The sequence below is a fragment of the Arenibacterium sp. CAU 1754 genome (assembly GCF_054482635.1).
The window spans coordinates 1-57,671 of record NZ_JBTLRG010000004.1 but is presented as its reverse complement, the minus strand read 5'-3'; the positions used below and the strand labels follow the sequence as shown (position 1 = coordinate 57,671).

50 protein-coding genes, 3 tRNA genes and 2 riboswitches (1 of these 55 running past the window's edge) are annotated in these 57,671 nt (G+C 58.6%); of the genes, 38 read left to right on the top strand and 15 right to left on the bottom strand.

Annotation, left to right across the window (positions count from 1 at the left end; translation table 11 throughout):
* From ACXYMO_RS14950 to ACXYMO_RS14935, 4 genes are all read right to left on the bottom strand, one after another.
* Positions 1 to 178: the 5' end (the start) of a VOC family protein gene (locus ACXYMO_RS14950; RefSeq protein WP_458879532.1), read on the bottom strand. It extends 179 nt beyond the left edge of the window; 178 of the gene's 357 nt are visible here — the first part of the coding sequence; its start codon is at positions 176 to 178; its stop codon lies beyond the left edge, outside the window.
* A 7-nt stretch (positions 179 to 185) separates the two neighbouring features.
* A complete protein-coding gene (gcvH, locus tag ACXYMO_RS14945) occupies positions 186 to 545 on the bottom strand; it encodes a glycine cleavage system protein GcvH (protein ID WP_458879531.1) in 360 nt (119 codons plus the stop codon).
* Positions 546 to 565: 20 nt separating this feature from the next.
* Positions 566 to 1,690: a glycine cleavage system aminomethyltransferase GcvT gene (gene gcvT, locus ACXYMO_RS14940; RefSeq protein ID WP_458879530.1), complete on the bottom strand. Its 1,125-nt coding sequence runs from the start codon at positions 1,688 to 1,690 to the stop codon at positions 566 to 568.
* A 158-nt stretch (positions 1,691 to 1,848) separates the two neighbouring features.
* Positions 1,849 to 1,937, bottom strand: a riboswitch (glycine riboswitch).
* Positions 1,938 to 2,078: 141 nt separating this feature from the next.
* Positions 2,079 to 2,945 carry a hypothetical protein gene (locus ACXYMO_RS14935; RefSeq protein WP_458879529.1) on the bottom strand — a complete coding sequence of 289 codons (867 nt, stop codon included), beginning with the start codon at positions 2,943 to 2,945 and terminating at the stop codon, positions 2,079 to 2,081.
* Positions 2,946 to 3,069: 124 nt separating this feature from the next.
* Between ACXYMO_RS14935 and miaB the strand changes: the two genes are divergently transcribed.
* The 22 genes from miaB to ACXYMO_RS14825 all read left to right on the top strand — a co-directional run bounded on the left by miaB (position 3,070) and on the right by ACXYMO_RS14825 (position 23,037).
* Positions 3,070 to 4,398 carry a tRNA (N6-isopentenyl adenosine(37)-C2)-methylthiotransferase MiaB gene (miaB, locus tag ACXYMO_RS14930; RefSeq protein WP_458879528.1) on the top strand — a complete coding sequence of 443 codons (1,329 nt, stop codon included), beginning with the start codon at positions 3,070 to 3,072 and terminating at the stop codon, positions 4,396 to 4,398.
* Positions 4,399 to 4,663: 265 nt separating this feature from the next.
* A complete protein-coding gene (locus ACXYMO_RS14925; protein ID WP_458879527.1) occupies positions 4,664 to 5,671 on the top strand; it encodes a PhoH family protein in 1,008 nt (335 codons plus the stop codon).
* 29 nt (positions 5,672 to 5,700) lie between these two features.
* On the top strand, positions 5,701 to 6,207 hold the full coding sequence (gene ybeY / locus ACXYMO_RS14920) for an rRNA maturation RNase YbeY (protein WP_458879526.1): 507 nt from the start codon (positions 5,701 to 5,703) through the stop codon (positions 6,205 to 6,207).
* Positions 6,208 to 6,230: 23 nt separating this feature from the next.
* Positions 6,231 to 7,133 carry a hemolysin family protein gene (locus ACXYMO_RS14915; RefSeq protein WP_458879525.1) on the top strand — a complete coding sequence of 301 codons (903 nt, stop codon included), beginning with the start codon at positions 6,231 to 6,233 and terminating at the stop codon, positions 7,131 to 7,133.
* Positions 7,130 to 8,647, top strand: coding sequence for an apolipoprotein N-acyltransferase (lnt, locus tag ACXYMO_RS14910; RefSeq protein WP_458879524.1), 1,518 nt, complete (start codon positions 7,130 to 7,132; stop codon positions 8,645 to 8,647). Before ACXYMO_RS14915 ends, lnt begins: the two co-directional genes overlap by 4 nt.
* A gap of 31 nt (positions 8,648 to 8,678) precedes the next feature.
* A riboswitch (SAM-SAH riboswitch) is annotated at positions 8,679 to 8,728 on the top strand.
* A 5-nt stretch (positions 8,729 to 8,733) separates the two neighbouring features.
* On the top strand, positions 8,734 to 9,915 hold the full coding sequence (metK, locus tag ACXYMO_RS14905) for a methionine adenosyltransferase (protein ID WP_458879523.1): 1,182 nt from the start codon (positions 8,734 to 8,736) through the stop codon (positions 9,913 to 9,915).
* Positions 9,916 to 10,069: 154 nt separating this feature from the next.
* A complete protein-coding gene (trmB, locus tag ACXYMO_RS14900) occupies positions 10,070 to 10,774 on the top strand; it encodes a tRNA (guanosine(46)-N7)-methyltransferase TrmB (RefSeq protein WP_458879522.1) in 705 nt (234 codons plus the stop codon).
* Between the two features lie 67 nt (positions 10,775 to 10,841).
* Positions 10,842 to 12,188: a 3-phosphoshikimate 1-carboxyvinyltransferase gene (gene aroA / locus ACXYMO_RS14895; RefSeq protein ID WP_458879521.1), complete on the top strand. Its 1,347-nt coding sequence runs from the start codon at positions 10,842 to 10,844 to the stop codon at positions 12,186 to 12,188.
* Entirely contained in the window at positions 12,185 to 12,691 is a 507-nt protein-coding gene (locus ACXYMO_RS14890) for a hypothetical protein (protein WP_458879520.1), read from the top strand. Before aroA ends, ACXYMO_RS14890 begins: the two co-directional genes overlap by 4 nt.
* Before the next feature lie 93 nt (positions 12,692 to 12,784).
* A complete protein-coding gene (gene cmk / locus ACXYMO_RS14885) occupies positions 12,785 to 13,402 on the top strand; it encodes a (d)CMP kinase (RefSeq protein WP_458879519.1) in 618 nt (205 codons plus the stop codon).
* Positions 13,403 to 13,647: 245 nt separating this feature from the next.
* On the top strand, positions 13,648 to 15,327 hold the full coding sequence (gene rpsA / locus ACXYMO_RS14880; RefSeq protein WP_458879518.1) for a 30S ribosomal protein S1: 1,680 nt from the start codon (positions 13,648 to 13,650) through the stop codon (positions 15,325 to 15,327).
* Positions 15,328 to 15,735: 408 nt separating this feature from the next.
* Positions 15,736 to 16,017 (top strand): integration host factor subunit beta, encoded by a 282-nt coding sequence (gene ihfB, locus ACXYMO_RS14875; protein ID WP_458879517.1) that lies wholly within the window; start codon positions 15,736 to 15,738, stop codon positions 16,015 to 16,017.
* Positions 16,018 to 16,021: 4 nt separating this feature from the next.
* Positions 16,022 to 16,372 carry a lipopolysaccharide assembly protein LapA domain-containing protein gene (locus ACXYMO_RS14870; protein ID WP_458879516.1) on the top strand — a complete coding sequence of 117 codons (351 nt, stop codon included), beginning with the start codon at positions 16,022 to 16,024 and terminating at the stop codon, positions 16,370 to 16,372.
* Between the two features lie 7 nt (positions 16,373 to 16,379).
* Positions 16,380 to 17,024 carry a phosphoribosylanthranilate isomerase gene (locus tag ACXYMO_RS14865; protein ID WP_458879515.1) on the top strand — a complete coding sequence of 215 codons (645 nt, stop codon included), beginning with the start codon at positions 16,380 to 16,382 and terminating at the stop codon, positions 17,022 to 17,024.
* A gap of 153 nt (positions 17,025 to 17,177) precedes the next feature.
* Positions 17,178 to 17,669, top strand: a complete 492-nt coding sequence (locus ACXYMO_RS14860; RefSeq protein ID WP_458879514.1) for a fasciclin domain-containing protein — start codon at positions 17,178 to 17,180, stop codon at positions 17,667 to 17,669.
* A 248-nt stretch (positions 17,670 to 17,917) separates the two neighbouring features.
* A complete protein-coding gene (trpB, locus tag ACXYMO_RS14855) occupies positions 17,918 to 19,153 on the top strand; it encodes a tryptophan synthase subunit beta (protein WP_458879513.1) in 1,236 nt (411 codons plus the stop codon).
* A gap of 270 nt (positions 19,154 to 19,423) precedes the next feature.
* Positions 19,424 to 19,496 (top strand) — tRNA-Gln (locus tag ACXYMO_RS14850).
* A tRNA-Lys gene (locus ACXYMO_RS14845) sits at positions 19,497 to 19,569 on the top strand.
* A 412-nt stretch (positions 19,570 to 19,981) separates the two neighbouring features.
* On the top strand, positions 19,982 to 21,127 hold the full coding sequence (locus ACXYMO_RS14840) for a slipin family protein (RefSeq protein ID WP_458879512.1): 1,146 nt from the start codon (positions 19,982 to 19,984) through the stop codon (positions 21,125 to 21,127).
* Between the two features lie 215 nt (positions 21,128 to 21,342).
* On the top strand, positions 21,343 to 21,927 hold the full coding sequence (locus ACXYMO_RS14835) for a hypothetical protein (RefSeq protein WP_458879511.1): 585 nt from the start codon (positions 21,343 to 21,345) through the stop codon (positions 21,925 to 21,927).
* A 110-nt stretch (positions 21,928 to 22,037) separates the two neighbouring features.
* The gene (locus ACXYMO_RS14830; RefSeq protein WP_458879510.1) at positions 22,038 to 22,532 is read left to right on the top strand and encodes a hypothetical protein; all 495 of its coding nucleotides are present in this window, start codon (positions 22,038 to 22,040) and stop codon (positions 22,530 to 22,532) included.
* A 16-nt stretch (positions 22,533 to 22,548) separates the two neighbouring features.
* Positions 22,549 to 23,037: a helix-turn-helix transcriptional regulator gene (locus ACXYMO_RS14825; RefSeq protein ID WP_458879509.1), complete on the top strand. Its 489-nt coding sequence runs from the start codon at positions 22,549 to 22,551 to the stop codon at positions 23,035 to 23,037.
* Positions 23,038 to 23,051: 14 nt separating this feature from the next.
* On the opposite strand, the gene ACXYMO_RS14820 is transcribed toward ACXYMO_RS14825, so the two are convergent.
* The 5 genes from ACXYMO_RS14820 to ACXYMO_RS14800 form a co-directional block, all read right to left on the bottom strand.
* The gene (locus ACXYMO_RS14820) at positions 23,052 to 23,420 is read right to left on the bottom strand and encodes a DUF2237 family protein (RefSeq protein WP_458879508.1); all 369 of its coding nucleotides are present in this window, start codon (positions 23,418 to 23,420) and stop codon (positions 23,052 to 23,054) included.
* Between the two features lie 10 nt (positions 23,421 to 23,430).
* Positions 23,431 to 24,594: a serine hydrolase domain-containing protein gene (locus tag ACXYMO_RS14815; RefSeq protein WP_458879507.1), complete on the bottom strand. Its 1,164-nt coding sequence runs from the start codon at positions 24,592 to 24,594 to the stop codon at positions 23,431 to 23,433.
* Positions 24,595 to 24,647: 53 nt separating this feature from the next.
* Positions 24,648 to 25,691: a DUF2332 domain-containing protein gene (locus ACXYMO_RS14810; protein WP_458879506.1), complete on the bottom strand. Its 1,044-nt coding sequence runs from the start codon at positions 25,689 to 25,691 to the stop codon at positions 24,648 to 24,650.
* Positions 25,688 to 26,383, bottom strand: coding sequence for an aminoacyl-tRNA hydrolase (gene pth / locus ACXYMO_RS14805; RefSeq protein ID WP_458879505.1), 696 nt, complete (start codon positions 26,381 to 26,383; stop codon positions 25,688 to 25,690). The genes ACXYMO_RS14810 and pth overlap by 4 nt, the downstream gene beginning before the upstream one ends.
* A 136-nt stretch (positions 26,384 to 26,519) precedes the next feature.
* The gene (locus ACXYMO_RS14800) at positions 26,520 to 27,182 is read right to left on the bottom strand and encodes a 50S ribosomal protein L25/general stress protein Ctc (RefSeq protein ID WP_458879504.1); all 663 of its coding nucleotides are present in this window, start codon (positions 27,180 to 27,182) and stop codon (positions 26,520 to 26,522) included.
* Positions 27,183 to 27,316: 134 nt separating this feature from the next.
* Between ACXYMO_RS14800 and ACXYMO_RS14795 the strand changes: the two genes are divergently transcribed.
* Entirely contained in the window at positions 27,317 to 28,468 is a 1,152-nt protein-coding gene (locus tag ACXYMO_RS14795; protein WP_458879503.1) for an MFS transporter, read from the top strand.
* On the opposite strand, the gene ACXYMO_RS14790 is transcribed toward ACXYMO_RS14795, so the two are convergent.
* From ACXYMO_RS14790 to trpA, 3 genes are all read right to left on the bottom strand, one after another.
* Positions 28,452 to 29,072: a sulfotransferase family protein gene (locus ACXYMO_RS14790; protein ID WP_458879502.1), complete on the bottom strand. Its 621-nt coding sequence runs from the start codon at positions 29,070 to 29,072 to the stop codon at positions 28,452 to 28,454. The genes ACXYMO_RS14795 and ACXYMO_RS14790 overlap by 17 nt on opposite strands.
* A gap of 4 nt (positions 29,073 to 29,076) precedes the next feature.
* Positions 29,077 to 30,243 (bottom strand): alpha-hydroxy acid oxidase, encoded by a 1,167-nt coding sequence (locus ACXYMO_RS14785; RefSeq protein WP_458879501.1) that lies wholly within the window; start codon positions 30,241 to 30,243, stop codon positions 29,077 to 29,079.
* 145 nt (positions 30,244 to 30,388) lie between these two features.
* Positions 30,389 to 31,180: a tryptophan synthase subunit alpha gene (gene trpA, locus ACXYMO_RS14780; RefSeq protein WP_458879500.1), complete on the bottom strand. Its 792-nt coding sequence runs from the start codon at positions 31,178 to 31,180 to the stop codon at positions 30,389 to 30,391.
* 158 nt (positions 31,181 to 31,338) lie between these two features.
* Between trpA and ACXYMO_RS14775 the strand changes: the two genes are divergently transcribed.
* Both ACXYMO_RS14775 and ychF read left to right on the top strand, forming a co-directional pair.
* Entirely contained in the window at positions 31,339 to 32,133 is a 795-nt protein-coding gene (locus ACXYMO_RS14775; RefSeq protein ID WP_458879499.1) for an SDR family NAD(P)-dependent oxidoreductase, read from the top strand.
* A gap of 80 nt (positions 32,134 to 32,213) precedes the next feature.
* On the top strand, positions 32,214 to 33,311 hold the full coding sequence (gene ychF / locus ACXYMO_RS14770; protein ID WP_458879498.1) for a redox-regulated ATPase YchF: 1,098 nt from the start codon (positions 32,214 to 32,216) through the stop codon (positions 33,309 to 33,311).
* Between the two features lie 227 nt (positions 33,312 to 33,538).
* Here the strand turns inward: ychF and ACXYMO_RS14765 are convergent, their stop codons facing one another.
* Positions 33,539 to 34,798 (bottom strand): Hint domain-containing protein, encoded by a 1,260-nt coding sequence (locus ACXYMO_RS14765; protein ID WP_458879497.1) that lies wholly within the window; start codon positions 34,796 to 34,798, stop codon positions 33,539 to 33,541.
* Between the two features lie 401 nt (positions 34,799 to 35,199).
* Between ACXYMO_RS14765 and ACXYMO_RS14760 the strand changes: the two genes are divergently transcribed.
* Positions 35,200 to 35,289 (top strand) — tRNA-Ser (locus ACXYMO_RS14760).
* A 310-nt stretch (positions 35,290 to 35,599) separates the two neighbouring features.
* On the top strand, positions 35,600 to 35,908 hold the full coding sequence (locus tag ACXYMO_RS14755) for a helix-turn-helix transcriptional regulator (protein ID WP_458879496.1): 309 nt from the start codon (positions 35,600 to 35,602) through the stop codon (positions 35,906 to 35,908).
* Positions 35,909 to 36,367: 459 nt separating this feature from the next.
* Here ACXYMO_RS14755 and ACXYMO_RS14750 read toward each other — a convergent pair whose 3' ends face one another.
* Together ACXYMO_RS14750 and ACXYMO_RS14745 are read right to left on the bottom strand one after the other, a co-directional pair.
* Positions 36,368 to 37,381 carry a hypothetical protein gene (locus ACXYMO_RS14750; protein ID WP_458879495.1) on the bottom strand — a complete coding sequence of 338 codons (1,014 nt, stop codon included), beginning with the start codon at positions 37,379 to 37,381 and terminating at the stop codon, positions 36,368 to 36,370.
* Complete coding sequence (locus tag ACXYMO_RS14745; protein WP_458879494.1) at positions 37,378 to 38,082, bottom strand: hypothetical protein; 705 nt, start codon at positions 38,080 to 38,082, stop codon at positions 37,378 to 37,380. The genes ACXYMO_RS14750 and ACXYMO_RS14745 overlap by 4 nt, the downstream gene beginning before the upstream one ends.
* A gap of 174 nt (positions 38,083 to 38,256) precedes the next feature.
* On the opposite strand from ACXYMO_RS14745, the gene ACXYMO_RS14740 reads away from it, so the two are divergent.
* The 11 genes from ACXYMO_RS14740 (at position 38,257) to ACXYMO_RS14690 (ending at position 57,507) form a co-directional block, all read left to right on the top strand.
* The gene (locus tag ACXYMO_RS14740) at positions 38,257 to 38,658 is read left to right on the top strand and encodes an XRE family transcriptional regulator (RefSeq protein WP_458879493.1); all 402 of its coding nucleotides are present in this window, start codon (positions 38,257 to 38,259) and stop codon (positions 38,656 to 38,658) included.
* A gap of 356 nt (positions 38,659 to 39,014) precedes the next feature.
* The gene (locus ACXYMO_RS14735) at positions 39,015 to 39,689 is read left to right on the top strand and encodes a hypothetical protein (protein ID WP_458879492.1); all 675 of its coding nucleotides are present in this window, start codon (positions 39,015 to 39,017) and stop codon (positions 39,687 to 39,689) included.
* 575 nt (positions 39,690 to 40,264) lie between these two features.
* On the top strand, positions 40,265 to 40,525 hold the full coding sequence (locus ACXYMO_RS14730) for a hypothetical protein (RefSeq protein WP_458879491.1): 261 nt from the start codon (positions 40,265 to 40,267) through the stop codon (positions 40,523 to 40,525).
* A gap of 216 nt (positions 40,526 to 40,741) precedes the next feature.
* Positions 40,742 to 41,257, top strand: a complete 516-nt coding sequence (locus ACXYMO_RS14725) for a hypothetical protein (RefSeq protein ID WP_458879490.1) — start codon at positions 40,742 to 40,744, stop codon at positions 41,255 to 41,257.
* A 362-nt stretch (positions 41,258 to 41,619) separates the two neighbouring features.
* Positions 41,620 to 41,895 (top strand): Fic/DOC family N-terminal domain-containing protein, encoded by a 276-nt coding sequence (locus ACXYMO_RS14720; RefSeq protein WP_458879489.1) that lies wholly within the window; start codon positions 41,620 to 41,622, stop codon positions 41,893 to 41,895.
* A 383-nt stretch (positions 41,896 to 42,278) separates the two neighbouring features.
* The gene (locus ACXYMO_RS14715; protein ID WP_458879488.1) at positions 42,279 to 42,689 is read left to right on the top strand and encodes a hypothetical protein; all 411 of its coding nucleotides are present in this window, start codon (positions 42,279 to 42,281) and stop codon (positions 42,687 to 42,689) included.
* A gap of 205 nt (positions 42,690 to 42,894) precedes the next feature.
* Positions 42,895 to 43,161 (top strand): type I restriction-modification system subunit M N-terminal domain-containing protein, encoded by a 267-nt coding sequence (locus ACXYMO_RS14710; RefSeq protein ID WP_458879487.1) that lies wholly within the window; start codon positions 42,895 to 42,897, stop codon positions 43,159 to 43,161.
* Positions 43,162 to 43,322: 161 nt separating this feature from the next.
* Positions 43,323 to 46,241, top strand: a complete 2,919-nt coding sequence (locus ACXYMO_RS14705) for a hypothetical protein (protein WP_458879486.1) — start codon at positions 43,323 to 43,325, stop codon at positions 46,239 to 46,241.
* On the top strand, positions 46,241 to 51,190 hold the full coding sequence (locus ACXYMO_RS14700; RefSeq protein WP_458879485.1) for a DEAD/DEAH box helicase: 4,950 nt from the start codon (positions 46,241 to 46,243) through the stop codon (positions 51,188 to 51,190). The genes ACXYMO_RS14705 and ACXYMO_RS14700 overlap by 1 nt, the downstream gene beginning before the upstream one ends.
* A 10-nt stretch (positions 51,191 to 51,200) precedes the next feature.
* Positions 51,201 to 57,296, top strand: coding sequence for a hypothetical protein (locus tag ACXYMO_RS14695; protein WP_458879484.1), 6,096 nt, complete (start codon positions 51,201 to 51,203; stop codon positions 57,294 to 57,296).
* 13 nt (positions 57,297 to 57,309) lie between these two features.
* Positions 57,310 to 57,507, top strand: coding sequence for an SEC-C metal-binding domain-containing protein (locus tag ACXYMO_RS14690; RefSeq protein ID WP_458879483.1), 198 nt, complete (start codon positions 57,310 to 57,312; stop codon positions 57,505 to 57,507).
* Positions 57,508 to 57,671 lie beyond the last annotated feature (164 nt).

Genomic DNA, 57,671 nt, shown 5'->3' with positions numbered 1-57,671 from the left:
TGTCCGACCCGCCCTGCGCGGCCATGCTCAGTTGCACTGGTTGTTGCGATGCCTCCTGAAGCGTGACGATCCACCCCTGATCCATGGCCGGTTCAAGTCCGAACACATCGCGGTAGAACCCGGCAAGTGCGCCGGGGTCTTCGGTGTGCAGGTTGGCAACGATCCGGCGGATAACCATGGTGCGCTTACCCTATGAAGTCCTTGTAACCGGCTTCGTCCATGTAATCGTCCATGGGGGAAAGATCGCTGGGTTTGATCTTGAAGAACCAGGCCTCGCCCTGCGGGTCTTCGTTGACCTTGCCGGGGTTGTCGACGAGGGCGCTGTTCACTTCAACGATTTCACCATCCAGCGGGGCAAGGATGTCCGAGGCGGCCTTGACGCTTTCGATCACGACGATTTCTTCGTCCTTGGTGACTTCGGCACCTTCTTCGGGCAGTTCCACAAAGACAACATCGCCCAGTTGTTCAGCGGCGTGTTCGGTGATGCCAACGATGACCAGATCGCCCTCGGGCAGAAGCCATTCGTGTTCTTCAGTAAATTTCATGTCCGGTTATCCCTCTGGAATCATCGCTTGAAGTTTGCCGCCACGAAGGGCAGCGCCGTTACGGTAATCGGCAGTCGCTTGCCGCGCAATTCGCCATATAACCGGGTGCCGGGCGTGGCCAGTTCCTTTGGCACATAGCCCATGGCAACCGGGCCACCCACGGTTGGGCCGAACCCGCCCGAGGTGATCTGGCCGATCTGTTCGCCGCCGGTTTCATCGGCAAAAAGCGCCACGCCTTCGCGCATGGGCGCGCGACCTTCGGGGCGCAGCCCGACCCGTTTGCGCGGGGCGCCAGTGTCGAATTGCGCCAGAACCATATCCGCCCCCGGAAAGCCACCCGCGCGGTCGCCGCCGGTGCGGCGCGCCTTTTGAATGGCCCAGCCCAGACCGGCCTCGACCGGCAGGGTGGTGGTGTCGATGTCATGGCCATAAAGGCACAGCCCGGCCTCGAGCCGCAGGGAATCGCGGGCGCCAAGGCCGATGGGCAAGACCGCCTCGTGCGCGAGAAGCGCGCGGGCCAAACTTTCGGCGGCGGCTGCGGGAACCGAGATTTCATAGCCGTCTTCGCCCGTGTATCCCGAGCGCGAGACCCAGCAGTCTGATCCGTTGAGGGAGACCGTCGCCACATCCATGAACCGCATGTCGGCAACCGCGGGGGCGAGGCTGGACAGCACGGTTTCGGCCATGGGGCCCTGCAGCGCGATGAGGGCACGGTCGGTGACCGGGGTCACGGTGATGTCCGGTTCCAGCGCGGCCTTCATGCGGGCGATGTCATCGCCCTTGCAGGCGGCATTGACCACCACGAACAGGTGATCGCCCCGGTTGGCGAACATCAGGTCATCCAGAATGCCGCCCGTGCCATTGGTGAAAAACCCATAGCGCTGGCGATCGGTGCCAAGACCGGCAACATCCATCGGCACCAGGGTTTCAAAGGCTGCTGCAATCTGATCCATCGGAGCGCCGCCCAGAAGGACCTGACCCATGTGGGAGACATCGAACAGCCCGGCCTTTTCCCGTGTGTGGGTATGTTCGGCCATGATCCCGGTTGGGAATTGCACGGGCATGTCATAGCCCGCGAAAGGCACCATCTTTCCGCCCAGTTCCACGTGCAACCCGTGCAGCGGCGTGGTTTGCATATCCGTCATACCCGTTCCTTAACAGGCCGATGCGATTTCAGAGAAATACAGTCGGCACCCCAGTTCCGTGGACGGTTGTCCACGTGGCGATGCCCCCTCTGTCCTTTGGCCTGAGATCGTTATCCCTTCGGCGGGCCCGCAAGCGTGCCACTCTCCAGAGTCTTGGTCTGATGCCAACGGTCCCTTGGGCCTGAGAGTTTCCGGGGCGGTTGCTCCTTCGGCACCGGCAAAGCGCCGGTTCTCCCGTTGACATGGGGCACAGGTTAACTGTGCGGTGGGGGCGGGGCAAGGCCCTGTTTCGGGAAATGCGCACCGGGGTCGGCCCTGCGGGCCGATTGGGGCACTGCCCCAAACCCCGGAGTTTTTCCGGCAAGATGAAGGGGGGCGGTCGTGTCTGTCAGAACCATTGACCCGGTTCCATCAGCCCGAGGTCGAGCAACTGGCGCGAATGCCATTCGAACGGGGTGGAATTGTGCCAGCGAAAGGTCTGGATTTCGAAGGTCGAACCGGGATTGCGTTTCAGCGCCTTGGCGGTGCGGAACGAACAGATAGCCGCCGTCAGGTTGTGATGCCACGGGCAGGCGTAGGTATTGAACTCTTCATCGCTGAACGTGTGGTCGGGGCGCAATGTCAGGTCGGCGCGCGCGCGAAACAGGGCGATGCGGTCGATCTTGCGGCTGGGTTTGGGGATGTGTTCCTCGTACCGCCAGCGCAGACCGCCGAAAAAGTCGAGCTGGCGTTCGCGCGGGTGGCCCGAAGCCGGATCGTTCCGGGCGAGCGCATAATAGCCGGATTTGTCGAGAAAGGCGCTGTCCAGCGACACGGCGTTGGGGTTGGCCCCGAGGTCCTCGGCGTAAAGGTCGATCACGTAGGTCAGCATCGCGTCGCGCCGTTCCTCGGCGTGAAAGGCGAGCATTTCGCCAACCGTGCGCGTTTCGCAGAACGGGTAGAACAGGTATTCGCCGTTATAGCAGTAATAGAGCCAGATGCCCGGCGCGGCGGCGATGACCGCGTTGACCGCATCAAAGACGGATTGGGGCGGGCCGGCATCGAAACTAACCCGTTCCACGATCTGGGCGACGTCCTCGGGGAGGTCGAATTCATCGGGCATCAGGGCCACGGTGGTTTTGAAGCCGCACTGCACATGGTGGCGCAGTGTCGTGGCGATTTCGACATCGTCCTCGACAAAAATCAGTGCGACCGGCCCCTTGGCCAGCGCGGCCTTGCCGGATTTCAGGAAATCATCAAGCGATCTGTAGTGCATGCGGGTGCCCGGGTTTTGCCGTTCTGGCGTTTTGGCGCAGAGTCGGTTAATTGCGCGTGCATTGCAAGCCATCCCGGAACGGTCTAAGTCAGGCCGCTGATCCCCAACCCGAAGGCACGATGCGATGACGGCCCCCAAGAAGCTTTTTATCAAGACCTATGGCTGCCAGATGAATGTCTATGACAGCGAACGCATGGCCGAGGCGCTGGGCGGGCAGGGATATGTCGAAACCAAATCCGCCGAGGATGCGGACATGATCCTGCTCAATACCTGCCATATCCGCGAAAAGGCCGCCGAAAAGGTCTATTCCGAGCTGGGCCGCTTCAAGGGGCTGAAGGCGGAAAAGCCGGATCTGAAAATCGGTGTGGCCGGATGCGTGGCCCAGGCGGAAGGCGAAGAGATCATGCGCCGTCAGCCTTTGGTGGATCTGGTCGTGGGGCCGCAATCCTATCACCGTCTGCCCGAAATGGAGGCCAGGACCCGCGCCGGAGAAAAGGCGCTGGATACGGATTTTCCCGAAGAGGACAAATTCGAAAAACTGAAACGGCGCCCCAAGGCGTCGCGCGGGCCGACGGCCTTTCTGACCGTTCAGGAAGGGTGCGACAAGTTCTGTGCCTTTTGCGTGGTGCCCTATACCCGTGGCGCCGAGGTGTCGCGGCCTGCCGACCGTATCCTGGACGAGGCGCGTGACCTGGTGGAGCGCGGTGTGCGTGAAATCACGCTGCTGGGTCAGAACGTGAATGCCTATCACGGGGCCGGTGCGGGGGGCGACTGGACCCTGGCCCGGCTGATCTGGGCGCTGGACAAGATCGATGGGCTGGAACGTATACGGTTCACCACCAGCCATCCCAACGACATGGGCGATGACCTGATCGAGGCGCATGGCACCTGCGCCAAGCTGATGCCCTATCTTCACCTGCCGGTGCAGGCCGGATCGGACAAGATCCTGAAGCGCATGAACCGCAGCCATACGGCGGACAGCTATCTGCGCCTGATCGAGAAAATCCGCGCCGCGCGGCCCGACATCCTGATGTCGGGGGATTTCATCGTCGGTTTCCCGGAAGAGACCGAAGAGGATTTCCAGGCCACGCTGGATTTGATCGAAGAGGTCAAATATGGCTATGCCTATTCCTTCAAGTATTCCACGCGCCCCGGCACACCTGCGGCCGAACGCCCGCAGGTTCCCGACGATGTGGCCTCGGATCGGTTGCAGCGGCTTCAGGCGCTGATCACCCGCCAGCAGCGAGAGATTCAGGACGCAATGGTCGGGCGTACGGTCAGCGTTCTGTTTGAAAAGCCGGGCCGCCTGGACGGGCAGATGGTCGGGAAATCGGAATACCTGCATGCGGTTCATGTTCAAAACGCCAACGCCCGCATCGGTGATCTGGCGCAGGTGCGCATTGTCGATTCCGGGTCCAACTCACTGGCCGGAGAGGTTGTGAGCGACGTCTGAAGTCGCTGCTCATTCCCGTGCGCGGGTTCATTTTGGGTGCTATTGCGGGACTCCGCGCCGCCAGCGATGGCAACGGGACTCTTTTGCACCCGGCTCGGATGTCCCGGACATGATCGCATCAGGGCGAAAATCTGCACAATTCACGGCCGTCCGGATCATGGCCAGACGTTTTTTGTTTCAATTTTGCGAAATCATCATACATGCGCTTGCACGCTGGGCGTGAAATTGGCACGCTCACATCATATTGGAAAAACAGGAGAGTGGATTGGCCATTGGCGCCCTGACCCCACCGCAGACTGACACCGCACCTCACGAGGTGCTGATCGAATTTCCCGACAATCGTTTGTTGATTGACCTGTGCGGCGAATATGATCGCAATCTGGCCGACATCGAACAAAAGCTGAGCGTTCAGATCGTGCGCCGTGGCAACCAGTTGTCCATCATGGGCGAGGGCGATGCCAAGGCTCAGGCCGCCGACGTGCTTCGGTCGCTGTATCAACGGCTTGAGGCCGGGCGCGACGTCGAAGCCGGCGACATTGACCGCGAATTGCGCATGGGCAGCGTCGTGACCGCCGACTCCGGCGATCAGATGGAAATGTTCCGGGGCGGCAAGATCGAGATCAAGACACGGAAAAAGCTGGTCGAGCCGCGCACCGATGCACAAAAGGCCTATGTCCAGTCGCTGTTCGAAAATGAATTGGCCTTCGGAATCGGGCCTGCGGGAACGGGCAAGACCTATCTGGCCGTGGCCGTCGGGGTGAACATGTTCATCCAGGGGCACGTGGATCGGATCATCCTGAGCCGCCCGGCCGTCGAGGCGGGCGAAAAGCTGGGATATCTGCCGGGCGACATGAAGGACAAGGTCGATCCTTACATGCAGCCGCTTTATGATGCGCTGAACGACTTTCTGCCGGGCAAGCAGCTGGCAAAGCTGATCGAGGAAAAGCGCATAGAAATCGCGCCTCTGGCCTTTATGCGGGGGCGGACCCTGTCGAATGCCTTTGTGGTGCTGGACGAGGCGCAGAACGCCACGTCGATGCAGATGAAGATGTTCCTGACCCGTCTGGGCGAAGGGTCGCGCATGGTGATCACCGGCGACCGGACGCAGATCGATCTGCCGCGCGGGGTGCCGTCGGGCCTGTCTGATGCCGAGCGGCTGCTCAAGACCATCCAAAAGATCGGGTTCAACTATTTCACGTCCAAGGACGTCGTGCGCCACCCGCTGGTTGCGGCCATTATCGAGGCATATGAAACCGATATCGAAGCACCCTGAGATGCGATGGTACAGCAGGGGCGCGCGCGATGCCGGTTGAATTGGTGATCGAGGACGATCGCTGGTCCGATCTGGGACTGCAGGACATTGCCGATCGGTCCGCGCGGGCGACGCTGGATCATCTGGGCGTGGGTGACGCCGATTTCGTTCTTCTGGCCTGTGACGATGCGCGCATCGCCGTGCTGAACGAGGATTTTCGCGAAAAACCGCAAGCGACAAATGTTCTGAGCTGGCCCGCCGCCGAGCTGGCCGCGCGATCTCCGGGCGGGCGCCCTGAAAAACCCAGTCCCGATTTTGATGGCGAACTGGCGCTGGGCGATATTGCGATTGCCTATGATACCTGCGCGCGTGAGGCGTCGGAAGCGGGAAAACCGATGCGCGATCACGTGACGCATCTGGTCATTCATGGTCTGTTACATCTGCTGGGATACGATCATGTACGTGACGCGGATGCCACGTTGATGGAGGGACTTGAGGTTGCCATACTTGGCAATCTGGGGGTGGATAACCCATATACAGATTCAGACGGGCCCTGAGCGGCCTTTTTCGGACAGGAATTATGGGCGACACAGACGACAGTTCTAACGCAGCGCAACGCGCGCTTTCGCAGGGGGAACCAAGCGAAAATCAGGTGGAGAAACCCGAAGAAAGGTCCGGTTTGCTGGGCCGGTTGTTCGGGGCTTTGTCGCCCGCCGATGAAACCGAAGACAGCGCCGACGTTGTTCAGCCCGCCAGTTTCGAACCATCGCGCGGGATGATCAATCTGCGCCGGATGCGGGTCGAGGATGTGGCGATTCCGACGGCTGAGATTGTCGCGGTCCCCAGTACAATAACCAAGGATGAACTGGTCACCGTGTTCCGCGAAAGCGGATTGACGCGGATCCCGGTCTATGACGGAACGCTGGACACGCCGTTGGGCTTTGCCCACCTCAAGGACTTTGCCCTGATTCACGGGTTCAACGGCAATGCTGCAGAATTCGATCTGGAAACGATGCTGCGCCCGCTGTTGTTCGTGCCGCCGTCGATGCCGATTGGCGTGCTTTTGGCCAAGATGCAGACCGAGCGGCGCCACATGGCCCTGGTGATCGACGAATACGGCGGCGTGGACGGTCTTTTGACCATCGAGGATCTGATCGAACAGGTTGTGGGTGAAATTGCCGACGAACATGACACCGACGAGGATCAGACTTGGGTCAAGGAAAAGCCGGGCTGTTATATCGTTCTGGCCAAGACCCCGCTGGATGAATTCGAGGCCGAGATCGGCCAGTCCCTGACCGAGCACGAGGAAGTGGACGAAGAGGAAATCGACACGCTGGGTGGTCTTGTCTTCATGCTGTCGGGGCGTGTCCCGAATCGGGGCGAAGTGGTTCAGCATCCCGACGGTCCCGAATTCGAAGTAATCGATGCCGATCCGCGGCGGATCAAACGGATGCGCGTGCGGTTGCCGGAACCGACTGAATGACACCATGGGCATTCTGGCCGCTGTGGGTGCGTATGGCGCTGGCCGCCGGTCTGGGCGCCGCGGCGGCAGCGGGCCTGCAACCCATCGGCCTGTGGTCGGCCACCGTGGTGGCCCTGATGGTCGTGCCTTTGCTGCTGGGGGCGGCGGGATCGTCGCGTCAGGCCGCCCTGACCGGTTGGGCCTTGGGCGTCGGGTATTTTGCACATGGTCTGGCCTGGATTATCGAGCCTTTTCAGGTCGACGCCGCGCGCCACGGTTGGATGGCGCCTTTTGCCCTGATTATTCTGTCCAGCGGATTGGCCTTGTTCTGGGCTGCAGCCTTTTGGGGCGCACGGGTCCTTGGGCGCACCCCGAAGTCGCGCATCCTTGCCCTGGTGGCGACCTTGTCACTGGCCGAGCTTGCCCGCGCCTATGTGCTGACCGGATTTCCGTGGAACGGCTTGTCGCAGGTCTGGATCGATACGGATGCGGCGCTTTTGCTGGCCTTGGTGGGGCCGCATGGCCTGACCATGTTGATGCTGCTGGCCTGTCTGCCGATCGGGCTGGTCATGGTGCCCAGCACGCGACCGGCCGCGACCGTGGCCGCGATCTTGCCCGCATTGGCGCTTATGGGGGCGGTTGCCGGACTTGGGGCGCCGGCACGAAATCCGGTGATGACCGGGTCCGTCGTGCGGCTTGTACAACCGAATGCGCCGCAGCATCAGAAATGGGATTCAGAATACATCGCCATGTTCTTTGACCGGCTGGTGTCCTTCACATCCGATGGCCCGCGCCCGGATCTTGTGGTCTGGCCGGAAACGGCGCTGACCAACTGGCTGCATAATTCAGGGCCCGCATTGGAGGTCATTTCCGAGGCGGCGGGCGGGGCCGAGGTTGCGCTGGGCATTCTGCGCTGGGACGATATCGGACGCTATAACACGATGATCCGCCTGGATGCACGGGGCCGTTTGGCGGGCACCTATGACAAGCATCACCTGGTGCCGTTCGGCGAATATATTCCCGTGAGCAACCTGGCGTCAGCCTTCGGGTTGAGCGGCCTGGCCGCGCAACTGGGCGAAGGTTACAGCGCGGGACCTGGCCCCGAGGTCATGGATTTCGGCGCGATCGGGCGCGCGGTACCGCTGATCTGCTACGAGGCGGTTTTCCCGCAGGACGTGGGCGGCACACCCGAGCGCGCCACCTTCCTGTTGCAGATCACCAATGACGCCTGGTTCGGCCGGAACTCGGGCCCCTATCAGCACCTGGCACAGGCCCGCATGCGCGCGATCGAACAGGGGCTGCCGATGGTGCGCGCGGCCAATACGGGCGTCTCGGCCATGATCGACCCCTGGGGCCGTATCACCCATGCCGTGCCCCTGGGCGAGGCGGGATATGTCGACGCCCCATTGCCTGCGCCGCTTGCGGCCACCATATATGCCCGAACCGGCGATTGGCCGGCCTTTGCCGCGATACTGGCGCTGATCTTGGGCCTTTGGGGGTACAAGGCCGTCAAAAATCGCATCAAGACCGATTGACCCGGATCGCAAGCCCGCGTAACCGGACCTGACTACATCACAACGGCTTCCTGGCGTGATGGTTAATATTTGAATGGAGCAGCTTCATGGCCCGTAAGAACTATATTTTCACCTCGGAATCCGTTTCCGAGGGTCACCCCGACAAGGTGTGCGACCGCATTTCCGACGCGGTTCTGGACGCTTTTCTGTCAGAAGAGGCCGAAGCACGCGTTGCAGCGGAAACTTTTGCCACGACAAACCGCGTCATCATCGGCGGTGAAGTGGGGCTGTCCGATCAGGACAAGCTGCACGATTACATGGACCGGATCGAGGATATCGCCCGCGCCTGTATCAAGGACATCGGATACGAGCAGGACAAATTCCATCACGCGACCTGCGAAATCACCAACCTGCTGCACGAACAGTCAGCGCATATCGCGCAGGGCGTCGATGCGTCGGGCGACAAGGACGAAGGCGCGGGCGATCAGGGGATCATGTTCGGCTATGCCACGACCGAAACTCCGCAGCTGATGCCGGCCCCGATCCAGTACAGCCACGCGATTCTGCGCCGTCTTGCCGAAGTTCGCAAAGACGGGACCGAACCCGCACTGGGCCCGGATGCGAAAAGCCAGCTGTCCGTGATCTATGAAGATGGCAAACCGGTCGGCGTCAGTTCGGTCGTGCTCTCGACACAGCATCTGGACCACGATCTGACCAGCGACCAGATCCGCGCGATCGTTCAGCCCTATATCACCGAGGTTCTGCCCGAGGGCTGGCTGACCGAGGCGACCCAATGGCACGTGAATCCGACGGGCAAATTTGTCATCGGCGGCCCCGATGGGGATGCCGGCCTGACCGGGCGCAAGATCATCGTTGACACTTACGGCGGCGCGGCCCCGCATGGCGGCGGCGCGTTTTCGGGCAAAGACCCGACCAAGGTTGACCGTTCGGCGGCTTATGCCGCGCGCTATCTGGCGAAGAACGTCGTGGCCGCAGGCATGGCTGAACGTTGCACCATTCAGCTGTCCTATGCGATTGGCGTATCCAAGCCGCTTTCGATCTATGCCGACACCCACGGCACCGGTGACGTTGACCCGGCCGCCATCGAAAAGGCAGTGGATCAGGTCATGGACCTGACCCCGCGCGGCATCCGCCAGCATCTGCAACTGAACAAGCCGATCTATCAGCGCACCGCCGCCTATGGCCATTTTGGCCGCGAGCCGGATGCAGAAGGCGGGTTCAGCTGGGAAAAGACCGATCTGGTCGATGCGCTGAAACGCGCGGTCTGAACCAAAGCGGAAACTCTGCGGGAAAAGCCGTTGGACTGCATTTGCACTCCGGCGGCTTTTTCTATTTTGGGGTCCGTCCGGCAATCGCGCTTGAAACCGCAAAACATGCGCGACTGCTTGCAGCGGCGCGCGCCTGTCGCTACATGCTCGCGCCATGACACAGCCTGATCGCCCGCATCGCAATTTCTATGGCCGCCTCAAGGGCAAGGCCCTGAAGAAAAGCCAAAAGACCTATCTGGACGAGGATCTGGCCGCCCTGTCACCCGGGGCCGTGGATTGGGACAGCAACCCGGACCGCACGCCGCTGGATCTCGACAAGCTGTTCGGCGGCAAACCTGTCTGGCTTGAGGTCGGGTTTGGCGGGGGCGAGCATATGGTGCACCAGGCCGCCCAAAACCCCGACGTGGGGATCATCGGTGCGGAGCCATATATCAACGGTGTTGCCATGCTGCTGGGCAAGATCCGCCGCGCGGGGGTGGAAAACCTTGCCGTGCATCCGGGGGACGCGCGCGATCTGTTCGATGTGCTGCCGGACGCCAGCATTTCGCGCGCCTTTCTGCTCTATCCCGATCCCTGGCCCAAGGCGCGCCATCATCGCCGCCGCTTTGTGACGCCTGAACATCTGGACCCGTTGGCCCGCGTGCTGAAACCGGGCTCGATTTTCCGGGTGGCGACGGACATTCCAGATTACGTGCGTCAGACCCTCGATGAGGTGCCGAAAGCCGGTTTTGAATGGCTGGCCGAGGGGCCATCCGACTGGCGGGAACCGTGGGACGACTGGATTTCGACCCGCTATGAACAAAAAGCTCTGCGCGAAGGGCGCACGCCCCATTACCTGACCTTCCGCCGCTTGGGGTGATTGGCGCTGGAACGCGCTGGGGCAATTCGCTAAACCCGGTGACGAAACAGACCCAAGGAACCCGCCCATGTCCGCCCACGGCACCCCGATCCCGATGACCTCGACCCCCTGCGGCTCGCTGAGCGGCGTGGCCGAGGTGCCCGGCGACAAGTCGATCTCGCATCGTTCGCTGATCCTAGGGGCCATGGCGGTGGGAGAGACCCGTATCACCGGATTGCTTGAGGGCGAGGACGTGATCGACACGGCCAAGGCGATGCGCGCCTTTGGCGCCGAGGTGACCGATCACGGGGGCGGCGAATGGTCGGTGCACGGTGTTGGCGTCGGCGGGTTTGCCGAGCCCGATCAGGTGATCGATTGCGGCAACTCGGGCACCGGCGTGCGCCTGATCATGGGGGCAATGGCCACATCGCCCATCACCGCGACATTTACCGGTGACGCCAGCCTGAACAAGCGCCCGATGGCGCGGGTGACCGACCCTCTGTCCCTGTTCGGAACTCAGGCTGTGGGCCGCGCGGGCGGGCGTCTGCCGATGACCATTGTCGGCGCGGCCGACCCGGTTCCGGTGCGCTATACCGTTCCGGTGCCTTCGGCGCAGGTGAAATCGGCCGTGTTGCTGGCCGGGCTGAACGCGCCGGGCCAGACTGTCGTGATCGAGCAGGAAGCCACCCGTGATCATACCGAACGGATGCTGGCCGGATTCGGCGCCGAGATCAGCACCGAAGAAACCGACGAGGGCAGGGTCATCACCCTGACTGGCCGGCCCGAATTGCGGCCCCAGACAATCGCCGTTCCGCGCGATCCCTCCAGCGCCGCCTTTCCGGTCTGTGCGGCGCTGATCGTGCCCGGGTCGGACGTTCTGGTCCCCGGTATCGGGCTGAACCCGACGCGCGCGGGCCTGTTCACCACGCTGCGTGAAATGGGCGCCGATCTGACCTATGAAAACGAACGGGTCGAAGGCGGTGAACCCGTGGCTGACCTGCGCGCGCGGTTTTCGCCTGATATGAAGGGGATCGACGTCCCCCCGGAGCGCGCGGCCAGCATGATCGACGAATACCCGGTCCTGTCGGTGGTTGCCGCCAATGCCAGTGGCGTCACCATGATGCGCGGCGTCAAGGAACTGCGCGTCAAGGAAAGCGACCGGATTGATGCCATGGCCACCGGCCTGCGCGCCTGTGGCGTCGATGTGGAAGAGGGCGACGACTGGTGGTCGGTCACAGGGCACGGCCCCGGAACGGTGGCTGGCGGGGCGACCTGCGAAAGCCATCTGGACCACCGGATCGCGATGTCGTTCATGGTGCTGGGCATGGCTGCAAAAGCCCCTGTTTCGGTGGATGACGGGGCGCCAATCGCAACGTCCTTTCCGATTTTCGAACCGCTTATGGCCGCGCTGGGCGCCGGGATCGCGCGGGGATGAACAGGCTGCGCGACTGGCGGTGGGTCATCGGCCAAAGCGCGGCGCTGACATTCGGTGCGATGGTGATCGTGCTCAATTGGCAGATCGCCCCGGCGGCGGGCGACATGACCCTGCCGCAGTCCGACCTGACCGGGTATTCCGATGCCGATCTGCGCGATTTTTCTGTCGCGCTTGGTCCCGATCTTCTCGCGACTTATCGCGGTATTCTGTTGTACATGGACACGGCTTTCATCCTGTCCTTTGCCTGTTTCGTAGTTCTGATGGTCTGGCCGATGGGGCGGATCGTGGCGATCGCCCCGGCTGTCCTGTTCGCGCTGGCCGATCTGGGCGAAGATCAACTGCTGTTGCGCAGGGTGCTGTCGCCCGAGGCCATTCCGGGCGAGGTCAGCAGCCTGGCCTGGTATTTCACTGTGACGAAATCGGCATTGTTTGTGCTGTGTCTGGCCTTGGCCGCGTGGTCGTTTTGGCGTGACCGTCGTTTATCAGATCGGGCAAACGGGTGAAAACGGGCTGTTGCAGCGCGGGTTTCGCAGGTAGAACCGAAGTTCTTGAAAACGGTGCAGCCATCGGTCCGGAATGCGGGCCAAGGGGGACATTTGGCATTCACAGTTGCAGTTGACGGTCCGGCAGCGGCGGGCAAGGGAACCATCTCCAAGGCGATTGCAGCCCAATTCGGGTTCGAACACCTGGATACGGGGCTGCTGTACCGCGCCGTCGGGGCCAAGGTCCTGGAAGGTGTGCCAGCCATCGAAGCGGCGGAACAGCTGACCGGCGCGGACCTGAAGGACGAAAACCTGCGGACACCGGCCGTCGCGCAGGCCGCCAGCAAGGTGGCCGTGATCCCCGAAGTGCGTGCGGCCCTTGTGGATTTTCAGCGCGCCTTTGCGCGGCGCAGCGGTGGTGCGGTTCTGGACGGGCGGGACATCGGCACGGTCATCTGCCCCGAAGCTGAGGTGAAGCTGTACGTCACCGCCAGCGCCGAAGTGCGCGCCGAACGCAGGTTTCTGGAACTGCGGGAAAAATCCATCAACGTGACCCGCGACGCCGTTCTGCAGGATGTGCGTGAACGCGATGCCCGCGACACGGACCGGGCCCAGGCCCCGCTGAAACCTGCTTCCGATGCGGTGACTTTGGACACCAGTGAAATGACCATTGAGCAGGCGTTGCAGGCCGCTCTGAAGGCGATCGAAGACGCGCGGTCCGCAAAAGGGTGAAATGGGACGACATTATCTAGCGGCCTTTCGCCGAAAGCGGTTCAGGCCCTTGCTAAACGCTGGGGGCTGTTCTATACGCCACTTCGTTAACGCGACGGTATAGATCGCAGACAATCTGAGCAGGGCCGGGGATTTCCGCGGCCCTTCGTTTGTTTGGACCGTCGCGGCGACCAATTTGAACCCCAAAGACCGGCGGAGACAACCGCACGGCCAGTAAAACCGAAGAAAAGGAAATCTGAGACCACATGGCTCAAGACACATCGATGGAGGAATTCGAAGCCCTCCTGAACGAAAGCTTCGAAATGGACACGCCCGAAGAAGGGTCTGTTGTCAAAGGCAAAGTCATCGCGATCGAAGCGGGGCAAGCCATCATCGACGTCGGCTATAAAATGGAAGGCCGCGTTGATCTGAAAGAATTCGCAAACCCTGGTGAAGCTCCTGAAATCGCCCCCGGCGACGAAGTGGAAGTTTTCCTGCGTCAGGTCGAAAACGCGCGTGGCGAAGCCGTCATCAGCCGCGAAATGGCCCGCCGCGAAGAAGCCTGGGATCGCCTGGAAAAAGCTTACGCAGACGAAGAGCGCGTCGAAGGCGCAATCTTTGGCCGCGTCAAAGGTGGCTTTACCGTGGATCTGGGTGGCGCTGTTGCGTTCCTGCCCGGGTCGCAGGTTGACGTGCGCCCCGTGCGCGACGCCGGCCCGCTGATGGGTCTCAAGCAGCCGTTCCAGGTTCTGAAAATGGACCGTCGTCGTGGCAACATCGTTGTGTCGCGTCGCGCCATCCTGGAAGAAAGCCGCGCCGAACAGCGCGCCGAAGTCATTGGCAACCTGACCGAGGGTCAGGCCGTCGAGGGCGTGGTCAAGAACATCACCGAATACGGTGCGTTTGTTGACCTGGGCGGTGTTGACGGCCTGCTGCACGTCACCGACATGGCATGGCGCCGTGTGAACCACCCGTCCGAGATTTTGCAGATTGGTGAAACCGTCAAGGTTCAGGTCATCAAGATCAACAAGGAAACCCACCGCATTTCGCTGGGCATGAAGCAGTTGCAGGAAGATCCCTGGGATCTGGTTGCTGCCAAGTATCCGCTGGAATCGGTGCACACCGGCCGCGTGACCAACATCACCGACTACGGTGCGTTTGTTGAGCTGGAGCCGGGCGTTGAAGGTCTGGTTCACGTCTCGGAAATGTCCTGGACCAAAAAGAACGTCCACCCCGGCAAGATCGTTTCGACCAGCCAGGAAGTGGAAGTCATGGTTCTGGAAATCGACAGCGCCAAGCGTCGCGTTTCGCTGGGCCTGAAGCAGACCATGCGCAACCCATGGGAAGTGTTTGCAGAAACACACCCCGAGGGAACCGAAGTCGAAGGCGAAGTCAAGAACATCACCGAATTCGGTCTGTTCATCGGCCTCGAAGGCGACATCGACGGCATGGTTCACCTGTCGGACCTGTCCTGGGACGAGCGTGGCGAAGACGCGATCCAGAACTACCGCAAGGGCGATGTCGTTCAGGCGGTTGTCTCCGAGGTTGACGTCGAGAAAGAGCGTATCTCGCTCTCGATCAAGGCGCTGGGTGGTGACAAGTTCGCAGATGCCGTTGGCGGCGTGAAGCGTGGTTCGATCATCACGGTCGAAGTGACCGCGATCGAAGACGGTGGCATCGAGGTGGAATACGAAGGCATGAAATCCTTCATCCGCCGTAGCGACCTGTCGCGTGACCGCGCCGAACAGCGCCCCGAGCGTTTCAGTGTTGGCAACAAGGTCGACGTGCGCGTCACCAACGTCGACAGCAAGACACGTCGTCTGGGTCTGTCGATCAAGGCACGCGAAATCGCCGAAGAAAAAGAAGCCGTCGAACAGTATGGCAGCTCGGACTCGGGCGCATCGCTGGGCGACATTCTGGGCGCCGCGCTGAAAGGCGACGAATAAGCGTCACCAGAGTTTCTGGCAAAAGATCAGGCAGCCCCGGAGAAATCCGGGGCTGTTTTTGATTTCAGGGGCGCGGACTGCATTCAGGCTCGGATCCATGGGAATTTGCGCGGGGGCATTCGCGGGCACGAGGGCCCGGAACTGCCGGCACAGGGCCGGCGACCCTGGTTCGCAGCGCGCATTGAAAGCATGCGAATCAAACACATGTTATAGGGATGGGCGTGGACGACATCGGCGGTGTTTTGTCCTCAAATGGGCGAAACCGGAGGCCGCCAGCGCCTGAATCCTGCGGTGGATGCGGAAAATTCCGTTCGTAATCCGATAGTTCTGGTTTCGAAGTCGCGACAATGTTCCTATAGTCGGTGTCAGATCAGAACGCTGCAAACGACGCTTGGGAGGGGACCATCAATGATCCGGTCGGAATTGATTCAGAAAATCGCTGATGAGAATCCTCATCTGTACCAACGCGACGTCGAGCGCATCGTAAACACCGTGTTCGAAGAGGTGACCGGGGCCATGGCGCGCGGCGACCGGGTTGAACTGCGTGGGTTCGGGGCGTTCTCGGTGAAAAAGCGCGATGCGCGGGTTGGTCGCAATCCGCGGACCGGCGAAACGGTGCATGTTGAGGAAAAACATGTGCCCTTCTTCAAAACCGGCAAGTTGCTGCGGGACCGGTTGAACGGAAAGTAAACTGATGCGCTACATTCGCTATGCCTTTCTGGCGGCGCTCGCGATCGTTCTGATTTCGGTGTCGCTTGCTAATCGGGGCTTCGTCGATCTGAAACTGATGCCCGATGCGCTGGAGCAATTGCTTGGCTTCAACCTGTCGATTTCCCTGCCGCTGTTCGTCGTTGTTCTTGGCGGGATCGTTGCGGGTCTTATCATCGGTTTTGTCTGGGAATGGCTGCGCGAATACAAACATCGCCGCGAGGCGTCGGTCAAAGCGCGCGAGGTCAACAAGCTTGAGCGCGAAGTGTCCCGGCTCAAGACGGAAAAGCATCAGGGCAAGGACGAGGTTCTTGCCATTCTGGATGAGGCTGGCTGAGCCAAACATGCCAAACGGCATTCAGGTCAAATTCTGCGGGCTGTCCCGCCCCGAAGATATCGCCGCCGCAGTTGACGCGGGCGCGCGTTACGTGGGCTTTGTGTTCTTTCCGAAATCCCCCCGCAACATCAGCCTGGAACAGGCCGCCGATCTGGCGCGGCAGGTGCCAACGGGTATCTGCAAGGTTGCGCTGACGGTGGATGCTGATGATGCGTTTCTGGACCGTCTGCTGGACGAGGTGCCGCTGGATATGCTGCAACTCCACGGCCACGAAACGCCCGAGCGTGTGGCCGAGGTCAAGTCGCGCTATGGCCTGCCGGTCATGAAAGCCGTTGGCGTGGCGGACAAGGGCGACCTGCCTGAACTTGAAAAACACCTGAAAGTGGCCGATCAGATTCTGGTCGATGCCAAACCGCCAAAAGATGCCGATCTGCCTGGGGGCAACGGGCTCGCCTTTGACTGGCGTTTGATCGCGGGGCGGCGCTGGCCGGTGCCGTGGATGCTGGCCGGGGGGCTGACGCCCGAAAATGTGGCAACGGCAATCCAGATGACCGGCGCGCGGCAGGTGGACGTGTCCTCGGGCGTCGAAAGCGCACCGGGGGTCAAGGACGCGGCCAAGATGCGGGCGTTCATCGCGGCCGCCCGGCTCTGACACCGTTTACATGGCCGACGGCGGCCTACGTATCAGGGCCCTTTCGGATCACTTTTGCACGACAATTTGACCCGGGTGAAACAAAGCGGAATTTCTGATCTGGTGCGTAAACCCCTCCGTACCCCTGTTATTCAAATCACAGGAGGAAAGAACATGTTTCGTCGTAAATTTCTGGGTGTTGTCGGTGCTGCAATGGTCGCAGCTTCGGGCGTTGCGCCTGCATATGCAGCGGGCAAAGACATAGTAGACACTGCCGTGTCTGCCGGATCGTTCAACACTTTGGTCGCCGCTGTGAAAGCTGCGGGCTTGGTTGGCACGCTCAAGGGCGATGGCCCGTTCACAGTGTTCGCGCCCACGGACGAAGCGTTCGCCGCGCTGCCGGAAGGCACTGTCGAAAACCTTCTCAAGCCCGAAAACAAAGATCAGCTGATCGCAATCCTGACCTATCACGTCGTGCCGGCAAAGGTCATGTCCGGCGATATCGCCGGCAAGCGCGCCAAGGTTCTTACGGTCCAAGGCGACCGTCTGAGCGTCAACGCCCGCAATGGTGTGAAGGTTGACGGTGCCAAAGTTGTGGGCGCTGACATCGAAGCCTCAAACGGGGTCATTCACGTGATCGACAAGGTTCTGCTGCCCGGCAGCTAAGATCGAGCCGGTCCTTTGGCCCCATTTGTCCGGGGCTGTGAAACGGACTTTAATGCAAGCGTCTGCCCATCATGAACCGCATGGTGGGCGGATTTTTTTTGTGCGGACCCTTCCTGCGCCGGAATTGTCTCTGACCCAGCGCTTCAAAGTCTGCTTGGTGGCGCGGACAGGGCATCTTTTGGGCTGGAAAACTCCGGTGCGCTCCCCTATCCACATGGGGTCATGATCCCACGCGGAGGGCACGCGCAATGAACGATCTTTTTAATTCTTTCATGACCGGACCGGACGAAAACGGCCGGTTTGGTGATTTCGGCGGGCGGTTCGTGTCCGAAACCCTCATGCCGCTGATCCTGAGCCTTCAGGAAGAGTACGAAAAGGCCAAGACCGATCAATCCTTCTGGGACGAGATGGACGATCTGTGGGCGCATTACGTCGGCCGTCCCAGCCCGCTGTATTACGCGGACCGCCTGACCCAGCACCTAGGCGGGGCCAAGATTTACCTCAAGCGCGACGAGTTGAACCACACCGGCGCGCACAAGATCAACAACGTGCTGGGCCAGATCATCCTTGCCCGCCGCATGGGCAAGACCCGGATCATCGCCGAAACCGGTGCCGGTCAGCATGGCGTGGCCACCGCAACCGTCTGTGCCAAGTTCGGTCTGAAATGTATCGTCTACATGGGGGCGCATGACGTCGAACGTCAAAAGCCCAACGTATTCCGCATGCGCCTTTTGGGGGCCGAAGTCATTCCCGTCACATCCGGGCGTGGCACGCTCAAGGACGCGATGAATGATGCGCTGCGCGACTGGGTGACCAACGTGCGCGATACCTTCTATTGCATCGGTACGGTGGCCGGGCCGCACCCGTACCCGGCCATGGTGCGCGATTTTCAGGCCATCATCGGCAAGGAAGTCCGCTGGCAATTGGCCGAGCAGGAAGGCGAAGGTCGCCTGCCCGATACCGTGATCGCCGCCATCGGCGGTGGATCGAACGCCATGGGCCTGTTCTATCCCTTCCTTGATGATCCCGACGTGAACATCATCGGGGTCGAGGCCGGCGGCAAAGGCGTCAACGCAAAGATGGAACACTGCGCCTCGCTCACCGGCGGGCGACCCGGCGTTCTGCACGGGAACCGCACCTATCTGCTTCAGGATGACGACGGGCAGATCCTGGAAGGGTTCAGCATTTCGGCCGGTCTGGATTATCCTGGCATCGGACCGGAACACTCGTGGCTGCACGATATCGGCCGTGCCCAGTACGTTTCGATCACGGATGTCGAGGCCCTGGAGGCGTTTCAACTCAGCTGTACGCTGGAAGGGATCATTCCCGCGCTGGAGCCCAGCCACGCATTGGCCCATGTGATGAAGATCGCCCCCGACCTGCCCAAGGACCATATCATCGTGATGAACATGTGCGGACGGGGCGACAAGGACATCTTTACCGTCGCTGCTGCGCTGGGGTTCGAGATGGAAGAAAAAGATTGAAACTTTTGCAATGATCCGACCCCGGATCTGAACGGATGAAGCAGGCCCTACGTGGCCTGCTTTTGCATTTGTTGCGCAAGTGGGTAATTTTGTTGCGCGCGAGCCACAGGCATTTCCCTACCGAAATCAGGTTTTGCGCGAATCCGCCAATCGCCCGTATCAAGCGCATCCGTTTTGAACGAACCCATTCATGCGGTTGGAGGTGATCACTCCACCGGTGCGGCCCGCCCTTCGGTGCCCGTATGCCTGAGGGGCAAGGGATAAATGGACTGCTTTGTAGCTCAGTAGGAAGAGCACTGGATTTTGGTTCCAGCCGTCGGAGGTTCGATTCCTCCCTCAGCACCTGAATGTAGCTCATTAGGTAGAGCAACAGACTCTTAATCTGTGTGTAGCGGGTTCGACTCCCGCCATTCCGAATGGAAAAGCCGAGAGGCCTGTGGGTTCGAGTCCCACCGATTGTGAAAGATCGCAAACATCTATTCGGGTCCGGGACCGTTCCAGCAGGGGCGGTTTGGCGCGGCGCTGCCCCTTGGGGGACGGCATCGCAAAGGGCCTGCACCTGCTCTGGTCACTGGCCGGGATGGGGATGATGACATCGCGCGTTATCTGGCCGGGACGGGTGGGTTTCGATCCGCCCCATGCCCCGCCTGTGGCCTGTGCTGTCCGCTCTCACCGCCCCCACCGGCGACCATGGCGCGGCGCGGTTCCGGGTCTTTTCCTACTTCATATCGAGGCATCACACCTGTGGGCATATCGCCCCAACCCCATGAAACCAAAAGGAGATCGCGCTTTGCGACGACGATAGGACAATAAGAAAAGGAGACGACAATGGAACTGATCAAACGAGTGATCGACACACTGACCGGGCATACCCGTGTCACGCTGATGGAAACCGAACGCATGCTGGTGCTGGAAAAAGGGCGCTTTGACGCGATCCTTGGACCAGGCGAGCACCGGCTGAAACGGCGCGGTATCCTGCGTGAGGTGCATAACCTGGACCGTCTCCGTTTCGTATCGCCCTATGACCGGGCGCTGTTCCGGGAGCGGCCGGACCTGGCCGGGGCACACCTGACCGAGGTGCGCGCAGCCGAAGGCGAGGTTATGGTGGTCCTGCACGAAGGGCGCCCGCACATGGTGGTCAAACCCGAAGGCCGGGCGGTGTTCTGGACGGACGCTGGCCCGTGGACGGTGGAACGCCATGGCGTGGGGGACACGCTGGCCCTTCCGGTGGCACTGGCAAAACGGCTGGTCACCGCCGGGCTGACGGATGAGTTCACGGCAACCGAAGTGGCCGAAGGCCATGTCGGGATGCTGACAGTGGATGGGAACGCGCGCGGGCCACTGCGCCCGGGGACCCATGCCTTCTGGAAGCTGGGCCGCCACGTGGCGGTCAAGCACGTGGACACCCGCTGGCGGGCACATGACGTGACGGGGCACGAGATCCTGACCAAGGACCGCGTGACCATCCGCGTCAACCTGACCGCTGCGTTCCGGGTTGTTGATCCCGAATGTGCCGTGACGGCGGTAAAGGACTTTGACGAGGCGCTCCATCGCGCCCTGGCACTGGCCTTTCGTAAAACGCTGGGTGCGCTGACGCTGGACCGGCTGCTGGCCGAGAAAGTGTCGGTCGATGCCGAGGCAGCCGAAACCGTGCGGGCCGAAATGGCCGCTATCGGGATCGAGCTGGGCGATATCGCGTTGAAGGACGTGATCCTGCCGGGCGAGATGCGCGACATCCTGAACAAGGTTGTCACCGCCGAGAAAGAGGCCGAGGCCAACGTCATCCGGCGCCGCGAGGAAACGAACGCCACCCGTTCGCTTCTGAACACGGCCAAGGTAATGGCCGACAACCCGGTGATGCTGCGTCTGAAGGAGCTTGAAGCTCTGGAGACGATTGCCGGAAAGGTTGAACGCCTGACCGTGCACAACGGGACCGAGGGGCTGATGAGCGACTTGGTCCGACTGCGCAACTGAAAACGGGCCGTCCCGGTGATTTCCGGGGCGGTCCATCTCTGTAGCCCTGCATATATGGCCGGAACCGGCGCATAAACCTGAGGTATATGCGCCTTTACCTGCCGTTTATGGCGGTTGGAATAAACCCCTGTCAGATTGTGCGTGACCGCATCTACCACATTTTGGGTCACAGGGCGCTGCATCCTGCAGGCCTTAGGATCGAGAAAGGAAACGTCATGAACAAGACAGTCAAGCTCTCAGCAGTGGCAGTACTCATGGGAAGTACGGCGCAGGCCGCCATGGGGGTTGCACCCTTTGGCCTGAACACCGACGATGCAACTGTGTCTCAGGCCGTCAGCCAGGCTCAGGACATCGCGCCGGATGCTTTCGTGGTCGAAGTGCGCGGCATCGACGACAACAGCTATGATGAATCCGATGAGTCGGATTCGGACGAAGGCGACGATAGCAGCGACGATGGAAATGAAGGCGACGACAGCAGCGACGAAAGTGACGACAGCAGCGACGAAAGTGACGACAGCAGCGATGAAGGCGACGACAGCAGTGACGAAGGCGACGACAGCAGTGACGAAGGCGACGAAGGCGATGACAGTGGCGACGAAGGCGATGATGGCGGCGACGACAGCGAAGGCGACGACGGTGGCGACAGCGGCGAAGGCGACGATGGTGGTGACAGCGGCGAAGGCGACGATGGTGGTGACAGCGGCGAAGGCGACGATGGTGGTGACAGCGGCGAAGGCGACGATGGTGGTGACAGCGGCGAAGGCGACGATGGTGGCGACAGCGGCGAAGGCGACGACTGAGGCCTGGCGTCAGAACCAACCGGTGTGACCTGCCGGGATCAAAAAACAGGGACCCGCAGCCTTTTGCGGGTCCTTTCGTGTATAGGGTGAAAATGCTCAGAAAGTTTTCCTTGACGGTTGCTTTGGTGATGGCGGGCCTCCCGGCGCGGGCGGAAGATGTGCAATCCAACATCATCGAGCAGCTGCGCGAACAGGGATTTAGCAAGATTACCGTGTCGCGCACCCTGCTGGGACGCGGGCGTATCATTGCCAAAAGCCGCAACCTCACGCGCGAGATCATTTTCCACCCGACCACTGGCGCGATTCTGCGCGATTACTGGACCGAACAAGACGGCGGCGAACCGCGATTTGGCATCGTCGACCTGGGCCGCAGATCGAAAGACGACGACAACCAGGACGCCAGCGACGACGGCGATGAAGGCGACGATAGCGGTGACGACGGTGACGACAGCGGCGATGAGGGGGATAGCAGCGGATCCGGCAGCGGCGATGACGGCGACGGAGAAGACGGCGGCGACGACGGCGAGGGCGACGACGGTGGAGACAGCGGCGAAGGCGACGACGGCGGCGACAGTGGCGAAGGCGATGACGGTGGCGATGACTGAACAAGGGCCGTCTTGAATGAAGAGCAAACTCGCTATAGTCGCCATCCTGATCGTGCAGATATTATGCGCGGGTTTTTTCGTTTTTGATATCGGCGTGACGATGCTGGGCCTGCCGATCGTGCCCATCAACTGGACCTTTTACGAACTGATCGAAATCAGCGCCGCCGTTGGCCTGATCTGTGGGGTGATCCTGGGGGCGGTGGCGCTGCGCTGGTCGATGGTGCAATCCGCGCATGCCAAATCCCAGTTGCGCGCGGCATCGGGTGCCTTCATGGAATTGCTGCAAGACCGGTTCGCCGAATGGGAACTGACCCCGGCCGAGCAGGACGTGGCGCTGTTTTCGATCAAGGGCCTGTCCACACAGGAAATCGCCCAGATGCGCCAGACGTCCGAAGGCACGGTCAAGGCACAGACCAACGCGATCTACCGCAAGGCCAAAGTGAGCGGGCGGCCCCAACTTCTGAGCTTGTTCATCGAAGATTTGATGGACGGGCCGCTGACCTGAAAACACCCGACGGGTCAGAGGCCGTGTTTTTCCAGAATTTCCAGTGGAACAATGTCGAGCGCACGCCGATGCGTTGCGGCAAGGTTCACTTTGGGGCCACAGCCTTCGTCGGCGGACTGCAAAAACCGGGCCGCGCACAGGCACCAGTGATCGCCCGGCTTCAGCCCGTCAAACCCGAATTCCGGGCGCGGGGTGCTGAGATCATTGCCGACGTATTTTGAAAAGGCCAGGAATTCGTCCGTCATCACCGCGCACACCGTGTGGCTGCCCTGATCCGCAATGCAGGTGTTGCAATGCCCGTCCCGGAAGAACCCGGTTATTGGGCTCGTCGAACAGGGCACAAGCGGCTGGCCCAGCACATTGACGCTTTCCTCTGGTTCCATGGGTCATCCTTTACAGGCTGTCGGCGATCCGGCGCAGCATAACGATATTGGCCTCATTCACGCCGTCGCCCCGAAAACCACGATCTGCCGCCGTCACGACGATGACCACGCCCTTTGACTGATCAATATAGAGATACTGCCCGTAAATGCCACGCCCGGTGAATTCGCCGGCATGGCCATCTGCCGGGACCCACCATTGATACCCATAGCCCATGTTGCCATCGTCGGTGGGCGCACTGGGCGTGGTGGATTGGGCGATCCAGTCCTGCGGCACCACCTGCGTGCCGCCATATGCGCCATTCTGCAGAATCATCTGACCAAACCGGGCATAGTCGCGCGTGGTCAGGTTGAGCCCGCCCAGAACAAAGGCCACCCCGGCCCCATCGGTCACGTAATAGGCATCCTGTTCCTGTCCCAGCGGCGCGATGATCTTCTCGGCCAGAAGGTCGGGAACACTGCGCCCGGTCGCGCCGCGAATGATCATGCCGATCACATGGGTGTCGATGGACACGTATTTCCAGGTTTCGCCGGGCCGTGCGAATGTGTCCCGCAGCGCGGCGGCAAAATCATCCAGCTTCCCGCCCAGGGCAACGACGCGCCCCATGCGGTTGATGTCGGAATCATAGTCCAGATAATCCTCGTCAAAGGTCACACCGCTGGCCATGTTCAACACGTTGCGGACGCTGGCCCCGTCATAGGCACTGCCGGTCAGCTGCGGGGCGTATTGCGTCACCGGATCGTCCAGCGACGCGATTGCGCCTTCTTTCAGCAGCACACCGAACAACGCCGAGAGATAGCTTTTGGCGATCGACCACGAAATGCGGCGGTCCTGCGCCGTGGTGCCGCGAAAATATTCTTCATATCTGACTTTGCCGTCTTGCAGGACCAACAGGGATGTGACCGCCCGGTCGGTGATCCAATCCTGCACATCTGCGGCCAGTTTGGTCTCTGCGCCATGGGGCAGGGGGCTGGTGGGCAGCGGGCCGCGCGGGATTGGCACGGTCAGAAAGGCCGCGTCCATGTTGGAAAAGTTCGCTACGATTTTTTCCTCGGAAAAGAGCGAATTCACGGCCATCAGGCGGGTGATTTCTTCGCGTTTCCAGACCCCGATGCCCGCCGCGACGAGGATTAGCGCGAATATTCCGCGGCCCAGCCATTTCCCGAATGTGCGCATGATGTCCCCCCGACTGGGTGCATCTGACCGCGCCGCCGGATTCGAGGCAAGCGTTAACGTGGCGGCAGGCCGCTTTCGGCCCATTCCACCCATCGTCCATGAAAATCCGCCCGGCCCAGTGGAATTGTCTGACCGCCGGGCCACAGGCGCAGGGTCAGCGCCGCGCCATGCGGCGTGTCATCCGCCTCAAGACCCAGCCAGGCCAAGGGGCGGTCAGTGCTGGCCCGGGCACCGGCAGCGGCGATCAGGGCATGGCCCCTTTTCTGCCGTTCCGGCGGGAAATACTGCCAGGCGATCGTGTGATAGATCAGGTGCACACATCCATCGGGCTGATCGGTCAGGCGCTGGTCCAGCCAATCGACCGCATCGGCCCGGTCCACCTGTGCCTTCTGCACGGCAATGGCCGCGCGGGTCAGGTCGGCGCGGTGCGGCTGGTCCGGCCAGAGATAGGCAAACAGGCGCAACGCCTGATCCGGGTCATGAACGTCCAGCGGATTGAGATCGACGCCAGCGCGGTTTTCGACCCTGATGTTTGCTGGCGCGGGCATCGCTCCGGTCCAGTCCGGTTTCAGAGTCAGCGCCGCATCGGCCGGACCAAGGCGCCCCTGGTCCGTTTCCAGCGCAAACCGGTCCCACATCAGGTTCAGTCCGCCGCTCGCCCCAAGTTCGGAGATCATGAAGGGCAGGTCGAACCGGGTGGCCAGCACATGTGCTGCCGGGATCAGGGCCGCGCTGCGGCGGACCTCGTTTGTCTGGGGCGCGTTATCGATCCAGTCGGTCATGAACTGGCTGTGCCGCTCCAACGCGCCAAGAACGGCGGCGGTCAGGTCGGCGTCGGGGACATCGTTCGGCGGGTAGGTCGCGATCAGGGCCGCGTCCTGACCTGTCAGCACCAGCGCGTGCAACCCGCCAGCAATGCGCAGGGGAAGAGAGGCCCCATTGGGTCCCAGATCCCCGCTCCAGAGGGCGCATTTCTGGGCCAGGGACGTGGTGGCGGGCCAATGATGCGCAAGCAGGGTCAAAAGGCGTTCCATAAAAGGCGATCCCAGGCGCGCGCAGGACCGGGCCTGTTCAAGAAACGCCTGATGCAGGGTCACCGGAACCGATCCGCAAGCTTTTGCAGTGGCGAGCGGGTGTCCGGGGCAGGGTTTGGGTCTGCCTTTGGCGTTTGTGCGCTCGGTTTCGGGGCCCGGTCCTGCTTGGGGCTGGTTGATGACCTTGGAGGTGCCGTGCGCAGCGCCACCGCATTCATAAACTTGCCACTGTCGCCTTCGGCCAATTGCGCCGCCCCGTCGGAAATACCGCGCATCAGGTCATCCAGCCAGTCTTCGTCGGCCTTGCTAAAATCATGCAGAACGTAGTGCGCAACCAGGTCCTTGCGGCCCGGATGGCCGATCCCCAGACGCACACGGGCATAATTCTCGCCAATGTGGGCGTGGATCGACCGCAGGCCGTTGTGCCCCGCATGGCCGCCGCCCTGTTTGACGCGTACCTTGCCGGGGGCGAGGTCCAATTCATCGTGGATGACGATCACATCCTCGGGCTCCAGTTTGTAAAAGCGCATCGCTTCACCCACCGACTGTCCCGATTTGTTCATGAAGGTTTCCGGTTTCAGCAACAAAACCTTTTCACGGCCCAACCGGCCCTCGGTCAGGACGCCCTGAAATTTTGACTTCCAGGGGCCAAACCCGTGATCGGCGGCGATCCGGTCCACTGCCATAAAGCCGATGTTGTGCCGGTTCCGGGCGTATTTTGCGCCAGGATTCCCCAGGCCAACAATCAGTTTCATGGTGCCTCTCCCGTTCAATGCGTCAGGCTGATCCAAGTCATGCCCTGAAACGGGCGGAATTTCCAGTTCCCGCAGGGTAAAGAAAAACGGGGCCCGCCGGGCCCCGTTAATGACAAACCGCGATGTGACGCAGTTCTTATTCTTCTGCTTCGGCCGCTGCTTCTGCTTCTGCTTCGGCCGCTGCTTCTGCTTCGGCTTCTTCTTCCTCTTCGCTCTCGGACGAGCGCAGACCCGACGGGGCCGAGACGCTGGCAATCACGAAATCGCGGTCGATGGTCGGCTTGGCGCCTTCGGGCAGGTCAACCGAAGAAATCGTGACGTTGTCACCAATTTCCAGGCCCGACACGTCGATGGTGATGTGATCGGGGATGTCACCTGCAGTCACGATCAGTTCCACTTCGGGACGGATCAGGGTTAGAACGCCACCCATTTTCAGGCCGGGTGATACGTCCTCACCGGTCACTTCGACCGAAATGAACAGGTTGATCTTTGTCGAACGGCGCAGGCGCATGAAATCGACATGCGTCGGCAGGTCCTTGACCACGTCACGCTGAACGTCACGACAGATCACGCGAACGTCGTCCTGACCGTCAACCTTCATGTTGAACAGGGTCGACTTGAAACGACCATCTTTCAGTTTCTTGAACAGAACGTTGAAAGGGATGTTGATGGGAAGCGGATCAGTGTCGCCACCAAAAACGATACCCGGAACCATGCCTGCGCGGCGTGCCTGACGAGCGGCGCCCTTGCCTGTCCCCGTCCGTTCCTGGGCGATAAGATCTGGGATCTCTCCGGCCATGATAATTCTCCAATTGTAAGGGCGGGCATCCTCCAAGGCTGTATGCCCGCGTGAAGCCGCGCGTATAGACCAGCTTTCCCCGGTTGAAAAGAGTTTTCCTTGCCCGTGTCCGCCTTGCGTGCCAAGGCAGCATCATGGGGTTCATTCACGATATACGGGACAGCCGCGCAACGCTGTTGGCCTTTGTTGCCATGGGGCTTGTCTGGGCCTGTTTCGGTGCGCAGGTTCCGGTGATCAAGGCCCGGATTGGCGCTGACGATGCGGCCTTTGGCCTGTCGTTCCTGATTTCCAGTCTGGGGGCCCTTGCCGCGATGTGGCTGGCGCCGGTGGTCGACCGCAAACTGGGCGCGTTATCCGTGCTCGCGGCCAGTGCTGCGATGGGGATGCTCTTTCTGATTCCCGCCGTGTCCGCGGGTCTGTGGCTGTTCACGTTCGGGATGTTCCTGGCGGCGGCAGCGTCGGGCACGTCCGACATCCTGATGAATGCCCGCATTTCCGAGGCTGAGGCCGTGCGGGGACGGCCCTTGATGAACCTCAATCACGCCATCTATTCCTTTTCCTATGCGGGCGGCGCGGTTCTGACCGGTTTCGCGCGCGAGGCGGGGTGGAGCCCGCTGGCGATATTTGGCGTGGTCGGGGCGTTGATCGTTGTGATCAGCCCGGCGATGTACCGCCCCCATCGGCGTAACGCCGGAGGGGCGGACGGCGGTTCGCTTGTCTCGGGCAAGGTTCTGGTGTGGATGGGCGGGCTGGTGTTTCTGGTCGGGTTCATGTGCGAGCAGGCCGTCGAAGGATGGTCGGCCCTGCATATCGAACGCACGCTTGGCGGCGGCGCGGCACAAGGCGCGCTGGGACCGGCGGTTCTGGGGCTGACCATGGGCATTGGGCGACTGTTCGGACAGATCATTGTGAAACGGGTGACGGACACGACAATGATTGCAATCGCCTGCATTGTGTCTGCCTTCGGTGTCACGCTTGCCGCGTTGGCGCCAACCATCCCATTGGCTTACGCCGGGTTTGGCATAATGGGATTGGGCGTTTCTGTGGTCGTGCCCCTGGCCATGGGGTTCGTGGGGCGGGTGGTGCCCGAAGATGAAAGGGTCGCGGCCATAGGGCGCGCGTCGGTCATTGGCTATGGTGCCTTTCTGGTGGGGCCCAGCATCATCGGCATAACATCGGACCGGTTCGGATTGCGCGTTGCGTTCCTGCTGGTAGCGGCGATGCTGGTGATGGTTTCGGTAGTTCTGGTGCCGATGATCGCGCGGCGGATCAGGTCACGGGGGTGATCAATTCGCCATCGGCCTCGATCACCCGGTCATAAAGGGCGAATTCATCCGCCCGCGCCGCCCTGAGTTTTGCCCGTGTCTTGGGCTCAAGCTCCGCAGGAACGCGGGGTGAGACGTTCTTTTCCTTCAGGGTGACCGGCTCATCGAACCGGTCGGACAGAAAATTGATCAGGCGGGTCGGGCGCTCGTGGGCAAAAAGGTGATGCACCAGAACCTCGCCCTTGCCCGAGGTGAGCATGCTCCACTGGCTGCCAATCCCGGCATAGGCGGGGGGATCGTCCGAAATGACCTGCCGCACAAATTCGTCAAAGCTGACGCCATCGGTGCTGAATTCCGACCCCTGTTTCGCCTCACGCGCGCGATAGCGATACCAGCTGCGAATTTGCTCTTCCGGTTCGCGGATCACGGCAAACCGATCCGGGCGCACGCCGAATTCCTGGTCCAGAAACGGCGCAATGCGGTTGTGAAACCGTTGCGCTGTTATGTGCTTGCGCCGCTTGGTAAAGAGGATGTCCGCCTTGGGTTTCAGCGCCATCGCAATCGCGGTGGACCCGGTTTTGGGCACCGCGATAAAGGCCAGCGACTGGGCAGAGAAAATCAGCATGGACCTAGTCTTGCCATGTCCCTTCGAACCCTTGGGGGATCAGCAGGTTGTGCCGGCCAAGGTTTTTCACGTTGGTTTCCCCGCACAGGGCCATGGTCATGTCCAGTTCCTTGCGGATGATTTCCAGCGCGGTGGTCACGCCCTTTTGTCCCATCGCGCCCAGACCATAGACGAACGAGCGCCCGATATAGGTTCCCGTCGCCCCCATGGCCAAAGCCTTGAGAACGTCCTGACCCGACCGGATGCCGCTGTCCAGATGCACCTCAATATCGCCGCCGACCGCGTCCATGATCGGCGCCAGCATGCGAATGGAACTCAGCGCTCCGTCCAGTTGGCGGCCGCCGTGGTTGGACGCGACGATGGCGTCAGCCCCCAGCTTGGCGGCCATTTTCGCATCTTCGGCGTCCAAGACCCCCTTGAGGATGACCTTGCCGCCCCATTGTTCCATCAGCTTGCCGACCTTGTTCCAGTCCAGCGTCAGATCGAACTGTTCCGCCGTCCACGCGCCAAGGGACGAAGCATCGGAAATACCTTCGACGTGGCCCACGATATTGCCGAAGTTGCGCCGTTTCGCGCCAAGCATTTCGATGCCCCAACGCCATTTTGTCATCAGGTTGGCAATGGTTTTCGGGGTCAGCTTGGGCGGGGCGCTCAGACCGTTTTTCAGATCCTTGTGCCGCTGGCCCAGCATTTGCAGATCCAGCGTGATCACCAGCGCCGAACACCCGGCATCCTTGGCCCGCTGGATCAGCCGCGCGGTATAATCCGTGTCGGTCATCGTATAAAGCTGGAACCAGAAGGGTTTGGTGGTCGCCTCGGCCACATCCTCGATCGAGTTGATCGACATGGTCGACAGGGTGAAGGGCACGCCAAATTCCTCGGCGGCCTTGGCGGCCTTTATTTCGCCGTCGGCATGTTGCATGCCCGTCAGCCCCACCGGGGCGAGCGCCACCGGCATGGCAACGTCCTGACCGATCATCTGGCTTGCAGTGCTGCGCCCGGACATATCCACGGCCACACGCTGACGCAGGCGGATTTGGTCGAAATCGGTGGTGTTTTCCCGAAACGTCTGTTCGGTCCAGCTGCCGCTTTCGGCATAATCAAAGAACATCCGCGGCACGCGCCGTTCATAGATGCGTTTCAGGTCCTGGATGTTGGTGATGACTGGCATGGGTGCGCCCCTTAGACATTGGTCAATTCGGATTACCAATGCCGGGGATGTTTCTCAAGTGAGCATTCTGCCCATGGTGCCGGGACGATAGATCAGGCTGAACCCGATCCGACACGCCTGTGCCGTGTCGCAGGTCCCTGCCGGATCAGGCCGAATGGGCGCCGTCGGCCAGCGATTTGACGAATTCCAGAACCTCTGCCACCGGTTTGCCATCGGCAATCTTGGACACGATGGCCGACCCGACAACGGCGCCATCCGCAACGCTGGCGATATTGCGGGCCTTTTCCGGGGAATTGATCCCAAAACCAACAATAACGGGCAGGTCCGATGCGGCCTTGATCCGTGCGACATCGGGCGCGACATCGTCGGCATTTGCTTCGGCCGATCCGGTGATACCGGTGATCGACACGTAATAAACAAACCCCGATGTGTTTTGCATGACGCGGGGCAGGCGTTTGTCGTCCGTGGTCGGCGTCGCCAGACGGATAAAGTTCAGACCGGCCTCTTGCGCGGGAATACACAGTTCGGCGTCTTCCTCGGGCGGCAAGTCAACGATGATCAACCCGTCGATACCTGCGACCTTGGCCTGTTCGAGGAATTTGGGCACGCCCCGCGAATAGATCGGGTTGTAATAGCCCATCAAGACAATCGGTGTCGTATCATCATTTTTGCGGAACTCGGTGGCCAGGGCCAGCGTCTTGTTTAGCGTCATGCCACCATCCAATGCACGTTGTCCGGCCAGCTGAATGGTCGGGCCATCGGCCATCGGGTCGGTAAAGGGCAGCCCCAGTTCGATCACATCGACCCCGGCGCCAGGCAGTCCCTTGACCACCTCGAGCGAGGTTTCGTAATCGGGATCGCCCGCCATCACATAGGCGACAAAGGCCTTTTTACCCTGGGCTTTGAGATCGGCAAACTTGGCTTCGATGCGGGTCATGGGCTGGCTTCCTTCTGGTTCTGCCTGCCATGCCAAAACCAGCCGGGGAAATCAATCTACCTTGTGCACCTGCAGGGCGTGGCAAATCGCTTTCCTTGTTGTGCGGGATCGGGTTTCTTGGCTGCAACCGAATGGTGCCGAAGGGGGAGATTGGCAAAATGACGGATTTCGAGGGACGTGTCGCATTGGTCACCGGATCGGCCACGGGGCTGGGGCGGTCAATGGCCACAAAACTGGCCGAGCGGGGGGCATCGCTGATCGTGAATTATTCACGCTCCTCTGCCGAGGCCGAAGAATGCGCCGATCTTTGCCGCGCGGCGGGTGCGCAGGTCAGCGTGGTTCAGGCCGATGTCGCCAACCCGAACGATTGCAAGACGTTGGCCGCCGCGGCCGCGCCGCACGGCCGATTGGACATCCTGATCAACAACGCCGGCATCACCCGACACGCCAAGGACCATTCCGACCTCGATGCGCTGTCCAAAGACGATTTCATGGACATCTACGCGGTCAACGTTGTCGGCCCCTACATGATGTTGCAGGCCTGCAAACCGATGCTGGTCGCCACATCCGAACAGACCGGGCGGGCCAGTTCCGTGCTGAACACCTCGTCCATAGCCGGGATAAAAGGCATCGGATCGTCGGTGGCCTATGCCGCGTCCAAAGGGGCGCTCAACACGATGACCCTGTCGCTGGCCCGCGCGCTGGGGCCCCATATCCGCGTCAACGCGGTGTGCCCCGGTTTCATCGGCACCCGGTGGTTCAGGGACACGATGGACGAGGCGGCATTTGCGCAGGTCACCCGCTCGATCGAAGCGGCAACGCCACTGGCCGCCGCCTCGGGGCCGGACGATATCGCCGATGCGGCGCTGTTTTTCGTCTCGGACGCGGCGCGCCACGTGACCGGTGAAACCCTGTTGGTGGATGCAGGAATGCACTTGGGGATGCCACGATAGCCTGCGCTCGATGCCCACAGGTGCTTGCGCCTTGGCCGCCCTGTCACTAGAAGCGGCCCGAACCAGGATCGGAGGCCAAAATGGGCTTTAAAATGGGGATCGTCGGTTTGCCGAACGTCGGCAAGTCGACCCTGTTCAACGCGTTGACCAAAACTGCCGCTGCACAAGCGGCCAATTTCCCGTTTTGCACGATCGAGCCGAACGTGGGCGAAGTGGCCGTGCCCGACGCCCGGCTGGAAAAACTGGCCGCGATCGCGGGATCGAAACAGATCATCCCGACGCGGATGACCTTTGTCGATATTGCCGGGCTGGTCAAAGGCGCCTCCAAGGGTGAAGGCCTGGGCAACCAGTTCCTTGCCAACATCCGCGAGGTGGACGCAATTGCCCATGTGCTGCGCTGTTTCGAAGACGGCGATGTAACCCACGTCGAGGGGCGCGTTGATCCTGTGGCCGATGCCGAAACCATCGACACCGAACTGATGCTGGCCGATATCGAAAGCATCGAAAAGCGTCTTCAGGGACTGGTGCGCAAGGTGCGCGGCGGCGACAAGGAGGCGATGCAGCAGGAACGCCTGCTAAAGGACGCGCTTGCCGTTCTGGAAGAGGGCAAACCCGCCCGCGTGGTCGACGTGGATGCCGAAGACGTCAAAGCCTGGAAAATGCTGCAACTTCTGACGACTAAACCGGTCCTCTATGTGTGCAACGTGGGAGAGTCCGAGGCGGCAACCGGCAATGAGTATTCCGCGAAGGTGGCCGAAATGGCCGCAGCACAGGGCAATTCCCACGTGATCATCAGTGCCCAGATCGAAGAGGAAATCAGCCAGCTCGATCCGGAAGAGGCGCAGATGTTCCTTGAGGAAATGGGGCTGGAAGAAGCCGGGTTAGACAGGTTGATCCGGGCCGGGTACGAATTGCTGCACTTGGAAACCTATTTCACCGTTGGCCCGAAAGAGGCCCGCGCCTGGACCATCAAACATGGAACCTCAGCGCCCCAGGCGGCTGGTGTCATTCATGGTGACTTTGAAAAGGGTTTCATCCGCGCCGAAACCATCGCCTATGATGATTACGTCGCACTTGGCGGTGAACAGCCCGCCAAGGAGGCGGGCAAGATGCGCGCCGAAGGCAAAAGTTACGTCGTCAAGGATGGCGACGTTCTACATTTCCTGTTTAACACCTGACGCTGTCCAGTGCCCCCATGACGCGAGGGGCACCAACAGCCCTGAAACTGGCAGCATTCGGGCGCCGATACCCTAGCGGCGGCCAGACTCGAAATTGCGTTCGCGCGGCCCGGACGGCGAAACGATGATATCCCGATAGGATTTTTGCCCTGTCGCTTTTCGATGATGCCGCGAATTTTCCCGGCGCCTGCAGTTCCCGGACACGTCCCAAAGGGACCAAGCGCATCTCAGATCATGACGCGATGTCCAGATCGCGCGGCGGCCCGGGACGCGTTTTGATACAGTGGCGCCGCAATCAAGGGCTTGTCGTTTTTTGCGTGTCGGGCAACCAGTGTCCTGGCACGCCTGCTTTCTGCAAACGGGCGGGCACGGATTTGCGCCGTTTGCCCCAGCTGTTCGATCGTCTTGCCCAGCATCACCTCAATTTGGCGCAAGCCCTTGGGTGGAATCGCTTTCATGGCCTCGGCGCCAAGGTAGAGGCTTTCTGCGGGTATGCCGTCGGCGATCAACACCTCGTGGCGGTCCAGCATCACATGGTAGTAGGTGACAGGCTTTTCGCGACAGTCGATTTCAACCCCCGGAAGCGCGGCAAGGTGCTTGGCGGCGAGCAACACTTCAACGCATCCGAACATCCGTTGGGAAATAGCGCTGGCCACCAAAATTCTGTGCTGCTGCGAGACCCGCAGGTCTCGCCAGGGAAGGCCATTCCCCAAAGCCCCCTTGCGGATCAGGACAGGCGCCAGATTGGGCTGTGCGCCGACAATTTCTGCTGACCAAGTCACGGAATACACCCATTTCACCCGTTTCGGCCCACGGTCCAATGTGTTGACCAGATCACCGGGACTGAGGGCGTCGACCAACTTGGGACCATCCGGCGTTTCGAACGCAGTGCCTTTTACGAAACAGACATTCGTCGTGCCGGGCGTCGGGGTATCATCGGCAAAAACATCTGCCCCATCCGACGCGCGCTGCAGCGATTGCCCGTCAGTGTCAAAACCGAAATCTTCGCCTGATCCCGACTGCGTCGCGGTCGCGGAAAACCTGGAATATCCTCCAACGCCGGTTGTCGGGTCGTCCAACACATCGCCGTTAAAAGTGGCCGCGATATATTCGTCGTTGGCGGGGTCATAGACAATGATGTTATCGCCGCCATTGTTGATCAGCGCCGAGCCCCGACCCGCATCAAAGAAGAGGTCGTTCGTGTCGCCAGTCGGCAGGCTGCCACCTGACTGCACACCTGTCATCACCAGCGCGTGGGCGCCCGGTTCCAACACGGTGCCGTCCGGGAACGTGAACCATTTGCCAACGCCGGCGTCCCACAGCTCAACCCCGGATATGTCTATTGCGACGTCCGATGAATTGTAGAGTTCGACGTATTCATCCGTGCTTCCAGCCGTCCCATTCCCATCGGTATCAAAGTTGATCGTGCCATTCGGATCAACCAGAACTTCGTTGATAACAATTCCGCCAAGAAGCGTATCGGCCATTCGTCGTCTACTCTCTACAAACCCGGGTGCCTATGGTTCGCTCAAAGGTCGCGGGATGGCAACCCCTGCAGATTGAATCCGGTCCATGGGCCAAGGGTAATACGCTGGAAAACCTAAGAAAATCACAAGCTTTTGGCAGGTTAGGATCGACACGCACAGACAGGCACGACAAACCGAATCCAAACATGGTGCACACAACCCGGATTCCTACGGAACCTCCCCGGATCGAGTCGCAAGCGCCCCTTTTACCAAAAGGTCTGATGGGCCCAGGTGTGCCCGAAACCGCAAAAGGTTCGCGCCTTTCCATGCCATTTCAAAGGGTTCAATCCCCAAAGCCCCGGTTTCAGAAAGTTGGAAATTTCGCCTTGTTTCCCTGACCCTACACCGCTAAACGGGTCGACGGAGACGTGGCCGAGTGGTCGAAGGCGCTCCCCTGCTAAGGGAGTAGGCCCGGAAGGGTCTCGAGGGTTCGAATCCCTTCGTCTCCGCCACAAAATCATCTAAATTATTGATTTTTATGTTATTTTATCATTTTGGTGATTTCTTGCCACCATCTTTGCCACCAAAGATCATTCTATTGGATGCAACGAAAAGCGACGTTCTGTTGTTCCGGCGATTTTTTTGACTGACGTGGTTCTCATTCCACTAAGCTGTTCAGTTCTCCCGACGATAGTTCGTATCGGTTGCGATGGCGGACGCAATGCCGACCTCCAAATATGGAAAATACCGAATTCGCTCGAATTCTCAGGAAATTCGCAAAAATTTTTGCTATAAGCCAACTATACATCAACGTGCACCTGAATGGCTCTGCCGGACGAGGAGAACTCTCTGCAGCAGGCTCTCTTCGTGTGCCTAAACAGGAGATCATCGACAGTGACTGCCCCCGCAAATACCCTCTATCTTTCTGTTGACCAGGTTGCGCATCGTTTCGGCGTATCCAAGGACTCGATTTGGCGTTGGAAGCGCAAGGGCGACTTCCCTGCGCCTGTGAAGCTGGGTGGGACTACGACCCGTTGGCGCCTGTCGGACATTGAGAAGTGGGAAGGTCAGCTGGCCTGTGGTCTTGTCGCCTTCCTGGAGTTCGAGCCGGACGCCTTGATGGCAGGCTGACGGCCTCCCTGTCTTCAAATTGATTCAGCGTTCCTGCTTCGGCGGGGCGCAGTGCCCCTCGTCGGTGCGGACCTCTTGGCGCCGGTTATTATTCCTATGCCTACAAATGAGACTGAAATGACTGATCAGACCATCACCTCCCGTCCCGGTTCCGACATCGAAAACGTCGTGTCCTTTCCCGTGAATGCCAGTTCGTCGGCAAGTGCCGCGCCGCGTGCAATCATGGAGCCGGCTCCTGACGGCACAGGTGCGCAGCTTTTGGTTGCGCGCTTGATAAGACTTGAACCGCTCGGACCGGCTAGACCGCTGTAGACATGGGCGCGCACCAGGATTCCTGCTGGTCCGAGTGGTCCGAGTGGTCCGAGTGGTCCGAGTGGTCCGAGTGGTCCGAGTGGTCCGAGTGGTCCGCTTGAAACGCGTCATTTTAGGGCGAATGCTACAAAATGAGCTATTTCGGTCTCACCCAGGTAGTAGGAGAAGCGGGCTTTCCGTTTCCTGTTCAGCTTCCTCCAGATATTGCCGACCAGACGCCCCTCGCTGCTGAAGCGTCTGTGCAAGAGACCTGTCACTGGCCCCTTGAACGGCGCTTTCTCGCAGGCTGGCGGTCAAAGCTTGAGCTTTTCCCAGCGCAGAGGTGCGAACCTTTCTCATCTCCTCAAAATCACCAGCAGCCCTGGCGATCAGCCTTGCAAGGCGATCTGGTGCCAGTGGATGACTGAGTTGGGCAAAACGATCGGCTTGCTTTCGTGATAACTCTGCCGCAACGCCAAGTTCATCAATGTGAAAAAGGGCCTTGATGCTCGCATCGTGACAGAGACGCATTGCCGCTGCCAAAGACCAGAGTAATTCCAGATCTTCGATGGTGAGGTTGTCTTCATTTTTTGCGACACGTTCAAAATGCGGTTTGATGCGCGCGGCCGAGCGACTTAAGGATACCTGCGCAGCTTCTGCGACCCTTTGCGCGTTCTTGCGAGCTTGAAGCGTTTCGATCGTATCCAGGTCCGTGGCGATATCTGCAAATAGAGCCTCTAAGTTGTCGCTTCGACGATCTGCGGTGACCTGGTCGATCTTGTCACTCAACTCCCCAATGTGCCGTTCAATTGCATTCAAGCGCTTGAGCATGACAGCAAAACCAACAACAGAAACTCCGAGGCCAAGTCCAGATACTGCCAAGGTGCTCACCTGCAAAGTTTGCATGACGCCAAAAGCCGAATTCAGGTTTCGCAATTGAGATTTGATTTGTTCGTTTTGGACAGCTGTTACCAGCCCGAGCGGGTTGAGACCTTGCGATATGGTTGAACCGGCGCCCTGAATAGCAGACCCTACAAATGTCTCCAAAACGCTTGTTGGTTGGACGTGCCCCAAGATTTGACCAGTCGCCGTCTCTTTGATGACGGCGCCTATCACTTCTGCACTTCGCGAATGCACCTGGCCAATGAGTTTTTCAGGTATTTCATAAAGTAAAACACTCAAGCCCTGTCCTCCATGCTGTTTGCAGTTGCCTGAATGGCCAGCGCCTGAATGTCATCCAATATTGTTCTCTGAGACGGCGGAGCTCCCAAACCGAACACGGCTTCTTCTGCGCGCTTGTAGGCACGTCGGCGTAAAGCTTCTCTCCAACTTTCAATTGCTCTGTCGAAGAGCTTACCGCTTAAGAAGGCCGTCACACCCAGTCCAGCGGCTCCTAAAGCAAAAAGGGGCCAACTTATGTATGGCGCCGCCCAGAAGAAGGCTAGGAAGCCGCCGGTTGTAACAGTCGCAATAGAGATGACCGTGGGAACTGCTGCAATTGATGTGGCTGCCAATCCCACGCTCGCCAGCGCCGGCGCCACACTTACAAACCTACCCATCAGCCCTGGATCGATTGAAAACTCGGGTTCCAACATCTTCCAAAGCTCATCAAGGGCACTTTCAGTTTTCTGCAATGCTTCTTCAGCCTGCTCTTTCGACCATTCCGCGCAAAGCTCCGAAATTTTCTTGCCAAGCTGCACTTGAGACCAAGCAAGATTCATAGTGCCTGCGTTGTCTATCTGTTCATCGATCCGACTAATCAGCTTTGGAAAATTGCTCTCGATCTGTTGACTAATTACCTCCAACTGCTTGTCGCGCCACGTCATGAACTCCAACTGAGTGAAAATATCAGTTTCATTCAATGTTAGATCGGTATCAGGCATGTCTCTAGCTACGCATGCAGCCGGAGGTAGTGCAATAAAAAATAGAGGGACACTGTTCCCGACGCCCCTCGTAAGGTGTTGTTATTGAATATCTTCCCGCCACACATCCCCATCCTGGCCATCGCTATATTGAAGACATGCAGCACGCGCTGCATCACAAATGAGAGAGCGAGAATGACCAAGAAACCGCATGCAGACACCGGGTTGGCGAAATACGTGGAACGCCGGGTGCTGGAATTGAAACACACCAAATCCCAGTTGCAGATCGCCGGCGAGGCCGGCTTCCCGAACCCCAACATGATCAGCATGATCAAAACCGGCGCCACCAAGCTGGCGCTGGACCGGGTGCCTTCGATGGCACATGCGCTGGAGTGTGATCCTTCTTATCTGATGCGTCTTGCGCTGGAGCAGGCGGTCGGTGATACCGCTGCCCAGGCCATCGTGGAGATATTCGGGACGCCGATAACCAGTAATGAGCTCGGCTGGCTTCATGCGATCCGCGAGGCCTCGAACAACACCGATCCCCGGCTGACCAGCAGGTCGCAGGCGGCGATCAAGGCGATCTTCGGGAGGTAGTCATCATGCGCGACAAGGAGGACGACCTGACCCCCAACGAGCGCGCCTGGCTGCGCTTCCTGCGCGAGGTGAGCAATGACAGCGACCCCAGTCCCACCTTGCGCCGAGTGCAACTCCTGCGGCGCCTCTGTGCGCCTCGGAGGGCTTGACGGGTGCAGGCGGGATGGCGGCGAGGAATGGTTGAGCTTCTGCGTCTCGCCGGGTCCCTGCGCAGCGTTTGCATAGGCTTGACAAAGGTTTACATTGGAAAGGATGGTGGGAACCCTTCCATACCACTGGCTTGGGTGAGAAGTTCTTGTTACGCAACCACGAGGCCTGCAATTTGAAGTTTTCTACAAGCTGTGGAAGGAAGAGAAATGAACTCTGAGAACGAGTTCAACCTGATGGGTTGGTCCAGCTCGATCCCTTTGTGTGACGATCTTTGGCTTGGAATGCAGGCAAGGAATATTGCTTTCGTGGACTTCACCGTTCTACGTGGCATTGAGAGTGAAGCTGCTCAAGCTTACATCGAAAGAGAACGCACACCCACAGATGTTTTGCTGCCTCTTTCAGCATTGAGCCAGATGTGGATTTTTAGCGTCTACGAGTTTCTGAGAACTTGGCGTCAACGCGCTAGGAATATTCTCAAAACTGCTGACAAAGTCGCTGCCATTGACCACAAAGGGCGCCCAGCTGCTGTGCTCGAAGTAGTGGAGGCTGCGAAAGCCAAAGAAAGAATGGTGCGAGTTGCTCCCACATGGCACTCGCAGCATCTCAAGAAGGTAGACGATGAGGAGTTCGTTTCATCAATTCGGGAGTATTGGGATTTCTCAGATGCGATATTTAGAGAGGCCGAAGCTCTACGGGTCACCTTGGCAAAGCACGAGGTTCCAAAGACGCCCGGGCTTGTCGCCGAAGCACCTGGCTACGGCCGGATGAATCATTTCACTGGTTCGATGTATTGGTTTGTAACCTTGAAAGACGACATCCAAATTCAGGTTGATCGCCGTAAACTTGGGAACAACCTCTTAGGGTTACCGGAAGATGAATAACGTCAACTTTTCGGCTCTGGCTCTATCCTTGTCAGCGTTTTGTAAGCCGCGTGAGCGCTTGTAGGGCCGTTGAGAGGTGCGCTCACTGCACGACGTTTACATCGGGTTGACAGACCTTTACATGAGTAAAAGAGTCGGAAACCTTCGAGGCTCGAAAACAGGTGATTTTGACTTGATTTCGGGCTTCGACGTTTACCCTATGTTTACATAAAGTTGACAGATCTGGCTCAAAAACCACGTTTTTCCAGAAAAATGTAAACGTCTGAGAAGCGTGAAACCAAGAAATCAAGGGCTTGGCGCATCAGCGTATCGACGCCAGGGCTACAGAAACGCGCACGGGTGACCTGAAGCCCGGCGAACAGCACGTGAGTGAGCGTGACCGAACGCGGATCATGCTCAGGGACGCACAGAGCGCGCCTGAGAGCGTCTGAATGCGTGAAGGGTCTGTGCAATCAGCGACACCAACCAGACCAAGGCAGGTCATGCACAAGAGGTGTGAACGAGGGGCTGTTCGGCAGCGCGATCAACGGCTGGGGAATGTCGAGATGTGCTGGATCGTCCAGAGGAGGTTGGGGATGCGCCAGACCGCAAGCATCCTTTCCGTCCCCGTGAATGGTTATGCTCCTCTGTTCTCGCTTAGGGCGATACGGCTTCTTGCATCGCGAAACCCTGATGAGGAATGGCTCGACGTTCCGGTGGGAGCCATCGTGCATGATCGTGGGAAGAGCGAAGTCCTAGTAAAACCACAAGGGCATGAAGGGGATGCATTCTGGCGCCGCCAGTATCCTGATCTCGGAAGCTCCCATGCCAAATTCGTCGATCGCCAGAGCCGCTAGCCGAATCCGTGGCCGGCATTGGGTGTTTTGCGCTGTCTGACGTCGCAGACATTCGCAGCTCGCACCAGCGAGCTCCCCAACTAGCCTGATGCGTTTCCTGGTGGCAAGGTTGGTTCATGCGCTTGATGAGGCAAAATTTTTCTCCGATCTTCTGCGTCGCGAGCGCGATCTTGCTATAATGCGTGGTAGACCAAAATCATCGAAGGATCCAAACACATGAAAGACTGGGCAGGCAGCGACGAAATCGGCCGTGGAGTGCGGCGCGCCCTACACCAGCGTATGCGCAGAGAGCTGCGCAACAAGCTGCTCGACTACGATTTCACCTATTTCATCACGCTGGCATCGAACCACCAGCCCTTGGGCTATTCGCGCATGCGCGAATTGCTGAAATCGTGGGATGCGCGCGTGAACCGCGAGATCAATGGACCGAAGTGGGTCAAGCGGCCGGACGAGCGTCTGGTCTGGTTCGCCTTCCCGGAGAAGATGGATGTGAACCCCCATTGGCACCTGATCGCTCAGGTGGATCCTCATATCGAGAATGCTGCACGCGCTGCACGCACTGAGCGCTTGCCGGAGATCGGGCACATGCACTGGCTGAGCTTGGTGCGTCAGGGATCTTTCGACTGCCAGAGCGTTGAATCTTCGGGGGTTATCCAGTATATTACTAAGATGAGCACCGAGGAGACGCACTTCGAAAAGTTCGTCGTGTTCCGGGAGTTCATGAACATCTAGGTGACCGTCAGGGGCCTGTCTGCAACGCTGCAGGTGACCGGCAATTTCCTCTTCATCCGATGGCGAGACGACTTGGCCCCAGGTCGTAATGGCGCGCCATTGCATAGAGGAAGCACTCAGCAGAGCCAACAACCAGCACCCCAATGATGTAGAACATTACCTGGCTGAGCGCCGACCGCAGGGAGGTGCTCATCGGACTGAGAGAGGCCGAAGGCCGAACGAGGGAGAAGATGGTCAACAGAAATGCGCTGCTTCTCGGAAGGTGGCGCCCGTCTGCTCAGCATTCGTTTTTTTAAAGAAATCAGCTTTCCCGCACATATCTCATATTTGATGTTAACAAAGCCGCATTTCGTTAACATGATGTGCACGACATATTAAAGCCGACCTTCCAGACTCCCGATCTCCCACCTGCTGTGGCTCTGGAGACCGTGCCTGTCCTGAAGGCACTTGCTGCTGCGAACCGAGCTCTCGCGGAGCTGAAAGGGCGCGCGGCCACGATCCCCAACCAGGGCGTCCTGATCGACACCTTGGCGCTCCAGGAAGCCAAAGCCTCCTCTGAGATCGAGAATATCGTCACGACCCAGGACGAACTCTTCCAAGTTGATCTTTCCCGTAGGGGCCTCAATCTGGCGTTCTGAGATGTCCGGGACCTGGGCGCTTCCAAACTTGAGCGTGCGCGATTTTGGCGGTGGGGATTACGGTCTGGGCGTGATTATTCCATTCAGTGCAGCGTTTCGATTTCATCGAAACCAAAGCATTAAGCGATGTCCCAATAGCCGCTCTCCCGATAGAATCGCCGAAGATCCCTTAAGTAGGAGCGGGTGAGGGTAGGGTCATTGGCGCCCCTGCAAAAAACGCTCATAACCGCCTTGGGTGGGAATGAAGGTCGTGCCAACGGCTTCGACCCTGGGATCGACAGCAAGGCATTCCGAACATCATCCTCGAACAAATTTAGATTGCCATGCCAGTCGAAAAAGTCCGGTTCCGAGATGGGTGAGAGGCCCTGAACTTCCCATAAGACATGGGCAACGTCGTCCATGAACGTGGAGCAGACCTTTCGGGAAAACAACGTGCCGAAAATTCTTTGCGCAAAGGTTCCGAGCAGCGGCGAGAAAGCCGTCAAGATGTCTCGCGCAAGGTCTTTGTCAGTGAACAGATAGGCTGTGCAGTAAACGCACCATTGAAAATCGCTATTGCCGCCGCCTTTAGGCGCATCCCCGAAAAACCGATCATCGAAACCCCAGAAGCGGCGCAAGGCGCGTTCGATTTCGTTTGGAGCAGGCTGAGTTTTCGTCCGTTGGAGTTCTTCGTGAGCGACCTCGTATCGGTAATCAGGCAGAATAAGTTGGCTTTCATGCAATCTCTGCAAGGCATCTACAACATCCGGCCACGCCGCGCGGAACTCCGCTGCGGACGAAAAGTTTCTGGATAGCTTCACCTCGTGACCTCCGTGACGGGGGCTTCGCATCAGAGCACCAAGCCGTCCGCGGTAACTACTACATCAACGTCCCATTGGTCACGTCTTTATGGGGTGCCCGGAATAGAGAACGGACTGGCTGACGCGAATTAGATGCAATCGTGCTTGCGCTTCCGATCTCGACGTAACATCCTATACGGGAAAAGAATTTGAGGCACACATGAGCAACAACGACATCAAGAGCTTGGGCAGTTTCGTCTGGTCGATCGCCGAGCTTCTCCGGGGCGATTTCAAGCAGTCCGAGTATGGCAAGGTGGTGTTGCCCTTCGTGGTGTTGCGTCGTCTCGATTGCATCCTGGCGCCGACCAAGGATGATGTGCTCTCACTGGCGGAGACGCTCCCGGACGGCATGGACGAGATCGCCCGGTCGCAGATCCTCTACGCAGCCAGCGGCGTGTCTGACGTCAGCGCCAATGGGACAGATTAGGAAAGCGTAGCATCTTGGCATCTGACAGCCTCAATTCTCTTGAGAAGGAAATGCAGTCCATCTGGACTGCAAAGGACGCGACTCCATTCGTAGCTGACCTAAATCTACCCGAAGATCTTTACGCCTCCGCTTGCCGAGCCGCACGCCAATACTCCATAAACATGCTCTTGGCGAAGTTCCCGACCCTCGGGGTTTGGTCCGTGCTCTACCCTCTCTCAAAGAGCTACACCGCCCGAGATCGGGAGATCTACTCACACCTTGAGAAGTTCCTCGGCGAAGCGATCGGCGGCGAGAAGCGTGCAATCATGAAGGCGCGCTTTATCGCCGCCGCACAGCGCATCGGTATTCCGGTCAAGAACAGCACCGACCCTACCGTGGTCTTCTTCTCGCCCCTCGGCGCTCCTGACCCGCAGCACGAAAATCTGGCCAGAGCCTTTTTGTGGACAGCATTTCAAAAAGGACCACCCGCGACCGAAGACACGGTTGCTTCAAGGCATTGGCAAAGACTTGCGGTAGCCAACTATTGCGCCGGTCAACCGCGCCTTGTCGCCCCAATTCGCTTCGATGAATCCGCTCACTATGCGCGCCGATTTGACGCTTGGCGCCGCGGAGAAGTCGGTGCAGGCCCAGGAGAAAGATCACTCTTCGAGGCGTATGACGCATTTGCCCGGCGCATTGGAAAGAAACGATCTGATTTTGTCGGACCTCCGTCCGTCATCTGGCATCGAGATGGACTTGGCCTTTTGCCCGAGATTTCATCGAAATCGCAATCCATCAAAACTGGCCTGTTCCCAATACAGATCCCGGGAGGAAAGCGAGCCTCTATTGACGCCCCATGGCCAGAGACACTCAAGTGGAGTGCAGGCTCCGCAACTATCGACGTTGCCTTCGCTCCCACAGAAACAGAAGTCCTGATCTTTGATGCTGACAGTGGGGCGCTCCTGCATCGCATCGAAGAAACGACCCGTAAGATTGAAGTTGCTGCCACACGCCTGGTTATCTTGAGTAAGATGCATTTCAGCGCATCCGAATTTGGAGAAGCGATCCCGACCAAAGATCCGACGGTTTTCTCTGCTTGGGTAGATCTTGGCGAAACTCTTTCGTTTGGGGAGAGGTCGCCCTTGGAAATCGCATCTCCAATCGATACGGCCATCTGGTTTGATGGAACGGTCATCGGCAGGAACGGACAAAACGCGCTCTATGCAAACGACCTTACGATTTACGTCAGGCTTGATCCCGAAATCGGCGGAGCTGAACGAATCCTTAGAGCCAGGATCGGCAAGACCTCAAGATACAGTCGAATATCGATCGATGGCCAAAACGAGGCGCGCGTTTCGTTCTCAAGCCTCAATTTCGATCCTGCGGCCGATCCGGGAAAAGCTACTTTCGAAGTCTTGGTCCCGGGTGCCGCCGGCGACACCAACGCCCGCGCGGACCTAAAGGCGACCTCATGGGTTTGGCCTGCTGCGATGCCACCAATGGGAGATCTCGAGAATGTCAAGGTTCCATCGAATTACCTGCCAGCCAGAAGCTCTGGCTTGCAGGTCGATTCCTTTGAACGGCTTTCCGTTGATCCGAGATCTGAAGCCGAAACTCCAATTCTTGGATTGTCGCTCGAAGAGCAGGCTTACGAATTCGACCTTACAGCAAGGTCCGAAAAGCTCTGGCATTTCCGGATCTCGACGAACGATCAAGCCTTCGTTCCGAAAGGGGGGACCGTGGCGCTCGGTTACGACAACCGCCACGATACGCTCCGACTTCGCTGCTTTGACAGAAATGCAGACTTGATCGTCCTCGGGCGCCAAATAAATCGTCCGTTCATTCAGCGACAAATCTTCGAAATCGGAGCCGAGAAGCTCGAAGAGGATACAGGAGATGACCGGATCGCGATCCGGCGTGCCGATGGGACGCTGGATCTCCTTGCGCGCCTTCGACGCGTAACGGACGCGGGCTCCTTGAGCCTGCACGAGACGGAAGAGGAGATTGTGCTGACGCTACGGCCGACTGCGGATGCAGACGCCTTGCGTGTTCATGTCGAGGCAGTCGGAAAAGATACTGATATCGGCGATTACGCCTTTGGGGTGCTGCCCGCCTCCTTTCCGCCTCTTCCTGCGGTCAAGGCTACGCGCGACCAGGGCACGAGAGTCATTACTGTTCGTGTGGACAAAGGTCGGATTACTGGACCCGCAAGAATTACCTTCGAAACCTTAGACCCAAACGGTGTCATCGAGCCTGTGAAAGATGGCTCGCGCGCTCCGGTTGCAGTTGGCGTCGCTGGATCAATCGCGAAACCTGACCGAAACACTGTCGTAAGACTTGCTAAAATGTTGACGCATCCGGAGCCTGATGCATTGGGCGGCCAGCTGTCGGCGACGCTCTATCCCGTTTACGCTCATGCCTTCGAGACTTTCGCTCAAAACAAGATCGTGGGTGCCATCAAGCCCGTGTTGAATGTCACTCGACCCGAAGGTAGCACCGCTCGTCATGACATCGTCGGAGTGGCGCCTTGGGTATTCGAGGCTGGAACTCATGCCCTTTCAGGCCTTTCGGTAGGCACCGGCTTTTCAAGTCTCGATCTCATGATGACTATCGAGACGCCCGATCCTCTCCCCGACCTCATGACTGAACATCCCTTGCTGGCGTGGCTTGAACGGTTGCAAAATGACCCTGACATTCCCGACGGTCTGTCGGCGAATGCGCTACGCACCGCATTTGTCGATCTACGTTTCCGCTTGAGGGAAACAGACATCGGGGATCTCGTAGGCGGCGGCGCCCTTGGTAATGCATGTAGGATCATCTGCGAAGCCCACGCAGAGAACTTGAATGATCTTAGGGCCTTCGACATCAATGGAGGCGGTGATCCGACTCCAGCCAAGATCGCAATCCAGATCGAGCGCTTTGCTCGCGCCTGCGCCGAGAAACGCTCTGAGGCATTCCTTCAGGATATGATTTCGAGAACAGGACTGTCGCGCCAAGACATTGGCTCCGCTATGACCATGATGCTTCGCGCCGGAGTTCAATTCTTTGTCTATTTTCGCGCCCTGTGGGGCCATGCGACCACCCAGGGAGCTCCTGCCTAATGACCATTCTTGATCCGAACGCCTACCGCGAAGATCTCAACCGAACTCTCGCGCGCTTCGTGGCAACTTCATCTCCGATCAACGAGATCCGAGCCCCGAAGCTCGCGGAACAGCTGCGCGAGAAGGTCAGTCGCCTCACCTTTGTCAAAGGTCCATACGTCGAAACGCTTCCGGACTTTGAAAAAGGTCGCAGCCTTGCGCAGCTTCACGGTGAAGGGCTCTTGGACCCCAGGTGGATCGAATTTGCCCAGAACGAGCCGTCTGTCTGGGATCGTCCACTTCATGCGCACCAAGAAGAAGCGCTATTGAGAGACAAGAACTATCTCGTCGCAACCGGCACAGGCTCGGGTAAAACGGAAAGCTTCCTTTACCCAATGATCAATGACATCCTCAAAGAGGGAGATCTTGAACGACCCGGCGTCCGTGCGATCCTCGTTTACCCACTCAACGCACTGGCTAATGATCAACTCGGTCGGATCGCCCAGCTCCTTTTCCGTGACCTCGGCGATCCGGGCATCACGCTCGGCCGCTATACCGGACAGGTGAAATCACATTCAACGCGGGAGCAAGAAGTCACGAAACTTCGCGAAACACCCAGCTTCCAGCAGACCTTTGGAGAGGACGCTGATGTTCCACTGAATTGGAAGCTTTCGAGGCTGGAGATGCGCCAGTCACCTCCGCATATCCTCATCACGAACTATGCAATGCTGGAGCATATCCTTCTCCTTCCGACGAACCGACCGCTTCTTCAAAATGCGCGACTTAGCCGGATCGTTCTCGACGAAATCCACACCTACACGGGCGCTCAAGCGATCGAAGTCGCCTTTCTCTTGCGACGACTGAAAGCTCACCTTGAGATCCCGGACGGCCAAGTGAGATGCATCGGCACATCAGCATCTCTCAATCCCAAGAGAAAAGGGGAACTTTCGGACTTTGCTGAGCGTCTCTTTGGAGAGCCGTTTGCCGGCGAGCGCGCTGTGATCACTTCGCAAAGGAAGTTGCACCCGAAACTGTCAAAACCCGCCTCTCCCAGCGGGCTTAGCTTTGAAGACTGGGCACGAGCATCAGACCTCGCCAGTATGGTTCGAGAAGTCGCACTTACAGACAGTCCTATGGACATAGAAGGCTGGAACGCCGAAGCCGAATTCCTCGGCTTAGACGCCTTGTCACTCGATCAGGCACAGCTATCACTCGGTGATGCGTTGATTGAGCGCCTCTCCGACTTCAATGAAGTGCACGAAATTGCGCGCCGCCTCGAGGGTGGCTCCATCCCCCTCACTCGGCTTGCCGAAGACGTTTTCCCAGATGCGGGTAAAGGCGCAATTTCTGCGCTGGTCGGCTTGATCTCCATCGGCGTTCTTGCTGTCAGTGAAAGCGCCGCCGTCTTTCCGCTTCTCCCTGCTCGATACCACCTGATATCGCGCGCACCAGACCGAACAGGTGTGTCCCTCAAGGCTAATGACAGCGAAAGCCTATCACAGGTAATTATCGGCGCAGAGATAGATGACGAAGATCGACCCGTCTTTGAGCTCTTCGTCTGTCGAAACTGCGGTGAGCCTTACATTGAAGCTTGGGATGGTCCTACGCATCTCGAAGCATCCCCGGGCAGCGGCCCACGTCGGCTGTTAAGGCTGGTGCCTGGCGGGAAGGCCGTGGAGGAAGATGACGAGGACGACACCTCGACTGACGACGATACGCCGCACATGATCTACTTTGATCCTGCTTCCGGCCTTCCGCTTGAAGAAGAGGCTGCTGGCGCAGTCGCGCTCGAGAATGTCGAGTTGCATGAAGATCCCGACGATGGTCGCCGCTACATGCCGCGCTGCGTCGCTTGCCACCATCGTTCGTCTCGTTTTCCCGAGCCGATCACGACCGTCAGGCCGGGCGACGAAGCCCTCGCTGCTGTTGCTGCCCAGTCAATTCTTGAATCGATGCCGAGCCGAGACTTCGGCACCACCCCCCCGATGGGCGGGCGCAACCTGCTGGTCTTTTCAGACAACAGGCAGGACGCCGCGTTCTTCGCGCCGTTCTTTGAGCGCACATCTCGTGAACAAGCTCTTCGCAGCGCCATTCTGCGCGCCGTCGACGCCAACGGCGAAATTGATATAGATAACCTCGTCTCCGCTGTTCGAAACGAACTTCGAAAAGACGGGCTAAGACTGTATCGACCAGGCGTTCTACCCGAGCTTGAAACCGGCACAAATGAAATGCAGCGCCTTAAGGCCCTGATCGTGGCTGAGCTGACAACCCTCGGGCGCGGTCGTCTCGGGCTTGAGGGGTTTGGACTCCTCGGCGTCAACTATGATCACCTCGATCGTGCTGTCTTCGCTGTAGAGAAGCACCTTCCGGAAAAAATGAAACCCTTCGCGGAAGCTTACGTCCGCTATCTCCTGAAAATGATCAGAGAGCATCGTGCCGTCTCCGATCAAGGGTCAGGCATGATTGATCTCGTCGATGAGTCGATCTGGACCCGAATTGCAGCGCAGCAAACACGCTGTTTTACCCGGGATAAGAACAGCAGAGCGACAACCGCGATAAATCTCATCCCTGCGGCAAACCGGCCAAACCGCTTTACTGCACTTCTGAAAAAAATGGCGACCGCAACAGGCGAAGCCATTGATGACAACCAAATACTCGATGTTCTGACGGCTTTCTGGAAAGTGATGGAAGGGCCCCGATCTATCACTGCACGCCACGGAGTCGGTCGCGGCCTGAAATTTGGGCCCGGTATCAAGGTCGTTCCCGGCAGAGACGTCCACCTTAATCAATGCGTCAAATGTGGCAGTCGAACCCAATTCGACACCGCGGGCGTTTGTCAGTCTATGGGCTGTAAAGGAACTTTGACCGAAATCACCGCTGAAGATCGCGCTGATCTTTTTGAGCAAAACCACTATGTTGCGCGCTACCACGAGCACCCGATCATGGGGATCGCGCGCGAACACACTGCGGCAATTGCTGGCGAAATCCGAACCTCGATCGAAGAAGATTTCAAGATCGGAGAAGTGAATCTTCTTTCCTGCACCACGACGATGGAAATGGGCGTCGATCTTGGTGATCTGGAAAGTGTTCTTTGCAAGAACGTTCCACCGTCTATCGCAAGTTACCAGCAGCGAGCTGGTCGGGCAGGGCGCCGCGCACAGGTTGCCCCGATCGTTCTGACAACCTCACGGTCGGGCCGATACGACCGCGCGGTCTTCGAGCGGTTTGAAGAGTATCTCGCCGAGCAACCTCGTGTGCCATACCTCAGCTTGGACAACGCAGGCTTTTTTCAACGCCACCAGCTTTCAATGCTTTTGGCAAAGTTCCTCGAGCACCGGCTTGCGAACTACCAAAGGAGTGGATCTCCTCAACTTCGCGACGTCTTTGCTGCCTCACTCACCGACGACGCGCGAGTGGCGTTCGACGAAGACTTCAATTCTTGGCTCGACAACGCAGATGAAGATGTTGAAGCGGCGGCAGCCTTGGGAAAACGACTTCCTTCCGCACATGCGGACATTGCGCTCGATGCCGAAGGCTGCCGAAAAGAGCTGCGCAAAAGAGTGATGCAATTCGCCGACGCTGTCTGGGGTCGCTGGGCCATTATGCAATCCGGCATCGACGATCTCGAGGAGGAGCGGGAACAACTCGACTCCGGTGACTCGGCAGGCTTCACGCGCATTGGTCGATATCAGGAGGCACTACGCACCCAGCAGCGCCTCTACATTGGGCAATTCATGATCGATCAGCTATCGCGACGCGCGGTTATCCCGACTTATTCATTCCCTGTTCACTCGGTCTCCTTGGAGGTCCTGAATGCGGCGGGGCAGACATCCGATACGTCCGTCCTCGAACTCGATCGCGATGGTGCCATTGGAATCTCTGAATACGCTCCAGGCTCGGAAATCGTTGCGGGCGGCCGCGTTTGGATCTCTGACGGCATCTCCAAACGATCCAAGTTTACAGGCGACGATGCCTTTATCGAGAAAGCCCAATACCGCGTTTGCGACGTGTGCCGGTCGCCTCAGATTACCCCTCAGCGCGTAACCCCCGACGATCACTGCTCTCAATGTGGCGCGCAATTCTCATCTACCAACAGAAAACGTGATTTCATTAAGCCACACGGATTCCTGACGTCTGTTCGCGATGGTCAGGGCCGAGATCCCGGCGCCAGTCGAATTCGGTCAACTGTATCGGAAGAAGCTCTCCTCCTCACTGAAGCCCCGATCTCAAGCTACGTGCCAACGGACGTGCCGGGGATTCTGACCTTCCACGCGCCCGGTTCCAACCGGCCCGACGATCAACTGGGGCGCATCATCACGGTCAACAAAGGTCGGCATGGGGGCGGGTTTGCATGGTGCCCCAGCTGTGAACATGCTGTCCCAGCAATGAGTGCAGGACCTAACAACGCATGGCAGCAACCCATGGTCCTCGAGGCACACACCAACCCACGAACCGGCCGGGATTGCCGATATGATCCGTCTTTCCAAGTCTGGCCAATCGATCTTGCGCATGTCTTTGAAACAGATGTGCGCGCCATTCTGTTCCAGGGAACTCCCCATGATCCGAATGGGGATCTGATTACCTCGACGAAAATCGACCGCACACTGCAAGAGGCCCTTCGTCTCGGTGCTGCCGAACTACTCGAGACGGACGCGCGAGATCTGCGGGCTATCGTTCAAAGACTCGATGGCCATCTCGTAATCGTGCTCTACGACACTGTTTCCGGCGGTGCTGGATACTCAACTCGATTGACACAAGAGGATGGCTTCCAGTCTGTCGACCTCCTTCTTGCAGCCCGCGAGATCTTAAATTGCGAGAACCAAGACTGCGTGACAAGTTGCACGCGATGTCTCAACGATTACTCGAACCAGAGACTATGGTCTGAGTTCGAACGGCGCCCAGCCCTTGCATGGATTGAAGCAATCCTACTCGAAGCAGGCGTGCAGCTTACGCAAAGCTGGAACAAATAGGAGATCGAACATGCCAGAAGACACGCCGCAAAACAAACCATCGTTCGCTCTCACAACCGCGTCTGAAACCACTTCGTTTGCTGGTATCCCTACTGCCGTTCAAACGATGAGCACATGGAGGCCGGAGCACTGGGAGTCGCCTGAGAGTTTCAGTGGTTTCCCAGTCCTTGAAATCTGCCCCGATGCACCGGAGTTTTTTGCAGAAGCGCGCCATTTCACCAACCATGACCTGAAGACAATCGCGGCACTGATTGAGGCTGATTTCGACCCGAACGAGCCGGCAGATCTTTATGAAGAGTTGCTTTATCGTGTCCAAAACCACCCTTGGGTTTTTCCCATCCTTGAAACGATGGTGATGCAAAAACGAGGCTCACAAAAAGGCCCAAGATCCAGGAAGAGTGGAACAAAAAAAAGCGTCATTCCGAAACTTCCGTTGTCAAAACTGCGCCTTGAAGCACATCCGGGGCTTCATAACCGTGTTCATGAGCTCCTTTTTGAGGACGTGCCTCCTGAAGTTGCAGTAGGGTCTTTCTGCGAATACGCGGTCATGAACTACTATCACGCGCTTACCGACCCCGGATCATTTGAGGAGCTATACGAAAAAGCCCTTAATATTATCACCTACCGCGGACCAACGGACTGGGTTGAAGATAGACTGCCGGATGTCGAGGATGGATTGCATTGGCTCGACTTTTCGGAGGAGCTTCTTGGTCTCCTTGAAGTCGAACCCGAAGCGCACTCCATCTTGATTCTTGGCCATCTTCACATAGCAATCCAAGGGTTGGCGGAGGAGATCCAAATCGGTTCCGTCATGAACACTGAAAGGCTCGAGGCCATTTCCGAGCTGACCATCGCCGCTCGCGAAATGCAGGATGTCATCGCCGACGAAATGTCGGAGGATGTTGAAGAACGCCTCAGGACGCTTGGAGCTATCAATGAAGGCGACGATGTCGCGAGGATCGCCTGCCCAATTGCCGGCATTCTCCTGTCCGACAGGTTCTATGACCTCATCCTCAGCCGCAAAGAAAAAATCTCGACGACCAACGAACAACTCGAAGCTTTGGGTAAAGAAATATCCGAGGCAACGGCCGCTAAGAAATTTGCTCTGATCGGCGAGCTCGCCATTCAGGCTGAAGAGCTTGAAAATAAGATCAACCGGATGAAAGATGCATATCAGGCCATCCTCGAAATCTTCCGGTCTCTCGGTGACGAAAAACCTGATCGGTTCATGTCCCTGTTGGAGGAATACGATCCGGCCAGAGATGCTGACACATTCGATGAAGATTTCGATCCTTCAGATTATCCTGAAATCTTCGACAAGATCCGCGAACAAAGTCTGCTTCAGGCTAAGACTGAAGCCCAAGAGGATGGAAGCGAAGAAGACGGTGCAGGGCAAGAAAACCCAGAACCCATCGCCGCCGACGACAGTGATCCTGAGGACAACGTAGACCAAACTGAAACCGAGTTGTCTGATGCGAAGGAAGACGACCTACTCAGCGACACAATCGATGAAGATACACACTCGACTGAAGATCAGTTGACGACAGATGTCCCCTCGTTGGACGTTGACACAAAATCATCTCAGCCCGATGCCGACGAGGAAGACGCAAGTTCCAGCTCCGTGTTGGTCGATATCACCGACGAAGTCAGCGCGTCTGACGAGCTTCCCGAAAGGAAATTCAAAGAACACCTCGACCAAGAGGAAGAGACGAACCCTCCGCCCCTTCAGCCTGCGCCCATTTCTAACGACGTGTTCGCATCTCTCATCGACCGCGATTTCATCGCAATCGCGGCACACGCCGCAGAAGCTTATGAGCAAGAGGGGATGGCTCTTCCGATCCCTGCTGTCGCCCTGCGTGTCGCCGCTGCAAGTCGCGCTCCCTACCGCGGGTTTGGCCCTGATCTCCAGAAGTTCAATGAGCACGTCGGGATGGCCACCTCGGCCTCACTCTCTGATCTTGCCTCCGTTCTTGTCCTCGGCTCTATTCTGCGGCCCGCAATTCTCTCGAAGGATACGACGCTTCGCACCCAAGTCTCCGATCTCTGCAAAGGGACCCTTGGGCAACACTTGGTCGAAGTGAACGAAACCGTCTCGAGGCTCAGCTTCGATTACCCTCCCAGCCCTGATATTCTCGCCGAACTCTCCGGGCAGCCGGGGGCTCCCGAGAAACAGCGCCTTACCGATCGGCTGAAGAAAATTTGTGACGCTCTTCGTCAGAAAACATCGAGATGGCCTTTCGCCACCGAATTCATGCACTACGTCGTCTCCCAAAATGGTGAACTCGGAGCAGCCGTTCGGGCAATCGCAGAAAAAGACCCGGCGGCTCCAAACTTGGTCCGTATTGCCATCAAGAACCTTCGCGACGCCCAATCCATCGAAGCTCTCTCAGAGACATATGCATCTGAAAAGGGATACAACGACCTCGTTCTCTATTCGAAAGGGGTCGAATACCTCGCTCGTCAATTCGACGAACCGGTGACACTATTAGAGCGCTGGAATGAAGCAACCCATTCCAGCGGAGAGCGCGGCCAGCAGTCGGAGGAACGCGCAAAGCTGACGACGGCCACACTCCGCACGCAGCTCAAAAAGGCCGAGGATGGTCTTGAGGCTGAAATTAGCAGCACTGATGATCCGCTGATTGCCGCCATAGCGACCTGGATCGGTGATCAGATAAACGAGACCTGCGAGGCGCTTCTTGGGCGAGATACTGGTCGGTTCTCAACGCTTGACGATGCACTCAACGCCGAAATGGACCTGCTCCCTCCGGTTGACCGGGAAGCGCTATCCGAATTGGAAGCGCGCGCCGAAATCTACACACGGGTTCTGTCTGAGGATAAAATCCTTGGACAAGAGGATGCTATCAAGCGCGCCTGCTCAGAGGGTGCGTTCGATTCCGCATATCGCATGGTCGATCAATTCGATGTCTCGTCCGAAGGGGAAATCCTACAGGCGGTAACCGAATTCGTCGAATTCTGGCGGCCTGAAGTTGAACTCCGGAACCGGATGCTCACTGCACTCGAGAAGGTCGATTTCAAAAACCAAGAAAAAATCAGCCGACAGCTGACATGGTGTAAGCTCACCCTCGATAAAATCGACGGCCTCGCCGATGGTAGCGAAGTCCATGACATCACTGGGCTCGGCGACCGCCTTGGGCTTCTCGATCAATCGATCGAAGACATCGAGAAGAGCATCCGCGACGGTCAAATCGTTCGCATCAATGAATACCGAAAGCCTGACAACGAGGACGATGTCGAAACTCTTCTCGGGAAACTCGACGAACTCACCATCGAGGCGGTAGAGGACCGGATCGCACAGCTTAGGGATGGCCGGTCAGCGGCAGTGTTTGAGACTGACCTGCAAGGCCTTATCGGTGAATTCTCGTCCAACTTCCTTCCCTACGCCAGCTCTGACCAATGGCCGACCGGAGGCAAGGCTTTTAAAGAAGCCACCGCAACGGAGGGAAACCTCCTGTTTGCGGAGGAAGATCGTCGCGCTGCCACGATCAGCTTCATCGAAATGTATCGCGACCTGATGTTGGGCATGCGCACGAAAAAGCCCACTCCGGGGCAGATCAAGGAGCTTTTCGAAGAGATTGGATTCGAACAGGTCAACATATCGAAGGTTGAGGAACTTGGCCGCAAGGGTTCCTGGAAGGGGACTTTTCATGGCCGTATCGTCTCGGATGGATGGTTCTTGCCGCCTGTGTTTGGCTCCAATGCAACGAGCGGTTACAGCTTCATTGTCGCGTCTCCAGAGACTCTGCCGGAGACGATCATTAAGGCGATCACAGCCTCCAGTAAGCCGGCAGTCATTCTCCTTTCCGGTGTCGCCGACACCTCGCGGCGGCGCGATATTGCGGAGCGTTTGCGTAGCAAAGTGATTCCGGCGCTCCTGATCGACGAGGCTCTGATCGCCTTCGCAGCGACCCGTCGTGATACGCGGGCCCGCACTGTCTTCGAGTGCGGACTTCCTTATGGTCGCATTGAACCCTACACGACCGACGCCGGTCAGCTTCCGCCTGAGATGTTCTTCGGCCGTGAAGACGAAGTGCGCAAAATCATCGACAAGACTGCTGATGGGTGCCTTGTCTATGGTGGCCGCCAACTCGGGAAATCTGCGCTTCTCGCGCATGTGGCCCAGACACAGCACGATGAAGCCGAAAAACGGTTCATCGTGAATCGTGAAATCAAAGCGTTGGGTATCTCTGAAAAAACCAACGAAATCTGGCGCCACATCTCCACGATGCTGCCGGACGATGTCATAAAGCTGGACCACACTTCTGCGGATCTCGTCTCACGCGATATCCAAGCATGGGTAAACCGCCACCCCAATGGGCGCATCATCTGCATGTTCGATGAAGCTGACAACTTCATGACTCAGGATACACGCGATGATTACCCGCAGCTGAGCAAGCTGAAGGAGCTCATGGAGAAAACGCAGCGCGCCTTCAAGGTCGTCTTCGCCGGGCTTCATAACGTCCAGCGGATGAACAAGCAGCCAAATTCTCCGCTCTGGCACCTCGGGGAGCCGATTTGTATCGGCCCGCTCAATCGAAACATCGATGACAAGCGCGCAGCTTTCGATCTGGTTGTATCACCCATGCGCGCCGCTGGCTTCGCGTTTGAGAACATGCAGGCCGTCGAGGAGATCCTGACCTGGGCCAACTACTATCCTTCCCTGGTCCAAGAATACATGAAGGGTCTTCTCTCGACCATGCACGGCCACGGTAGCGGAAAAACCTTCAAGCTCCCCGAGGGCGAGCCCCTCTGGACGATACCGTCAGAAGACCTTTTCGCTCACCGAAACTTCGAGCATATCGAAACCCGGATCCGAGAGAAGTTCCATCTTACCCTCAATCTCGACCCTCGCTACGCACTGGTCGCCTATACGCTGGCGCGCTTGATCTACGAGGGTGATGAGCGCCGTGCGCTCATCACAGGTCTTCCGACGCGTGTTTTGATGGACGAAGCTTCATTTTACTGGCCTAAGAACAGCGAAGCTCCGACACTTCCGTCTTTCGAGGCTCTCCTTGAAGAGCTCTTCGATCTTGGTGTTCTTGGTCGCGTCCCGGTTCCCGGAAGTGAAAACCGCTTCAATTATTTGCTTCGCACTCGGGAAGTCGCCGCGATGCTCGGCACGGGTAACGATATCTATCACGCTCTCGATGAAATCGAGAACAAGGACCCAACGATCAACTACGACAGCGCGACCCACCGGAGGCGCTACTCCGCCGCACCGAAACAGCCGGAAGATCAATGGCCTTACTCGCCCCTCAGCGATTTTTTTATGGAGCGGCTCATCGACCCGAAAACTGCGGATCCGGTGCAGATCATTTGTGGCCTTGAAATTCTTGGAATCGGGAAGGTATCACATGCACTGCGTCGTCTCGCCGAGGTTGGAACATTTCCTGGTGCCCGTGAGGACAAGATCATTGTCCATGAAGCGACTTCGATCAGTGATCTGCGCCGCATCGTCGAAAAAACGCGGGCGGAAAACGGCAAGCGCAAGATCCTCGTTTACGAAACCAACGATGCAACGGAAGCCAAAACGCTTCTCGACTTCCTCGAACGTCAGCCATCTGTCCTGAACCGCACTATCCGTCCAGTCATCATCATGAGTGCATCGGACGCTGAGCTGCGGTCTCTGGCCATTCGTCGACAAGAACAATCGCAATTCCTCACTCCGTGGGGCGCGGAAATGATCCGAGTTCACCTCGATAAACTTGAGCGGACCGATCTTGATATCGTCGATCTTCGCAACACCATCTTGACCAAGACTGGCGGAATTTCGACGGAGGTCACTCGCTTGATTTCTGCCATGATCGTATCTGACCGGCCCGCAGAAGAAGCTAAAAACTGGGAGACAAAACCAAATTTACCCGACGGCTTCATGAGTAATTCGGTCGGCGTTGCTCTCTGGGTCCTGAGTGAGGATGGCGACTTTGCTACGAAGAACGAACTTCTGAAGGAATGCACAGGAGCCGACTTTGAATCGCTCGGTCCTGACCTCCTGGCAACAGGATTGGTTGCTCGAAGTTACGACAAGAAGACACAATATCGTCTGACAGCGTTGGGACAGCTAATCGTCGCGTCGAACGACGACTAACCACTACCAAAGCGTGAGCAGTGCGACGCTCTGTTTGCTGGAAGTCGGTGAACCGCCGCAGCGGGAAGTCCACATCCCGGCACCCTTACAGGCACTGCTTGATCAGCGCCGTGGTCCACCGAGCGCCGTCGAGCCGCGTAGGAAGGTCGGGCGCAACGAGCGCTGCCCGTATGGCTCTGGTAAGAAATACAAACATTGTCATGGACGGTGACTGTCGAGCTAGCTCGCTTCGCATCACCTCTTGAACAAAACTGGACCTGTCACGCTTTCGTGCCGCCCCAAGTGCTCGTTTAAGCCGCCTTTCGTTCGAAAGCGACCGGGCTTTTCCAGCCCAAAGCTGAGTGCCGACGGCGCGGGTTGTAGAAGCCGTTGATG

Bases quoted from the DNA above. Each gene is read 5' to 3' on its own strand.
- ACXYMO_RS14915 (WP_458879525.1), top strand. From the start codon at position 6,231: ATGGGCGACACAGACGACAGTTCTAACGCAGCGCAACGCGCGCTTTCG.
- ACXYMO_RS14775 (WP_458879499.1), top strand. From the start codon at position 31,339: ATGACGGATTTCGAGGGACGTGTCGCATTGGTCACCGGATCGGCCACG.
- ACXYMO_RS14785 (WP_458879501.1), bottom strand. From the start codon at position 30,243: ATGCCAGTCATCACCAACATCCAGGACCTGAAACGCATCTATGAACGG.
- ACXYMO_RS14730 (WP_458879491.1), top strand. From the start codon at position 40,265: ATGCGCCAGACCGCAAGCATCCTTTCCGTCCCCGTGAATGGTTATGCT.
- ACXYMO_RS14840 (WP_458879512.1), top strand. From the start codon at position 19,982: ATGGAACTGATCAAACGAGTGATCGACACACTGACCGGGCATACCCGT.
- ACXYMO_RS14835 (WP_458879511.1), top strand. From the start codon at position 21,343: ATGAACAAGACAGTCAAGCTCTCAGCAGTGGCAGTACTCATGGGAAGT.
- trmB (WP_458879522.1), top strand. From the start codon at position 10,070: ATGACACAGCCTGATCGCCCGCATCGCAATTTCTATGGCCGCCTCAAG.
- ACXYMO_RS14825 (WP_458879509.1), top strand. From the start codon at position 22,549: ATGAAGAGCAAACTCGCTATAGTCGCCATCCTGATCGTGCAGATATTA.
- ACXYMO_RS14765 (WP_458879497.1), bottom strand. From the start codon at position 34,798: ATGGCCGATACGCTTCTTGGCGGAATTGTTATCAACGAAGTTCTGGTT.
- ACXYMO_RS14705 (WP_458879486.1), top strand. From the start codon at position 43,323: ATGCTCTTGGCGAAGTTCCCGACCCTCGGGGTTTGGTCCGTGCTCTAC.
- ACXYMO_RS14790 (WP_458879502.1), bottom strand. From the start codon at position 29,072: ATGCTGATTTTCTCTGCCCAGTCGCTGGCCTTTATCGCGGTGCCCAAA.
- ACXYMO_RS14935 (WP_458879529.1), bottom strand. From the start codon at position 2,945: ATGCACTACAGATCGCTTGATGATTTCCTGAAATCCGGCAAGGCCGCG.
- ACXYMO_RS14860 (WP_458879514.1), top strand. From the start codon at position 17,178: ATGTTTCGTCGTAAATTTCTGGGTGTTGTCGGTGCTGCAATGGTCGCA.
- ychF (WP_458879498.1), top strand. From the start codon at position 32,214: ATGGGCTTTAAAATGGGGATCGTCGGTTTGCCGAACGTCGGCAAGTCG.
- ACXYMO_RS14715 (WP_458879488.1), top strand. From the start codon at position 42,279: ATGGGCAACGTCGTCCATGAACGTGGAGCAGACCTTTCGGGAAAACAA.
- ACXYMO_RS14745 (WP_458879494.1), bottom strand. From the start codon at position 38,082: ATGCCTGATACCGATCTAACATTGAATGAAACTGATATTTTCACTCAG.
- gcvH (WP_458879531.1), bottom strand. From the start codon at position 545: ATGAAATTTACTGAAGAACACGAATGGCTTCTGCCCGAGGGCGATCTG.
- miaB (WP_458879528.1), top strand. From the start codon at position 3,070: ATGACGGCCCCCAAGAAGCTTTTTATCAAGACCTATGGCTGCCAGATG.
- pth (WP_458879505.1), bottom strand. From the start codon at position 26,383: ATGAAACTGATTGTTGGCCTGGGGAATCCTGGCGCAAAATACGCCCGG.
- ACXYMO_RS14820 (WP_458879508.1), bottom strand. From the start codon at position 23,420: ATGGAACCAGAGGAAAGCGTCAATGTGCTGGGCCAGCCGCTTGTGCCC.
- ACXYMO_RS14890 (WP_458879520.1), top strand. From the start codon at position 12,185: ATGAACAGGCTGCGCGACTGGCGGTGGGTCATCGGCCAAAGCGCGGCG.
- ihfB (WP_458879517.1), top strand. From the start codon at position 15,736: ATGATCCGGTCGGAATTGATTCAGAAAATCGCTGATGAGAATCCTCAT.
- ACXYMO_RS14695 (WP_458879484.1), top strand. From the start codon at position 51,201: ATGCCAGAAGACACGCCGCAAAACAAACCATCGTTCGCTCTCACAACC.
- ACXYMO_RS14795 (WP_458879503.1), top strand. From the start codon at position 27,317: ATGGGGTTCATTCACGATATACGGGACAGCCGCGCAACGCTGTTGGCC.
- ACXYMO_RS14710 (WP_458879487.1), top strand. From the start codon at position 42,895: ATGAGCAACAACGACATCAAGAGCTTGGGCAGTTTCGTCTGGTCGATC.
- trpB (WP_458879513.1), top strand. From the start codon at position 17,918: ATGAACGATCTTTTTAATTCTTTCATGACCGGACCGGACGAAAACGGC.
- ACXYMO_RS14700 (WP_458879485.1), top strand. From the start codon at position 46,241: ATGACCATTCTTGATCCGAACGCCTACCGCGAAGATCTCAACCGAACT.
- ACXYMO_RS14815 (WP_458879507.1), bottom strand. From the start codon at position 24,594: ATGCGCACATTCGGGAAATGGCTGGGCCGCGGAATATTCGCGCTAATC.
- metK (WP_458879523.1), top strand. From the start codon at position 8,734: ATGGCCCGTAAGAACTATATTTTCACCTCGGAATCCGTTTCCGAGGGT.
- rpsA (WP_458879518.1), top strand. From the start codon at position 13,648: ATGGCTCAAGACACATCGATGGAGGAATTCGAAGCCCTCCTGAACGAA.
- trpA (WP_458879500.1), bottom strand. From the start codon at position 31,180: ATGACCCGCATCGAAGCCAAGTTTGCCGATCTCAAAGCCCAGGGTAAA.
- ACXYMO_RS14740 (WP_458879493.1), top strand. From the start codon at position 38,257: ATGACCAAGAAACCGCATGCAGACACCGGGTTGGCGAAATACGTGGAA.
- aroA (WP_458879521.1), top strand. From the start codon at position 10,842: ATGTCCGCCCACGGCACCCCGATCCCGATGACCTCGACCCCCTGCGGC.
- lnt (WP_458879524.1), top strand. From the start codon at position 7,130: ATGACACCATGGGCATTCTGGCCGCTGTGGGTGCGTATGGCGCTGGCC.
- ACXYMO_RS14800 (WP_458879504.1), bottom strand. From the start codon at position 27,182: ATGGCCGGAGAGATCCCAGATCTTATCGCCCAGGAACGGACGGGGACA.
- gcvT (WP_458879530.1), bottom strand. From the start codon at position 1,690: ATGACGGATATGCAAACCACGCCGCTGCACGGGTTGCACGTGGAACTG.
- ACXYMO_RS14865 (WP_458879515.1), top strand. From the start codon at position 16,380: ATGCCAAACGGCATTCAGGTCAAATTCTGCGGGCTGTCCCGCCCCGAA.
- ybeY (WP_458879526.1), top strand. From the start codon at position 5,701: ATGCCGGTTGAATTGGTGATCGAGGACGATCGCTGGTCCGATCTGGGA.
- ACXYMO_RS14870 (WP_458879516.1), top strand. From the start codon at position 16,022: ATGCGCTACATTCGCTATGCCTTTCTGGCGGCGCTCGCGATCGTTCTG.
- ACXYMO_RS14735 (WP_458879492.1), top strand. From the start codon at position 39,015: ATGAACTCTGAGAACGAGTTCAACCTGATGGGTTGGTCCAGCTCGATC.
- ACXYMO_RS14755 (WP_458879496.1), top strand. From the start codon at position 35,600: ATGGCTCTGCCGGACGAGGAGAACTCTCTGCAGCAGGCTCTCTTCGTG.
- ACXYMO_RS14725 (WP_458879490.1), top strand. From the start codon at position 40,742: ATGAAAGACTGGGCAGGCAGCGACGAAATCGGCCGTGGAGTGCGGCGC.